Source organism: Rothia sp. HMSC058E10 (genome assembly GCF_001809415.1).
Lineage (GTDB): Bacteria > Actinomycetota > Actinomycetes > Actinomycetales > Micrococcaceae > Rothia > Rothia dentocariosa.
In genome coordinates this window covers 115687-165142 of the sequence record NZ_KV797641.1, presented here as the reverse complement: position 1 = coordinate 165142, position 49456 = coordinate 115687, and the positions used below count along the sequence as shown (strand labels likewise).

Below are 49456 nucleotides of genomic sequence, written 5' to 3'. Positions count from 1 at the left end.
GTGGTTTTTACCAAACAACCCCAACCCGGTAGCCCGCCTTCTACGAGTAGATGCAGTAGACAAAGTTATCTTGTGATCTAGCATCTCTAGGGTATCGGTCTATGCCAACCTGTACTAGAATATAAAAGGTGCATTTAGCACCCTGAGATTATCTTCCAAAATTTGTAGCGAAGATTCTGTGTTGATCCCGCCTTCCCCTTTGAGGAGATTCATGTCTGAGACCCCCCAGTCTAAAAATAAGCAGGGTGCTATTGGTGCTTCCACTGCGAAAAACTCCCAGAAGAGTAACTACCACACTAACGCTCAACATTCTGATGGGGCTGGGGCAAATCATAAGGATAGCGATGGAGGACGCCAAAACGATTTGAAAAACCCGAATAAATCGCATCGTTTCGGTTTTCGGAGTAAGTCACCTAGGCAGCACGTGTATAAGGCAGAGTCTCAGGAGAACGTGCGATCTGTTGACGGTCGGGCGGGTTATCGTCCTGCCAAACCAAAGGCGCCTGAGCTTGACAGTGATGTAACAGGTCGTGAGTTAGATAGTGCTACAAGCCGTCAACTTCGCGCACTTGAGTCTAGGAATGCCGCTACCGTTGCAAAACATCTTGTTATGACTGGACGATATCTGGAGCTTGATCCCCAGTTTGCGCTAGAGCATGCTGTTGCTGCGTCTCGAAGCGCAGGACGTATTTCTGCGGTACGTGAGGCTGTAGGTGTCGCCGCATATGTCGCTGAAGATTACGAACTAGCATTACGTGAATTACGTACGCATCGTCGCATAAGCGGTTCTCTGGATCATCTTGCGCTCCTCGTAGACTGCGAGCGCGCTCTTAACCGTATTTCTAAAGCTCTTGACATGATAGAGGAAGCTAAACGTGAAGAGCTTCCTGCCCCGGTTCGCGTTGAACTCGCCATTGTTGAATCTGGGATATATGCAGATCAGGGCAAAAAATCGCAAGCGATATCGGCCCTTCAAATTCCGCAGCTAAACCCAAAACGGGCTTTCGAATACAGCCCTCGACTCTTCACAGCATATTCCGAGGCTCTAGATAATGCAGGACGAAGCCAGGAAGCAGAACAGTGGGCACGCCTCGCGTTCAGGGCCGAAGCCGCTTTGGGACAGGGTGAGTTCGCCGAGCCTGAGATTTTCGATATTTATGGTGAATCCGAGCTCTTTGAACCTGAGGAACCTGTGCTAGAAGACCTCGAACAACAAAGCAATACTGACGAGGGAACACAGCCAGAGAAGGAAGAGACATATAGTTCTGACAAGTCAAAGAACTTGGCGGTTGCATCTTCTGAATATGAAACGAAGCCTTCCCAAAATGAAACAGAGCAGTAGAAACTATCCGTCCCTCGCCTGAGGCTACTTGCTTTGTCTATAACCAGAAAGAATTGAACATTATGACGAGCGAACCCCTACTAGCTCAGTACGATGCCTTACTTTCAGATCTCGACGGGGTAGTATACGCTGGATCCTACGCTATTGAGGGAGCGCCAGAAGCCTTGAACCGCGCTGAAAGCAGTGGGGTTCCCGTCGTCTTTGTGACTAATAATGCCTCGCGCTCCGTAGAATCTGTAGCGGCTCACCTGCAAGATTTAGGCGTGCGCACGCAGGCGGAACGTGTTGTCAGTTCTGCCCAGGCTGGTGCGGCTTTATTGGCTCAACATGTGCCCGCCGGGTCTAAAATTCTGGTTACCGGTACTGAAGCTTTAGCAGATTGTCTGCGGGCTGTCGCGTTGGAGCCTGTATCATCACAGTCCGACAACCCTGTTGCCGTGGTTCAGGGTTTTAACCCGCAACTCAGCTGGGAAGATTTGGCAGAGGCAGCGTACACTCTCGCTGATCAGAACGTCTTATGGGTTGCCACGAACACAGACCAAACTATTCCTAAGGAACGAGGGCAAGCGCCCGGTAATGGTACTCTAGTAGCGGCGGTAGGCATCGCAGCACGCCGTACTCCGATAGTCGCAGGGAAACCTGAAGCCGCTATTTTTGAGACTGCGGCTCAATCAGTAAAAGCCTCAAAGCCCGTTATTGTAGGGGACCGCCTTGACACCGATATTCTGGGAGCCAACAAAGCTCATATGGCGGGTGCACTTGTGCTGACCGGCGTGCAGACCTATCAGGATGTTATATCGGCGGTCCCTGAACAACGTCCCACATATATTTTGCGCACTCTTGATGACTTTTTCGAACCATATCCACAGATCGAAATTCTCCATGAGGACCACGCGATTACAGCGCATGGACCATCATGGACTGCCAAGGTACAGGGAAACAATATCTATTTAACCGTCCAAGGCTCTTTCGCGCCAGATGACTTTTCCGGCAGCGATGCGGAAGCAGAAGCCTGGCGCGTAGCCTGCGCTGCCTGGTGGGCGGCGCATCCGGAGCAGGCTGTGACCCCGAATATTCAAGGTCTTCCCGAGGTTTAACTTATGGGTAAGAAACAACAAAACTCTACAGAAAATGCTGATAGCCATGAGTCCCTTGAAGAAGCTGATTACCAGGAGTTTGAAACACAGCTGCAGGCTGTTTTAGCGATGGATCCTGTAGAGCGTATTCGGGCCTATGGAACCTTAGTTGATAACCTCGAAGATAATGTACGTTTCTCCCGAGAACCCGGGGAGAACTCCTAGGTGCGGCTCGATAAATTTCTTGCCGAGCATGGGCTTGCTGCATCTCGTACTTTAGCGGCAAAACTTATTGATGCCGGGTGCGTGAGTGTTAATGGGAAAATTGTGTATAAGGCATCGCAGCCTGTACATCGTGACGATGATGTACAGGTACAAGAAAGCCCTCTTACAGAATACGTGAGTCGTGCCGGGCATAAACTTGCTGGTGCCTTAGATATTTTTACGCACATAACTGTAGCCGGCCGTCGCTGTCTGGACGCAGGTGCCTCTACCGGAGGATTTACCGACGTACTCTTGCGCCGTGGGGCTTCACATATTGCAGCAGTTGACGTGGGTCACGGTCAACTTGTTGAGTCTTTGCGCATGAATCCTCGAGTTGATGCTTATGAAGGTCTTAACGTGCGTTATCTAACTCCAGAGGATATTGGGGGCTTAGTTTCCCTAGTTGTCTCTGACCTATCATTTATCTCGTTGACGTTAGTCATAGGTGCTCTTGCACAGGTGACCGAGGAAGATGGGGACTTAGTGCTCATGGTGAAACCACAATTTGAAGTAGGAAAACATCAAATTGGGCGTGCAGGAGTGGTTACAGATCCTCAAGCACATGCTTTCGCCGTGCGTAAGGTGCAAGACTCGGCTCAATCATGTGGTCTTAGCGTGATAGATACTGTGCAAAGCCCTTTACCCGGGCAAGATGGTAACGTCGAATTTTTCTTATGGTGCAAGAAGCAGAAATAACAAACAAACCTTTCCATCGAAATAATATTCTAGAAAATATGTTCCAGTATAATGGGAAATTCGGCTATACTAAAGAAGTAGTCATGGGATAATTCGCAAATAATGCCTGCTGTGAGGAGGGTAGAACGTGTCAATAACGGAAAATCGTAAAATTCTAGTCTTTGCGCATACTGGCCGCAAAGAAGCACGGGATGCAGCCCGCCAGGCGTGTAAACAGCTGCATAGTGCAGGTCTAGTGCCCGTGATGAACCGTTCTGATCTGGAAGCCTTGACGGAAAATTGGGACGATCCGGTGCCTGTGCAGGTGGTGCATGAGAGTGTTGCGCTTATTGATATTGAGCTTGGTATGGTCCTCGGCGGTGATGGTTCTATCTTGCGTGCTGCAGAAATGGTGCGACATACAAGCATTCCGCTGATCGGCGTGAATCTGGGACACGTAGGATTCTTAGCGGAATCGGAAGAAAGTGATCTGCAAGAAACTGTAAACCGCATCGTCAAGAGCGAGTATGCGGTCGAAGAGCGTATGGCAATCGACATTGAAGTATGGCACGAGGAGAAACGTGTTCATACGGATTGGGCGCTTAATGAAGTAAGCGTTGAAAAAGGCAACCGCGAGAAGATGATTGAGGTCATCATTGAGGTAGATCGTAAGCCAATAAGCACATTTGGCTGTGATGGTGTGGTGATAGGTACGCCCACGGGATCCACCGCATACGCATTTTCAGGTGGGGGACCGGTAGTCTGGCCCGAGGTAGAAGCTATATTATTGGTGCCGCTTTCAGCACATGCCCTTTTTGCACGACCGCTAGTAGCATCTCCGTCTTCTATGGTAGCTGTTGAAATGATGGCTCATGGTGCATCCGGTGTGTTGTGGTGCGATGGACGACGTATGAATGATCTGCTGCCCGGCTCCCGTATTGAGGTGCGTAAATCTGAAAAACCAGTGCTTTTGGCACGTATCCACCCCGCCCCGTTCTCTGAACGGCTGGTTCGTAAGTTTGCTCTGCCTATTCGAGGATGGCGAGGCCCAACCTCTGAGGAAGAGCGTGAGGCGTGTGATGCCGGTGAAAAAAACAGCTCACAAGAGCCTCATTGATTTATATCTGGTACTCACACGAAAACCGAATGTTTGGGGTGCTCCAACAGGAAGTCGGTCAGTGCAATAGAGCCGCACATAGCTTGCGTATGTGGTACGACTCCAGCCCCTATGCGGTAAGGACTTTAAGGTAGACGCATCGTGATTGAAGAAATCCATATTCGGGACTTGGGCATTATTACTGATGCTCGATTACCCTTGCAGCCCGGGTTGTCGGTTCTAACAGGTGAAACTGGTGCCGGTAAAACTATGGTCGTTACGGCACTTGGTATGCTTCTCGGGGCACGTAGTGATGCTGCAAGTGTGCGTCAAGGGGCAAAGAGCGCTTTAGCGGAAGCCATCGTGCGCCTACCTCAAGAACATAAGGCTTTGACCCTCGCGGAAGAAGTGGGTGGAACAGCTGACCCGGTAGATGAAAAAACAAGCGAACTTCTCTTAGCTCGCACCGTTAATGCTTCTGGGCGCTCTCGGGCACATGTAGGAGGATGCACCGCGCCTATCGGTAAGCTTTCAGAGATTGGGCAAACTCTTGTAGCTGTGCACGGTCAGTCGGATCAGTTGCGTCTCAAATCTACCAGCGAGCAACGTCGTGCACTAGACCTTTATGCGGGTGAGAAACTTTTTAGCCTGCTAGAGAAATACCAGCATACCTATGAGCGGTACCGAGTAGCAGCCGCTGAATATAAAGAGGTTCGTGAGAATTCTCGTGCTCGAGCATTAGAAGCACAAAGCTTGCAGGGTGCGCTTGAAGAAATAGACTCTGTAAACCCGCAAATAGGCGAGGATGAAGCGCTCAAGAACGAAAGCATCAAACTGATGAATGTTGAGGCGCTTCGTACCGCAACCGACGTTGCAGCGGCGGCGCTGTCTGGCAGTGAATATGCGGAAGGCGCAGAGGCCAATGTACTGAGTCTTCTGGATGCGGCCCATACATCTCTTCTGGGACAAGCCGGTGCCGATAGCGATATAGAGAATTTAGCTCAACGGGTCAACGAACTTTTAGTTCTGGCGACCGATGTTGCCACCGATATCTCTACCTATTCGACCTCGTTAGATTCTGAAGGGCCTGAACGCCTAGCGCAGGTACAGGAGCGTCGTGCGCAGCTGAAAAATTTGACGCGAAAATATGGTGCAGATATTGCGGAAGTCCTTGAGTGGGCCGAAGAATCTCGTGATCGCCTGACTCGCCTTGTTGATGATCCAGCGCGACAGGAATCTCTGGAACAAGAGCTCACCGACCTGCGTCAGGCTTTAGGAGAGCAAGCAGCTCAGCTTATGAAAGCGCGTCAAGAAGCCGCTTCGCGCTTGGCGGATTCTGTTAGTGAAGAACTAACCGCGCTTGCCATGCCGAATGCTTCTCTTGTTGTTGAAGTTGCCGAGGCAGATAAATTTTCAATTCATGGTCGTGACACAGTGACCTTTATGCTTGCTCCGCATCGTGAGGCAATCCCTCGTCCACTTGGGAAAGGCGCCTCTGGAGGTGAGCTTTCGCGCGTAATGCTTGCGTTGGAGGTTGTGTTGGCAGAAGTTGATCCGGTACCTACCTTTATCTTTGACGAAGTAGATTCGGGCGTTGGCGGTAAGGCTGCTATTGAGATCGGTCGCAGGCTTGCAATGCTTGCCCAGCATGTACAAGTTTTGGTGGTAACTCACCTACCACAGGTTGCGGCTTTCGCGGATCAGCATATTCTGGTCCTTAAAAATGATGACGCATCGTTATCGAAAGTACAGGTACTTTCTGACCAAGAGCGTGTTGTAGAACTCGCTCGTATGCTCGCCGGACACGATCAGTCGGAAGCAGCCCAAGAACACGCGCGGGAGCTTTTACGCGCAGGGGGTCAGCTTGAGTAAACAGGTGCTGAAAAGACAACGGTCATAGCTGATATATCTGAGGAGCATTCCAAGGATATTCGGTAGTATTGGGTCGCAGATATTTCTAGAGGCCGTTGTGGTGTAACACGGTATTCAGCGGTAGATGAAGCGTTTATTATGGCGTAAAAACTGCGCGAAATACGGGAAAGAGCTCATTAAATCTAGGGAAGAGAAACGCTCTCGTCCGTTAGTGTTCTATTGGATAGGGGAAAAGAAAATGGTAAGCTTGAATTCCGTGGTGAATGAAAATAATAACGCTCTTAACGCGTCCGCTAACGGTAAGGTAACCCGCCAAATCTTTGTTACGGGTGGTGTTGCTTCTTCTCTCGGTAAAGGTCTTTCAGCTTCTTCTCTCGGTCAGATTCTACGTTCTCGTGGTCTATCGGTCACGATGCAGAAATTTGACCCGTACCTTAACGTAGACCCCGGTACCATGAACCCTTTCCAGCACGGCGAAGTCTTTGTAACTGACGATGGTGCTGAAACAGACCTTGATATTGGGCATTACGAACGCTTTCTTGATGAGAACCTTGACCAATCCGCTAACGTTACAACCGGTCAGGTGTACTCGACCGTTATCGCAAAAGAACGTCGCGGAGAATATTTGGGCGATACCGTGCAGGTTATTCCTCATATCACTGATGAAATCAAAGCACGTATGCGTTACGCCGCCGAAATCGAAAACGCGCCCGATATCATCATCACCGAAATCGGCGGTACGGTAGGCGATATTGAATCGCTGCCCTTTATGGAAGCGGCACGCCAAGTACGCCGTGACGTTGGACGTCAGAACGTGTTTTTCCTCCATGTATCTTTGGTCCCCTTTATCGGCCCTTCCGGCGAACTCAAAACGAAGCCTACTCAGCATTCCGTTGCAGCATTACGTGGTTTGGGTATCCTGCCCGATGGCTTGATTCTGCGTTGTGAGCGTGATGTTCCGGAATCGCACCGCGCCAAAATCGGTAACGCCTGCGATGTTGATACTGCCGCCGTTATCTCATGTCCCGATGCCCCCAGCATCTACGATATTCCCAAAACCCTTCATTCCCAGAAGCTCGACGATTATATTCTGGAATACTTTGGCATGACTGCCCCCGAACCCGATTTCACGCAGTGGGATCGTTTGTTGGATGCGGTGCACCGCCCCTCCGCCGACGTTAACATTGCCCTCGTGGGTAAGTATATCGATCTTCCCGATGCATACCTCTCGGTTTCTGAGGCTCTGCGCGCCGGGGGCTTTGCGAATAATGCAAAGGTCAATATCAAATGGGTCGCTGCAGATCTATGCGCCACCGATGAAGACGCAGACCATCAGCTGCACGATATGGATGCCATTTTAGTACCCGGCGGTTTCGGTATTCGCGGTCTGGACGGCAAGATCGGCGCGTTGAAATATGCTCGTGAACATAAGATTCCTACTCTGGGCATTTGCCTGGGGCTGCAGTCCATGGTGATTGAGTACGCTCGAAACGTTTTGAATCTTTCTGATGCATCCTCAACCGAGTTTGACCCGGAGACATCAATGCCGGTCATTGCCACGATTGAAGAACAAAAGCAGTTTGTGGAAGGCGCAGGTGATTTGGGCGGAACCATGCGTTTGGGTCTGTACACAGCTAATCTGGTTCCCGGTTCACAGGTTGCTCAGGCCTATGGCGAGACCGAAGTGGCGGAACGGCATCGTCACCGGTACGAAGTTAATAACGAGTACCGTGAACAGCTTGAGAAGGCTGGCTTGGTTATCTCCGGTACTTCGCCGGATTCCTCGCTTGTGGAGTATGTTGAGCTCCCCGCTGATGTGCATCCTTACTATGTGGCGACTCAGGCGCATCCGGAGTACCGTTCGCGTCCTACGCGGCCGCATCCGCTTTTTGCGGGTCTGGTGAAAGCAGCTCTCAAGCGTAGCGGTAAAGAGTAAGAACTTTCTTTATAAGAAGTCGCGGACTGCCGATGTAGTCCGCGACTTTGCTCTGCCAAAGGAAAATAGAAACGTCAGCGCTGTCAGCTGATAGCTCTGTCCTTAAGGTTCTGACTCTGGCGACCACACGTATGCAAATTAGAATAGGGATATGAACACTTCAGAGAACAAGAATCCGCATCGAATAGATCCTATGTATGCTGATGTGATCGATGCTCCCTCAACGCGAGAAATCCTAAGCCGTGAGGTGCAGTATAGCGGATATGTTCTCCAAGCAGCCGTGGAACATTATGATCTCGACGGGCACGGTACCACTTTAACGCGGGATGTTATCGACATGCCCGGTTCCGTTGCGGTTGCCGCGTTGAACAACCGGAATGAGATTCTGCTTCTGCGTCAGTATCGACATCCCGTGCGTATGAACCTCTGGGAGGTTCCCGCAGGACTTCTTGATATTACTGGTGAAGACCCTCTTCATGCAGCCCAGCGCGAACTCGCGGAAGAAACCGACCTTGGAGCTCATCACTGGCGCAGCTTGGTCGATTATTACACGACTCCGGGAGCCGCTTCGGAAGCGGGCCGTATATACCTTGCCCAAGACTTGTATGAAGTTCCTGAAGCAAACCGTATAGTACGCAGGGGCGAAGAAGCGGAGATTACCTACCGGTGGGTTCCGCTTGAACAGGCCGTACGCCTTGTGCTCGCGGGCCAACTACATAACGGTTTGGCTATTCAGGCTATTCTAGCGTCATATTGCGCAGTCGAGGCTCAGCAAGAGCAACTGCCCCTGCGAGAAGCCGCCGATACCTGGGATTTTCACCCTTACTTGGGAGGGCGCCGTATCCGACCCGAAACTTTTAAACACGAGGAATAATTCGCTATGGTTTCTCAGCACCTGAGCGAAGGAATACATCGTATAAGTCCGCTTGAGCGGGATATTGAACAGTATCTTATTCACCTGCGAGTTGAAAAAGGCAGCAGCGAGAATACGATAGCTTCGTATTCACGTGATTTAAGGCGGTATGTAGAATTTATGGCGTCACGCGGTATCATTGATGCCCACCGAATTCGCACTGCCGATGTGCGTGCCTTTATGCGTGAACTTGCCCAACCGACACTGCCGCGTGCGGAGGAGAGCGGGGATTCGGGGCATCCCAGCAAACGTCAGGGAGAAAAACCATCTGAATCTGATACCCGAGCAGAGGAACTCGAAGATGCCCTGGAGTCTTTGGCGGTTTCCCTCTACACCTCGGATCAGACAAAGGCTCCTTCAACGAGTATGCGTGATGTCACACTGCCTATGCCGCTGGGCCCTAATTCAATTGCACGTACCATGGCTGCAGTTCGTGGCGCGCATAGTTTCTGGCATGCTTCGCGCATACTGGAGACCGATCCTGCCGCTGCCGTGAAACCGCCTAAAAATGTGAAGCGATTGCCCAAAGCCGTATCCGTGGAGCAAATGCAAAAGCTCCTTGCCATTCCCAGTCTTAAGACTCCCACCGGCCTGCGTAATCGAGCGATACTTGAGTTCTTATATGCTACCGGTGCGCGCGTGAGCGAGATGCTGGCAACAGATCTGGACGATATACACCTGGGCGAAAAACCCCGCGATGAAAACGGAGAATCTATTGCACTTCCCGGGTATGTGCGCCTTTTTGGAAAGGGGGGTAAAGAGCGTTTAGTACCTTTGGGATCCTACGCGCAGAGGGCGCTGGAAGACTATATTGTGCGCGCTCGCCCCAAGTTTGCGTCACACGGCAAAGGTACTGCTGCGCTTTTCCTCAACGGGCGGGGGAGCCGGCTGGGTCGACAGGGAGCATGGCTTATCCTCAAAGAAGCAGCTGAGGAGGCAGGGCTGAGCTCTGATTTTTCGCCCCACTCTATTCGACACTCGTTTGCGACGCATCTTGTACAGGGCGGCGCCGATATTCGCGTGGTTCAGGAACTATTGGGACACGCCTCGATTGCGACTACGCAGGTGTATACCAAGGTTACTCCGGAAGGGATGCTGGAGGTTTACCGTATGGCGCATCCTCGTGCACATGAGCGTACTTAGTAGGTGATTAGTAGAAGTAGACTGTGGGGAATGGCTGCGAGGAACGACGACACTATGTCTGTATAGCTATGCCGACAAATATGCGTTTAAGGAGAAAATACGCCAATAAGATACTATAATTTAGCTTATTTATACGATTTACACTCTAAAGATGTAATATTTATGCTGTTTGTAACAGACATGTAAATATTCTGTTGCAATGGCATATTTTAGTCAGAAAACACCCGCGTTAATGTTGCCGTAGGTGTAGCCTGTATAACATCCTGAATCCGGAACAATAAAGTTCTGGTCGGTATAGACACACAGCACCGTGCGTCCCCGGCGCGAAAGGAAAGAATTAATGAGTACGGAATCCGCAAAGAAACCGTTCTACAAAGACCCAACCCATATGCTCTACCTCTCGGTGATTGCCGCTGTGATCCTTGGGTGTATCTTGGGAATGACCGTTCCCGATTTTGCAAAAGAGCTGCAGCCCATCGGTACTGGTTTTATCGCTCTCATCAAGATGATGATCGCCCCTGTAATTTTCTGTACGATTGTGCTGGGTGTAGGGTCTATTGCTAAGGCAGCAACCGTCGGCAAGGTCGGTGGATTGGCGTTGCTGTACTTCGTACTCATGTCGACCTTTGCCTTAGGGATTGGTTTGGTTGTGGGTAATATTATCGAGCCGGGAAGCTCGCTGCACTATGACCCGGCAACAACGAAATACACGCTTCCAAATTCGTCTGAAGGACATGGCGGTGACAGCACTGTCTCGTTCCTGCTCAACATCGTGCCGACTTCTTTGCTTTCGGCCTTGACAAGCGGTAATATTCTGCAAACCCTTTTCGTAGCGCTTTTGACCGGCTTTGCCCTGCAGAAGATGGGACCGGTTGGCGCTCCCATCCTCAAATTTCTGACCTACTGTCAGGCGCTCGTATTCCGTCTGCTCATGATGATTATGTGGTTAGCGCCTGCTGGTGCGCTTGGTGCGATTGCAGCTGTTGTAGGTTCTACCGGTTCCCGTGCGATCTCCTCAATGTTTATTTTGATGGTGGCATTCTATATCACTTGTATTCTCTTTGTCGTAATCGTTCTGGGCACTATTCTCAAGCTCGTAACCGGTGTGAATATCTTTACCCTGTTGAAATATCTGGCACGCGAATATCTCCTCATCTTCTCAACATCCTCGTCGGAGGCAGCGCTGCCGCGTCTTATCGCCAAAATGGAGCACTTAGGTGTTTCGAAGCCTGTTGTAGGCGTTGTGGTTCCTACGGGGTATTCCTTTAACCTGGATGGCACCGCAATTTACCTGACGATGAGCGCCCTCTTTGTCGCGGAGGCTATGGGGACTCCACTTGCGTTAGGCGAGCAGATTTCTCTGCTGGTCTTCATGATCATTGCTTCGAAAGGAGCTGCCGGTGTTTCGGGCGCAGGGTTGGCGACCCTGGCAGGCGGTTTGCAGTCGCACCGCCCCGACCTTGTTAATGGTGTGGGCTTGATCGTGGGAATCGATCGCTTCATGTCTGAAGCACGTGCGGTCACTAACTTCACAGGCAACGCAGTGGCGACGTTACTCATGGGGAAGATTGTTAAAGAGGTAGATATGGATCGTGTTCATGCGGTGCTGAAAGGGGAGATCCCCTTTGACGAATCCACCATGGGCGGCGAACTACACGGTGACCAATACGTGGATAATGCGGTAAGTCAAAAATCTCCCACCAAACAGATGTCCGTTGTGGCTGAACCAAAGATTAAAAATACTGTGACGCTACCGGAAGATCAATAAGTTAAAAAGTATGCGGGGAGGTGTATCTGTTTCTAGGAGGAAAGCGCCTTCCCGCATATTGCAAGGTCTGATTTAGCATGAGAATTACATAATGCTGTGGCTTATGGTGAGCGGGGCCTCTAGAATTCCCGAATTATTTGGTTTATAGACCTGAACAGAGCGCGATGTAACATAATTCGTACGTAAAGCGAACTCACAAACCTGCTGAGCGGGCGTGTGTGGGGTAACCTTATACATGAAGAGAAAATTCGTTGACGAAGGTGAAGATAAGTTGACCGAAGCATCGGCACAAGAACTCGGACCAACCGGCCGACCCCTACGTGAATATCCCGATCCTGCGCCTATAAGCCAACATGGTCCCGCCCGCATCATCTCAATGGTGAATCAGAAGGGTGGCGTAGGAAAGACGACCTCAACCATAAACCTTGGTGCTGCACTTGCGGAGTGTGGTCGTAAAGTGCTCCTTGTAGACTTCGATCCTCAGGGTGCCCTGTCCGCTGGTTTCGGTACAAATCCGCATGAGCTTGAGCTGACCGTGTACAACGTGATGATGGATCGTAAGGTCGATATTAACGATGTTATTCTACCGACCGATATCGAGAACATCGACCTTCTTCCCGCAAACATCGACCTTTCTGCGGCTGAAGTTCAGCTAGTAAACGAAGTTGCTCGCGAGCAGGTACTCGCCTCAGCCTTACGTAAGGTACAGAATGAGTACGATGTTATTCTGATTGACTGTCAGCCCTCGCTCGGCCTGCTAACCGTAAACGCATTGACAGCATCGCATGGCGTTATCATCCCGCTTATCTGCGAATTCTTTGCCCTACGAGCTGTGGCGCTTCTCGTGGACTCTATCGAGAAAGTGCAGGATCGCCTGAACCCGGATCTAGAAATTACCGGCGTTCTTGCGACCATGTTTGACGCCCGTACCATCCATTCTAAAGAAGTGCTTGCACGTATTATTGACGCCTTCGGAGATAAAGTCTTTGACACCGTGATTAAGCGAACCGTTAAATTCCCGGATGCTACAGTATCGGCAGAGCCTATCCTCTCATATGCCAGCAACCACACCGGGGCTCAAGCTTACCGGCAGGTGGCCCGTGAACTTATTTACAAGGGCGGAGCCCGATAAGATCCTGGATCCCATGTGCCTTGACACCACCTATAAACCTTGAAGGTATGGTGTCAAGGCACGTATAATATGGGCGGTACATCCCGTATCTTTCATGATCTCGCAGGTTATCCTGCAATCCCCAGTAAAGGAAATCGGTCACCTATGACCAAAAATGTCGCTGCCGTGAGGGTACCGACACCGCATGAGACGTCTGATGCCTCCAATCCGGTGAACGGTGCTGGATTCACGCTTAATTTACCGAATTTTGAGGGCCCATTCGACCTTCTCCTAACACTGATCACACGTCGTAAGCTCGATATCACAGACATTGCGCTTGCTGAAGTAACCGACGAGTTCCTGGAGTATCTGCATGCCCTATATTCACAGGGCACCGAACGCGCATTAGACGAGGCAAGCGATTTTTTGGTAACGGCCGCGACTCTGCTAGAGCTTAAAGCCGCCCGGCTACTCCCGCAGAATCATGAGCCATTGGATCAGGATGTGGCTCTTCTAGAAGCGCGTGATTTGCTTTTTGCCCGGTTGCTTCAGTACCGCGCCTACCGTGAGGTAGCCGCTATTTTCGCTGATCGTTGGCGCGAAGAGACCCAGCGCTTTCCGCGGACCGTGGCGCTGGAACCTGTATTTGTGAAGGCCCTTCCAGAGCTTGTTTTCAAAGGGGGAGTGGAGGAATTTGCGCGTATTGCAGCGCAAGCATTTGCCCCGAAACCTTCGACTAATTTAGAACCGAATCCGGCTGATGTTGCTGAGGAACTGAATGAGCACCTTCACGGCGCCTCAACAACGATTGCACACGAAGAACAATATATTCTGGATGCACTTCTTGCGTGTAAACCGACGGTATCATCGGTAACATTTTCGGCACTGGTGCATGATGCTCAGGGACTTGACATCGCAGTTGTGCGTTTCTTGGCGCTCTTAGAACTGTATAAAGAGGGCGCGGTAGACGTACATCAGGATGCGCCGCTTGCCGAGATTTCGGTACGTGCTACCGAATATGCGCGTGCTTTTGTTCCTGCTGAACCGGCAGTGTCAGCACATGATACAGGGCAGGGCTACAGCCCAGAACATCGCGATAGCCCGGATGATCTTACCTTTTCAGAGAACGTTAAAAACGCAGGGGAGGAGACCGCATGAGCGAAGAATCCTTCGACTCTGCTGGTAAGACAGCCGTGCAGCAGCAGGGGAGCCGATTTGAGGATGAATTCACCGAGAATGATTTAGCGATGGTGAACCTAGGCTACTGGGACCCTAGTGCCGATACTGAGACAGACAGTGAATCCGGAGAAGAATCTGATCGCGAAAATGCCTCGGTACCCGAGCAGACTTCTACTGACCAGGAACACAAAGCCGAGACTGAGCACGATTCTGATAAAAATATAACGTCTTCGGATGCTCGGCATCCCGCGAAGGTAACCCGAGCGGTTGCCGCTGATGCAGAGGAATTCTCGCGCGTTGAGCTTATTCCTGGGGGCGTGAAAAGCGCTATTGAAGCTATTCTTGCTGTTGCTGATACCCCTGTAAGTGTGCGCGAACTCTCTGCCGCCCTGATTGTCAATGAGCGCAGTATTGAGCACGCTCTTGACGAGCTTTATCGTGAATATAACGGTGACGATTCGGAATATGGTGAAGACACTCCCGCTCACGAGCCGCGTGGTTTTGAGCTTCGCCAAGTTGCCGGTGGCTGGCGGTTGTATTCTCGCGCCGATTTTGCTCCCTGGGTAGCGAGGTTTGTGACCCGTTCACAGAGCGCTACCCTGAGCAAAAGCGCATATGAAACCCTGGCAGTTATCGCTTACCGGCAGCCGGTTACGCGTGCCGCAATAGCCGCAGTCCGAGGAACAAACGCGGATGCATCGGTACGTCAGCTGCTACAGCGCCAGCTCGTGCGCGCGGCCGGTAAAGAGGAGGGAACCGGCGCGGTTCTTTACGAGACTACGGAACTTTTCTTGACAAAATTAGGTCTCAACTCTCTGGAAGAGCTTCCCGCGCTTGCGCCTCTTTTACCTGATGAAACCGAGGCAGCAGTGCTCTCTGACAGCCCCTCTGAACACGGTAATCGTAACTAACCTATCCGCCCGCGGACTAAATCTAGGAAGCGGCGGGCACCAAAATCTTGTGAAAACTTCAGACGAACGACATAAGGAATAAGACTATGACATATGGAAACTCTCGCGGTAAAAACCCCGGGTCGCGGAAACCTCGACCCGGCGCGAAACGTAATGGCGTGGGCGCTAGCTCCTCAACCCGAGGCGGTAAATTTAGCGGCAAAACTTCAGGCGGTGGAAAGCCTAAAGCCGGTACATCAGGGTCTCCACGCGCCACGCGTAGCCACGGTGCGGGTGCTTCCAAGCGGGATAGGCGGGCGCCGCATCGCCCCTATCGTTCCGGTGAAGCTTTCCCGCATGAGCGCGGCGAATACAGGGTAAATAACTACTCTGGGCCACATCGCCCACGCCGTCCCCGTAACGCGCCTGTGGATCATTTTGATTTCTATGATCACGACGGTGTACGCCTGCAAAAATTGATGGCGCAGGCAGGTGTTGCATCGCGTCGTGTATGTGAAGAGATGATCACGGAAGGACGAGTGACCGTTAACGGTGAGGTCGTGACCGAGCTGGGGGTGCGTGTTAATCCTGCCGATGTGATTGTGCAGGTTGATGGTATGACCGTGCAGACTAACGAAAAGCTCATCTACATGGCGTTCAATAAACCTGCTGGCGTCGTTTCCACGATGGAAGACCCCGATGGCCGCCCCTGCATTAAAGATTTTCTACGTGACTCTATGAATGAGCGCGTTTTCCATGTGGGACGATTAGACGTGGAAACCGAGGGGCTGCTGCTTCTTACTAACGACGGCGAGCTTGCAAACCGTTTAACACATCCTTCGTATGAGGTACCCAAAACGTATCTGGTGCAGGTGCGCGGTCCAGTAGAATCAGGTATTGGCGCTGAGCTAAAGAAAGGTATTCGCCTTGAAGACGGCATATCGAGGGTGGATTCTTTTAAACTTGTGGATTCGGCGCCCGGCCATGTGCTGATTGAAGTGACCATTCACTCGGGCAAGAACCGTATTGTGCGCCGCCTCTTTGAAGCCGTGGGGTATCCTGTGGAGAAACTTGTTCGTGTGCAGATGGGTCCCATTCGTATCGGATCGCAGAAGCAGGGGACTGTTCGTAATCTTTCTAAAGTCGAAATTGGGCATCTGCTTGCTTCGGTGGAGATGTAATGACAGAAACAACTATGACCCCCATGCTGGAAGGACCGGTCCTCGTGGTAGGGGCTGGCCTATTGGGCGCATCTATCGGGCTAGGTTTGCGTGCTGCGGGGCTTGAAGTTTATCTGCAGGATATTTCGCCCACCGTTGAAGCCGTCGCCGAAGATATTGGGGCAGGAACCCGGCTCGATACCCTTGAGCCCGATGAGCGTGAGTCTTTCGCCCCGCAGCTGGTAGTTGTGGCTTCTCCGCCGGATATAGCCGGAAAGCTTTGCATACAGGCATTGCGGGAGTATGCGCCTAGCCCCGGATATGCGGGCGCTACCGTGACCGACATTGCCTCCGTTAAAGTACAGCCTTTAGAGCAGGTACTCGCCTCTGATGCTGATGCTTCACGATACGTTGGTTCGCACCCGATGGCTGGGCGTGAAAAGACCGGCCCGGTTGCGGCGCGTGGGGAGCTTTTTCAGGCGCGTCCCTGGATTATCTGCGAACATGACGATGCACGTATCGAGTGCGTGCGATTAGTGCGCGCCCTTGCGGTAGAGCTTGGCTCTTTCGTGACGACTCTTAGCGCTGAAGAACATGACGAAACGGTTGCGTTGATTTCACATCTGCCGCAGGCTATGAGCTCCCTGCTAGCGACTCGGCTGCAGGAAACTCCCTTATATGCGCTTGGTTTAGCGGGGCAAGGGCTTCGCGATACGGTCCGCATTGCTGCTTCCGACCCCGCACTCTGGGTGCAGATTTTTGCGGCGAACGCAGCGCCTATCGTGAAGAGCCTCTATGGTGTGCGAGAAGATTTAAACCGTCTGATTGAAACATTGGAAGATCCTTCGGCATCGGGCGCCAGGCTTGATCTTGCGCAGCTGATGAGCGAAGGCAACGCCGGTGTGGCGCGCATCCCCGGTAAACACGGCGGAGTTCCGACGGCTTTTGCGACCCTCACCGTTTTGGTTGATGATGAGCCCGGAACTTTGGCCCGGATGCTGGCAGATATTGGTGACTTAGGGGTTAACCTTGAAGATTTGCGGCTGGAGCACTCCACGGGCGCGCCCGTCGGCATGGCTGAGGTCTCGGTAAACCCGGCAAAACACGACTATTTGGTAGACGGGCTCACGGAACGAGGCTGGAAAGTCGTAAAATAGCTGGCGTTCTTCAGCAGTTACCCCCCCGTAAGCCTGGATATTCAAGATTATTTTGACACTCAACATGCGGGACCCCTCGCAGACAGAAAGTAATGTTATGCATGAGAACCCTAAACTTACGATCGCGATCGATGGACCGTCAGGTTCTGGAAAATCATCGGTCTCAAAAGAAGTCGCACGCCATTTTGGGTTAGCGTATCTAGACACAGGCGCTATGTATCGTGCCGCAACCTATCGTGTAATTCAACTCGATATTGATCTTGCTGATCAAGACGCTATCGGGAAAGCTGTGCGAGAGATGCCGCTCGTCTTCGGAACCAATATCAAAGAAGAAGAAATTTTGATGGGCACCACCGATATTCGCGAGGAAATCCGCACTGAACGAATTTCTGGTGCGGTCTCTGCGGTAGCCTCTGTGCCTGCCGTTCGTGAATACCTCATCGAGCTACAACGCTGGACGATCAACCAGGCGGTCAACGGTATTGTGGCGGAGGGGCGAGATATTACAACCGTGGTGGCACCGGATGCAGATGCACGCATACTGCTAACCGCATCGGAAGAGGTGCGCATGGCACGCCGTGGACTAGAGAACACCGAAAAATCAGGGGAGTCCGGCGACCTTAAGCAGCAGATCTCTGAACGCGATACCCAAGATTCTAAAGTGAATAATTTTATGGAAGCCGCTCCCGGTGTAGCCCTGGTAGACAGCTCGGATTTGGATTTTAACGAGACCGTATCAGCAGTTATTAATGCTGTTAATGCGCAGGTGAAGGCAAAACGACAGGCATCACGGGATGCCTCTGCAGGGACCGAGACCGCATAAAATACTTGAAAGACAGCGAACATACTAGTGAGAAATTAAAGCTGCTAGGACAAGCCTTAAGCTGGCGTTCGCGCAGAAGAAAGGACGGCGCATGGCTGAGAACGACGCTACCCGCGATGACTACGAAGACAAATACCTAGGCGGCGGAGAAGATGACCTCACCGAACGTTTAGCCGATATTGACGACGAAACCGCAGAAGCGCGTGCGCAGGCTCTTCTGGAAGGACTCGACGACTATGACCTTGATGAAGAAGACCGTGCCCTTCTTGGCGCTTGGGGTTTCGACTTTGACGAAGAAGACGAACAATTCGCCGATCCTGTAGTAGCTATCGTGGGGCGCCCCAACGTGGGAAAATCCACCATTATTAACCGCATTCTGGGGCGTCGGGAAGCCGTGGTAGAAGATAAGCCGGGCGTGACTCGCGACCGCGTCTCCTATAAGGCTGAATGGGTGGGCAAACGCTTTACCCTCGTCGATACTGGCGGCTGGGAGTCTGACGCACGCGGTATTGATGCGCAGGTAGCGGATCAGGCAGAGATTGCGGTTGAGCAGGCCGATGTTGTCATCCTCGTTGTGGATGCGCGTGTGGGAATTACCGCCTCAGATGAACAGATCGTGCGTATGCTTCGCCGTGTCAAGAAGCCTATCATTCTGATGGCAAATAAGATCGACGATTCCCACTTGGAACCGGAAATTTACAGCCTGTGGTCGCTGGGCATGGGACAGCCCTTCCCTGTTTCGGGTTTGCACGGTCGTGGCCTGGCGGATGCCCTCGACGAGCTTCTAGAGGTTATGCCCGAGCACTCCCAGTACGCGCAGCCGGAGGCACCGGGCGGACCGCGCCGTGTGGCACTTATCGGTCGCCCCAATGTTGGCAAATCCTCGCTGTTGAACAAATTAGCGGGTTCCGAACGCGCCGTCGTGAACGATCTCGCGGGTACTACACGCGATCCTATTGATGAGGTTATTGAGTTGGGCGGCTACCCGTGGCGATTCATCGATACGGCGGGCATTCGCCGTCGCCAGCATATGGCGAAAGGCGCCGAATTTTATTCCTCACTCCGCACTCAGACAGCCCTGGAACGCTCCGAAGTCGCAGTCGTACTTCTGGATGTTTCCGAACCGCTGAGCGAGCAGGATGTGCGCATCATTCAGACCACGATCGACTCCGGTCGCGCCATGGTGCTGGCTTTCAACAAATGGGATACCCTCGATGAGGAACGCCGCGATATGCTCGAACGCGAAATTGACCGCGACCTGGCACATGTGAAATGGGCTCCGCGCGTGAATATCTCGGCAAAAACCGGCTGGCATAAAGATAAGCTGGTTCCCGCCCTGGAACGCTCGCTGGAATCCTGGGATTCGCGTATTCCAACCGGGCGACTGAACGCTTTCTTAGGCGAATTGGCGGCGGCCCATCCCCATCCGCTGCGTGGTGGTAAGCAGCCTCGCATCCTATTCGGTACACAGGTGTCTTCACGCCCGCCGAAGTTTGTGCTCTTTACAACCGGGTTCTTAGACCCGGGGTATCGGCGTTTTATCACGCGCCGCCTGCGTGAAACCTTTGAGTTCACAGGTACGCCGATCGAAATTTCGATGCGCGTACGCGAACGCCGCTCTCCCGGGGACCGTCAGGGAAGCAGAGCGAAAAAGGGCGGCAAGGGCTCACGCAAACGCTAACGTGCTACCCAAACGTGAACGAGCATAACTACCCCACCCTTTGTATCTTTGGTGGGGTGCTTATGCTTCCCTTGGCTAATTCGTCGCGCTCATCTAAAACGGTACGTTTGCGAGTAACTGGGCGCGTTGCTCAGCCGTCATTTTGTCTACCCGCGCATAAGGAAGCCAGCGGAAATTTTTGATCCCGGTCTTCCGGAAAATACTCTGTTTGAAAATTCTGACGGCGGACGCTCGCATGATGTATTTGTATATGGGCAAGGGCATACCGAGCGGGGTTACAAGAACGATTTCGGTATCGTGATTCAGCGTAGTGACAAGCCGGTATTCGCTAGGCTGTGTGTACAGCAGATCTTTGGCGTAGACTTTATCGATAAAGCCCTTGGTCATGGCGGGCATAGAATCCCACCAGATAGGGAAGATAAAGATCAAGCGATCTGCGGATTTTACACGCGCCTGATAGTCCGCTATCTGGTTAGTGATGGGACTACCACGACGCCAGTTAGCAAGGTCTTCTGCTCGCATGACCGGGTCGAAACCATCGGCATGTAGATCAAGAAGATCGACCTCGTCGCCGCGTGCCTCAAGTTTATTGGTTATATTCTTGCATAGGGCAGCGCAAAAAGACCGCTGATGGGGGATATTACGCCAAGCCTCGGCAGTGTAGGGATGATCGAAAATAATGAGGTTTTTCATGATGCCCTCTCTAAAAATCTGTAGCGTCTGTGAAGAGTCAGTGTGTTTTAACACTGTCATCGCAGTAGCCCATATGCAAGCAGGGCTTTGGCAGTAATCCAACCATTCTGAAGAGACGCTATGTTCTCAAAGTTCCCTTAGTCGTCTGCGTGGAATATATATTGAGCGGCAGCGAAAAATCCAGTATTTTCGCGTTTTCTAAGTTGCACGGGGTGAGAACCTGGGGTATAGTTATTCGAGTGTTCGCAGGGATTTCCTGGAAACACGGTACATAATAGTGTGATATACATCGGGTTGTGGCGCAGCTTGGTAGCGCACTTGACTGGGGGTCAAGGGGTCGCAGGTTCAAATCCTGTCAACCCGACGCAGAAGACGCTCTAATCGGTAAAACTATCGATTGGAGCGTTTTTATTATTGGGTTTATCGTATATCGCTGTTTTCTGTCTACAACGCCGTTTTTTGTTAAGCTCTGCCGTGGTATGGGTAATCCCCGTCTTGGTTATTGAGCTGCTACTCTCGTATTTTTTACCGCATCTGAACATTCTTTAGATCTGTGAGGGCGATGTCGCTGCAAGCTCCTTCTTGGATAGATTATTTCGCGAATCAATATCGTTTTGTCTCGATTCGTATGCTTTGCGTATTATGGCTTTCACTAGGCAAGAATACGCTTTAGGTGAAAGTACAACTATGATGTTCCTGTCTTTGAGTGGGAATACTTGCGAATTATTCTGTCGATAGTGGTATATTTTGGAGTGGATGAGGTGTCTACAGCTGGTCTGCCAAGGTAAATTCCTTGACACTACAAAGAGGTACTGGTAGCGCAGTGTGGAAGCAACATCCGCACACACTGGCTTTCGTAGCCAAAAACCACAGAATCGCAACCGTGGATCTTGGGTAAAAGTTCATGAACCCACGTTAATCCACATTAGCGGTATGCAGTGACCACTAAGAACCGCGTATGTCGCGGAAAGGAAAAACCATGTGGCAGCAGGTATATGACCCGCTCAATTCCACTATGCTCTCAGCACTAGTAGCGGTAATCCCCATTGTCTTCTTCCTCCTTGGACTAACCATTCTCAAACTCAGCGGTATCAAAGCGGCGATTATTTCTCTCGCACTCGCACTCGGTATCGGAATCTTCGTATTTGGGCTGCCAGTAGGCGCTGGAGCGGGCTCAATCCTTTATGGTTTCTTGGCTGGTCTATGGCCTATCGGCTGGATCGTGCTCATGGCGGTGTGGCTATACCGCATTACAGTGCGTTCCGGTCACTTCGACATTGTTCGCTCCTCTATCTCGGCCATCTCCACTGACCAGCGTATCCAGATGCTGCTGATCGCATTCTGTTTCGGTGGATTTCTCGAAGGCGCGGCAGGGTTCGGTATTCCGATCGCAATTTGTGCGGCTTTGCTGGTCAGCCTCGGGTTTAACCCGCTCAAGGCCGCAATGTTCGCACTGGTTGCTAACGTTTCTTCCGGTGCATACGGTGCTATCGGTATTCCGGTCAGCACCGGCGCCGAGAAAGGCAGTATTCCTCTGGCCGAATTATCGGCAAATATGGTTCCTGTGTTGCAGATTTTTGCGATGCTTATCCCAGTGCTCATGGTCGTTATCCAAGACGGGATACGCGGGTTACGCGAAACTGGCTTGGTGGCTCTGATCGTTGGTGCCGTTTACTCTGGCGGACAATCCCTTCTGCTACTGACCTTGGGAAACCCTGAGCTGGTTGATATTATTCCGCCGCTTCTATCATTGATCGTTTTGGCTCTCATCATGCGCGCATGGCAACCCAAGCATATTTTCCGTGAGCCTACCGCTCCCTCCCTGGAGGAAGTGCAAGCACAAGGCGAGACCAAGCATACCTCCGGTGAAATATTCAAGGCTTGGAGCCCATTCATCTACCTGTCCGTCGCAATTCTGCTCTGGTCCACCGTCCTCAAGCCGGTATTTGTTAAAGCCACCAAACCGGGGGAGAGCGACGGGCTGCTAGGATTCACCAATATCCCTGTTAATATTCCCGGTGTGCACAAGGCAATAGCGCAGGCAGCCCCTATCGTTCATGAACCCACCCCAGTGAAGGCTGTGTTTACCTGGAACATTTTGGGGGCATCCGGCACCGCGATTCTGGTGGCGGTACTGGTGACCGTGCTGTTCTCCAAGATTAGTTGGAAGGCCGCGTTCGAAGAACTCGGCGGCACCTGGAAACAGCTGCAAACTCCCATCATTATGATTTGCTTGGTCATGTCCTTAGCGAATGTGATGAACTACGCCGGAATGATCTCTTCCATCGCGCTGGCGGTGGCGGCCGCAGGTGCCGTGTTCCCGCTCCTATCACCCATTATTGGCTGGATTGGTGTGTTCGTGACCGGCTCCGTGGTGAACAACAACATCCTCTTCGCCGGTCTGCAATCAACCACCGCACACCAGATTGGCGTGAACCCCACTCTGTTGGTGGCTGCCAACACCTCTGGTGGTGTGATGGCGAAGATCGTCTCGCCGCAGTCTATCGCTATTGCGGCCGCAGCTGTGGAAAGCTCTGGGCAGGAGTCGAAGATCACCTCAATGGCGATCAAGTACAGTGCTATTTTGCTGGTGCTGACCTGCGTGTGGGTATACCTGCTGTCGCTCGTCGTCCACTAGCACATACCCCCCCCCGAATGCGCCAGTCTTGTGTCTCGAACGAGGTATGAGCTGGCGTATTCTGTATGTAGGTGGGAGGAGGTTCCTCTTGTTTATCCTTGAGCCTTGGCTGTCTTACGGATTATGACGATGAGATAGTAGAATTGGTGCTTGATTTACCGACTACCTTCGAGAAAGAGGAAATAGCAATGTCTACCTTGGCAAGCGTCGTCACGGTCTTCGCATTCGTGTCCATCGCTATTCACGTGTATATCTGGATTCTTGAGACTTTCCTGTGGACTAAACCTCGGGGTCGGAATACCTTCGGTACTACGGAAGAATTTGCCGAAGCCTCCAAAGAAATGGCTGCAAATCAAGGGCTCTACAATCTCATGCTGGCCTGGATTGCAGCAACCGGCCTGTTAGCGTTCTGGGTTGGTGGTCTGCCTCAAGTTGGCATCGCCCTCATGTTTGCCGGTCTAGGTTCGATGGCCGTCGCGGGAATTTATCTCTTCGCGACCTCACCGGATAAGCGTAAACCCGCGCTGATTCAGTGTGTACCGCCAATCCTATCTCTCGTACTGCTTTTCACGATGGTGTCATAACGCAGGGCTTTAAAAAACAAGACCCAACTAGCCACACAGTAGAGGTTTCTGCTTTCGCCTTTCAGTAGGCGGGGCAGGAACCTTTTTCGTTTTAACAAAAACCTTTGTACCTATGAGCCCCGATGCAATTCTCCCTCGGGAGTAAATAAGCCTGATGACCCACGCCGGTGTGAGTCTACTAGGTGCGCATCCACCATACCAATGGCACACATTAAAGCATAACAGCTAGTTGGACCTAGAAATTTGCCTCCGAGCTTCTTGAATGCTTTCGACATGGCTGCAGAGACATCATTTTGCGTAGGAACCTCCTCAAGAGTTTTCGGAGTAATAGTGCTTTCGGGAAGGAAAGACCAGATAAAAGCAGGTAAACCAGGTTCAACCCATAACCCATTCGGAAGGTAAAATCCCGCTAATGACTCGTCTCCAGCAGCTGCACGCTCGCGTAGGTTAAGAGTTAGTCGTGCGTTTGAGACCGTGGCGCGAATCTTGAGGTTGTTCCGAATAATACGTTTATCGTGGAGTAGCCGTTCGACATCATCGTCTGTAAAGGCTGCAAGTTTTTCAGGAACAAAATCGGCAAAGACTTCTCGAAACACTGGCCTTTTGACTAAGACTGTATACCACGAAAGCCCGGCCTGGAATCCTTCGAGGCACACCCGTTCAAGCATCCCGGTTTCATGGGTGATAGGTATGCCCCACTCCTTATCGTAGTAGTCGCGTTCAAGATCATGACGTACCCAAGCAGGATATTTTCGGTCTGCACTCGTTTCGACTTTTCCAGAAGCGATAGCGTTCGCAGAATTATCTGACGCCATGGCTACCTCCTAATATCGTAAATATGTACTAGTATAGTACATAGAGATTCACTTGGAAGGCAACTATAGAATATTATTTCGATAAAATGGTTGAGGGTCTAAAAGAGTCGACCCTCGCGAATTTCTGCAGGTTCTTCGAGGTCGAGAAGGAACTGTTTGCGGTCGAGCCCGCCTGCGTAGCCGGTGAGCTTGCCATTGGACCCCAAAACGCGATGGCAAGGGATGATGATTGAAATTTTATTGTGCCCAACAGCTTGTCCGACCGCCTGCGCGGGTGCGCCTGGTCCCACGGCATGTGAGATGGTTCCGTAGGTTGTGGTGTATCCGTAGGGGACTGAACATAAATATTTCCATACCATGAGCTGAAAATCTGTTCCTTCAGGCGCTAAAGGAATTGTGAAGGTTGTACGTTTGCTGGCGAAATACTCTTGCAGTTCGCGAGTGGTGTGCTTAAGGATGCTCGCTGCAGGCGCTGGTTCGCTGTTTGCAGCGATTGCCGAGGGGTCTGGAATAAACTCACCGAGCTCGTCTGGTATAGGAAAATGTGTCTGTTCTTCATACCAAAGCCCGGTAAGAGCTTTGGCGCTTGCTGCAAGATAAAGGCGTCCTACTGGGCTGTCGATGAGGCTGTGCCAGCGCTTTGCTGTGTTGTTAATGGGCTCTTGTGGTGCTTTAGGTTTCTTCTCGCTCATGACAGCTCCTTTGCGTTTTTACTTCCTTAATCATAAACTCTGCCGCGAAAACATGACGTAGAAAAACTTTACATTGCATATTATTATATAAAATTATGATATAAAATACATAGTTATTTTTAAATTTTTTTAGTTATTTTGGGTAAAATAAAACTTACACACTCACTCTTTCACTCATATATTCGGGACCCAAAGATGACTTCCTTGACTTACCCGCAAAAAACTGTGGGCGCGCATACCGTACATTCGGTGCCAAACCTAGATTACTGGCGTAATTTAGTTCTTGACTATCTTGATGATAGTGATGACATAAATCTTTATTTCGCTGCGCAAAAACTCAACGTTTTAGCACCTGAAGACCCGGTAGGTTTATATGGACTAGCTTGCGCTCAACGGTATAGAGGGGAACTTAATACCGCATATTTTAATGTTATCCAAGCACGTCGACGATTGGCATACAATTCCGGGTTTCCCGTAACCTACGAGGAAGCTCTAGAACTTGAAGCAGCTATTGCCGTCGATCTGGGACATATTGCAACTGCGATCGATCGGTATGGGGAACTCATTGAGTTGAACCCCTTAGAACCTAACTATGTATCGGCTCGCGCAAAGTTATTCGATACCGCTGAGAACATGACGGTTAGCGCGCATAAGCGACGGCAGGGACAGGACGATTCCTCTCTGACTGATGCGCAGACCAGCCTGTTTTTGCGCGCTGCTGAGGCGCACGCAATCGAGTTTGAAGGTAAGCCGGTTTTCGTTTCCTACGAAGCCGCTCTTGAAGCGTCCAAGGCACTAAGGCGCATTCAGGATATTCAGCGGGCACCGCAAAACCTCAGAATGCGATATACCGAATTACAATCCGCTGTTACCTATGCTCTCCGTAGAAATTTTGTGCGTTACCAATGGTGGCAATTTTGTCTTTACGTTCTGTGCGGAATGACTCTGCCAGGATCGGTCATGAACAATATTTCAAAAGATATTGCAGAAAAGGGGAGCGCCGGAGTTTTCTCTGGAATATTCACGAGTATTATGATGATTTCTCTCTTTATTCTTGTGGGACTTTATTTTTTCTACCCCGTAGGGCATAAATACAATGCTCGTCGCGTGCGTAAACGTGATGCAAAACTACGTGCAGAGATGCTTGAAGAACCTGAGGGCATCTCTAGTTAACCCTGCGAATCCTGCGATGATAGACTCGTATCCCGTACACTTTCCTGCATATCGTACGCTTTTACCCTACGAAGATGCAGGAAGTGTACGGGATATTTCTATCCTTCTAGGCGTATCACCTAATCATCTGAGACGCTGACTGCTTTTTCGATAGGTTTGATACCCTAGACATGCGCAGTGCTGAAGGGAGTGCGTAGATGCCCATACGTTTTTCTAGCGAGCAGGAAGCCAGAGACTATTCTCAGAGCGTGCCGGTTCTTCGGCTTTCCACAGTGCGCGTGAGCATCAGTCCTCATGCTCGTAAACACAAGCGGCTATTTTTTGCCCCGGTTTATTATATAGATATACAGTTTGAGACCAGCCAAGAGACCGTTGTTATTGGTGGGTATGAGTTCTATGACCGTGCGTTGACCATGTTAGACACTGATCCTGATCACGTGCTTATTGGTGATAATGGGCCACCTTTTCTGATGGGCGGTGGTTTCCCAGGTGTGTATGCAGGAGAACTCAGAGATGCATATCATGTCCCAGAAGATTATTTAGCTTTAACCAGCGCAGATTGTGAACGCATTATCGCGACCGTTGCCCCGAACGAAATTCCTATGCTTCGTACTTGGATGGCTAGAGTTGTCTCTTAAAACTCGAATAGCATTTATCTTGTCTTGGGCCGCCCAACTACTCGACGGCGTAGTCTGCCAACGCTGTAAGAAGAGAGAGCTCAGATTCCGAATAGAGATTGCCGGTTTTCAATCCATATCAAGTGTGAAGGTGCTGAAATTGAACTCTGTCAAGATTTCAGGTGCACTGTGCGATGACGCGAAAATCTATTGGAAGGGGCTGTTATGGAATCGATGCGCCAGATGATGACGGTGCTCCAGCGCGCGATTCCTGATGCGGGCGTGTGGTGGCCAGCCGAAACAAAATTCGAGATCTTGGCAGGCGCAGTATTGGTGCAAAACACCACGTGGACGAACACCGAAACCGCATTGGCAAACTTGCGTACCCTTGACCTTCTCAATCCTGAAACACTCGCTGCGGCTGATTCGGCTGTGGTACAAGAAGCGATCCGCCCCTCAGGATATTGGCGCACTAAAACCGTCTATCTGCAAACCATCACCGATTGGTTCCTCACTACCGATACCCTTGCTGAATCTATGAGTGATACACAGTTGAGAGTATCGCTGCTTGGGGTGAAGGGCGTAGGCGAGGAAACCGCTGACGATATTTTGCTGTATGCCTACCACCGAGGCGTGTTTATTTACGATGCTTATGCGCGCAGGCTTCTCGCAGCGGCTGGATGGGGAGATTACACCACCTATGCGCAAGCACGTAAAGCGTGTGATGAACGCATTCGTTCTGAAGCATTGAGTGTTGAAGAGTACGGGCTGCTGCATGGGCTAATCGTCCAAGCAGGTAAAGCGGCCCGAGCTGCTGGAGGCTGGCAAACCTATTGGCCTGCTATTGCTGGTAACTAGGGTTGTTCTCATACCTGATATAGACACGTGCTGTAATTACCCCGTACATTTTCCTGCAATTTCGTAGGGTAGAAGCGTACGATATACGGTGAAATGTACGGGATACAGTAAAAATTAAAGCCCGCACTCTTTTGTATATCTCGAACAGCGGTGCTGTGCGTTTTACGCAAAAGAGTGCGGGCTTTATGTACGAAGAAAATTCTTAGGAAGTCGGCACGTCCTCATCCACCCAGTCGAGGGTACGTGCCACGGCCTTCTTCCAGAGGCGGTACTGGCGGTCTACCTCGGACTGCTCCATGGCAGGCAGCCACCGCTTATCCTCAGCCCAGTTTTCGACAACGTCTTTCTCGCCGTCCCAGAAACCGACCGCAATACCGGCTGCGTAGGCGGCACCCAACGCAGTAGTCTCAATAACCTTCGGGCGGATCACCGGAACCCCAAGAATATCCGCCTGGAACTGCATCAGGAACTCGTTCGCGGTCATACCGCCATCCACACGCAGCTCGGAAAGCTTCACACCGGAATCGGCGTTCATCGCGTCCAGCACCTCGCGGGTCTGGAAAGCGGTTGCCTCCAGCGCCGCGCGCACAATGTGCGCCTTGTTTACGTAGCGGGTCAAGCCCACAATCACGCCACGCGCATCGGAACGCCAGTGCGGTGCAAACAGGCCCGAGAATGCAGGAACCACATAGCAGCCACCCGAATCCTCAACCGAGGTTGCTAGTGCTTCGGAATCAGAGGCGTTGGTGAGCATGCCCAGGTTATCGCGGAGCCACTGAATCAGCGAACCACTCATCGCGACCGAGCCCTCTAGCGCGTAGACGGGGTCGGCGTCACCAATCTTGTACGCCACGGTCGTCAGAAGGCCGTTATCTGAGAACACGGGCTCATTTCCGGTGTTCATCAGCATGAAGTTACCGGTGCCGTAGGTGTTCTTCGCCATGCCCTTCTCAAAGCAAGCTTGCCCGAAAGTTGCCGCCTGCTGATCGCCCAGAATACCGGCAATGGGTGTGCCGCGCATCAGACCGGTGGGGCGACCATAGCCGTAGACCTCAGATGAAGACTTGATTTCGGGGAGCATACTCATGGGAATGCCCATATCGGCAGCGATCTGCGGATCCCACTCAAGAGTACGAATGTTCATAAGCAACGTGCGGGATGCATTCGTAACGTCGGTTACATGTACACCGCCATCAACACCGCCGGTCAGGTTCCACACTACCCAGCTGTCGGTGTTGCCAAAAAGCAGATCACCGCGTTCGGCACGCTCACGAGCGCCGGGAATGTTATCAAGAATCCACTTAATCTTGGGCCCCGAAAAATAGGTTGAGAGATTCAAACCCACAATGTCATGGTACTTACCCACACCGTCATCGCCAGCGAGCTCATCAACAACTTCTTGGGTGCGGGTGTCCTGCCAGACAATTGCGTTATAGACCGGCTCACCAGTGTTCTTATCCCACACCACCGTGGTCTCACGCTGATTGGTGATGCCCACTGCGGCAATCTCGTGATGGTTTACTTCACCGTTTGCCATCGCCATTGCAACGGCTTTACGCACGTTATCCCAAATCTCAGCGGGGTTGTGCTCAACCCAGCCTGCCTTGGGGAAAATCTGCTCGTGCTCAAGCTGACCCACAGAAACGATCTTGCCCGCCTTGTCGAAAAGGATAGCTCGGGAACTGGTGGTGCCTTGGTCGATAGACATAATGTATTTACGTTCAACATCCAAAGTTGCCGAATGCAAGGAAGTAGTCATGAGTAACCTCACTTAAATGGTTGGGGGGCGCATGACCGCGCCATAACAAGGAATAATGGGTGATGCCCACTCACCAAAATATCTTTAAACCGTGTAGTGGTTTCTAAAATCCCAAGACTGCAGGCACGATCAAGCCAGCCAATACGCCACCGATGATGGGGCCCAGAATCGGAACCCAAGAATATGCCCAATTCGAGCCGCCCTTACCGCGAATAGGCAGAACAGCATGGGCCATACGAGGGCCAAGATCACGCGCAGGGTTAATAGCGTACCCGGTAGGTCCACCTAGACTCATGCCGACAGCTACTACAATAAGTGCCACGGCCAGTGGACCCAAGCCGGAAGGAGTCTGTCCGGAGGCAACAACCCAGCCAACAAGTACGAATGTACCCAGAATCTCCGTCACCAGGTTCCAACCATAAGACTTGATCGCGGGACCGGTCGCAAAGATACCCAGACGATTACCGGGCTCTTCATCAAAGTGCTTCTTGTAGGCCAAGAACGCGGCAACAGCACCTAGGAAAGCCCCAAGAATCTGCGCCACAATATAGATCGCAATGTTTTCCGGAGTTGCTGGAACACCCTTGGCCAAATCTTTACCGGCCGCCGCTAAGCCAAGGGTAACCGCCGGGTTAAGATGCGCACCCGAAGGCCCGGAAAGATAAACGGCCGCAAAAACCGCAAACCCCCAAGCGAAAGTAATGACAACCCATCCGGCGTCCTTCGCATACGATTTGGGGAGTGAGACACCGGCAACCACGCCAGCGCCCAGAAGAATCAAAATGAACGTTCCAAAGAGCTCAGAAGCAAAAAGCCCAAGATGGGTAGCAACACCATTATCTCCCACCAGCAGGCTTACCGCCTGCACAGGAATGGTTGCAGCCAAGAGAGACATATTTTTCCTTTCGTCGCCGTACAAGATATCCGCACTAGGGCACGTTACCGGGTAGCCCGGTCGTGCCATTGCGGATGCGCCATGACGGTGCGTTTGTGAGGTAGAGGAATCTCACGGAATACAACATATCGTAGGATTCCAAAATTATGGGTGGTGTGCCTGCTGGAAAAATACTAAATCAAACAGGCATACCATGCAGGATACGGCAACTATAAATGCCGTATCCTGCGGCAGTATTGAGCGAAACTCTGAGCTTCGCACAAGTTTTAGTGGTGCTGCACGTTGAGCTTCCTGCGGGGAGCCACCGGGTCTACAGCCACAATCTTGGCAGACGCCTCAGCATCGGTAGAAGTGGACTCTGCCTCGCGAATAGCTTTCACCCGTTCGGTGTAGAGTGCAAGTTCGCGCGCGACCTTCGCATCATCCCAGTTGAGTTCGGATCGCATAATCTCAAGGATCTCAGGGGCCGCAGCCAACCCGCGATCACGTTGTTCAAGGTCAAGACGCACGCGGCGAACCAGTACATCCTCGAGGTGCAGGACACCCTCGTAGCGAAGAGCGAACACGACATCGGCGCGTAAGAACTGCGGTGCATGTTTAAGAGGTTTGCCAAGATCCGGATCAGCATCAATAAGCGCACCAAGATCTTCAATCTGCGCGCCATAGCGTTCCAGCAGATGGGTAATACGGTCTTCATCCCAACCATAGCGTTGCGCGTAACGGTCACGGCCCGCCTCAATAGCGCGATACCCATCAGCACCCACCAGTGCGATCGTCTCCGTCACCGATGGACGTTCCTGTGCACGATCACCGAGTGCAAAATCAACCGCATCCGCCGCCATTACGCGGTAGGTAGTCAGCTTGCCGCCAGCAATAGCGCTCATACCGGGGGCAACCTCCGTAACAGTATGCTCACGAGACACCTTAGTGGACTGGGCACCATCACCCTTAACCTTCGGCTGCAAGAGGGGACGCAGCCCCGAATAGGTACCGATGATGTCATCATGGGTCAACGGGTCAGCAATCAGCTTGTTCGCCTGCTCCAGCACGTAATCAATATCTTGACGCGTTGCCACAGGACGCTCGCGATCCTCGGTATACGGGGTATCGGTCGTACCAATAATCCAGTAGCGCTGCCACGGGATAATGAAAAGTACCGATTTTTCGGTCTTTGTGAAAATACCACTAGTAGCCTGAATGCGATCACGCGGCACGACAATGTGAATACCCTTAGACGCGAGTACCTCAAGGCCGGCATTCGGGTTTGCCAGAGATTCGGACTCTTCGGTCCAGACTCCGGTGGCATTAATAATGTGTTTCGCTTTGACCGTGAGCTCCTGCCCGCTTTCCAGATCGGCCAGCCGCGCACCTACCACCTTGCCGGAGGTGTCTTTATCGATACCTACTACCTGGGTACGTGAAGCAGCCAGGGCACCATAACCGCTGGCGGTGCGAACAACATCAACGACTAGGCGGGCATCATCTACGCGTGCATCATAGAACTGAATAGCGCCGGTAAATGCAGAATCTTTGATATCGGGGAAAACCGTTTTAGTGCCCTTCTTCGTGAAGTGACGCTGCGAAGGAACTCCCTTTTTGCCGCGCGAACCAATGTACGCGAGGGTATCGTACATGCCAATGCCGATAGCGGAATAGGAGCGCTCAATAACAGGAGTCTTCAATGGCCACAAAAAGGGCTGCGCGTGCACGAGGTGAGGGGCAATTTTCTCGAGCAGCAGACCGCGTTCCTTGAGGGCCTCAGCTACGAGTTTGAAATCTAGGTTGTAGAGGTAGCGTAGACCGCCGTGAATAAGTTTTGAGGACCAGGCGCTGGTACCTGCTGCCCAGTCTCCCGCTTCCACAATCCCTGTACGCAGGCCGCGAGTCGCCGCGTCGAGGGCGATACCGGCACCGGTAATACCGCCGCCAATGACAAGAACATCAAGTTCAGTACCGCTGCTCATCTTAGCTAGGGCACGTGCACGGGATTCTGTTGTTAGGTGCGAGAGTTGCGCAAATTGTTGAGAGCTCATAGGTATCTTTCTTCTTGTGAGTATGGAGGCCGGACTACATGCCGAACCGAGGACGTATTGCTCTCAAGTAAAACTTAGTGGTGAAATAATTACCAAGTGGAGTGAACGGATTTTCACTTAAGGTTAGGAACGAATGAACGAACGACTCAGCCAAACCTATGAGGTCGCGCAGCTGTATTACATCCAAAATCTCACAATGGATACTATTGCATCCCGCCTAGGAGTTTCACGCGCAACTATCTCGCGTTTACTCAAAAATGCGCGCGAGACAGGCATGGTGCAAATTCGCCTCGACGACTCGTATAGAACCCGACATGAGCTCGAAAAACGGTTGGGGGAGCGGTACAAAGTTCGCGTTACTCTTGTGAATACCAAGCAGGACGCTACCCCAATCGCTAGGATGAGCCAGGTTGCGCGTTCTGCCGCGCAACTTCTTGATTCGCTAGTCGATAACGGCACAAGCATTGGGGTGGCCTGGGGTGCAACTCTCACAGAGGTTTCGCGGCATCTGCCTAAACGACCACTAGAGGGGGTGAGCGTGGTGCAATTAAATGGGGCAGGGAATGCGCATCATTCTGGAATACCATATTTAGGCACGCTATTGGGACGCATGGTAAGCGCTTACGATGCTTATATGATTCATTTTCCGGTGCCCGCATTCTTTGACTTTGCCGATACCAAAGCTGCGATGTGGCGCGAGCGGAGCATCCAGGCAACACTGCAGGTACAAAGCCGGGTCGATGTAGCAGTTTTCGGTATTGGCGCTTTCGGAGGGGCTATTCCCTCACATGTGTACTCTGGCGGGTACTTTGATGCGGCAGAACAGCGCTTATTGCGTGAGCAGGGAGTCGTCGGCGATATCTGTACGGTGCTTCTGCGGGAGGACGGAAGCTGGAATGACCTTGAGATTAACCGTCGGGCATCCGGCCCCAGCCCTCAAGAGCTTTCCCGCATTCCTCGTCGTATATGCGTAGCCTCCGGAACGCACCGTGCGGCAGCGCTGAGAGGAGCGCTGCGTACGGGCGCTATTACAGACCTGGTGCTCGACGAAAAACTCGCCCGAGCCGTGATAGAGAAATAAGTGTTTAGGTTTCTTGTTATGAGCCGAATGCTTCTTTAACGGCATGCTGAAGTGCATCACGAACCATTACTAGAGCCGGATTCTTCGCCGACTCTGTGCGGACTGCGGTAAAGATCTTGCGTGAAGGCTTACCCGGAAGATCTACTGTGCGAATACCCTTTGTGTTAGAGAGGCTTGAGAGTACGAATCCAGGCACTATAGTGGTTGCGCAGCCTGAACGCACCAGGTTTGCATTAGTGATCATATCATTTGCGCTGTACCGAATATCTGGTTCGAACCCTACAGTGCGGCACTGATTGATAGCCCACTGACGTGATGTATTCTGCTCCATCTCAAGAACCCAAGGCAATTCGTTGGCTTCTTTGAGAGATTTGATGCTGGAATCTTCGGGAACGATAAGACTTAGGGGATCCTCTACCAAAAGCTCAGAGTGCAGGTCTGGATACTCGGGGATAGGGTGGTGCGGATAAGCCTCTGAAAGAACCATGTCGTACTCGCGGCTTCGAGTGAGTGAAGTTCCCGTCTCTGGGTCGATCTGTAGAACGTGCAGAATTAGACGTGGTGCATGTTCTTCGAGGTACTTGATAGCGCGGGGCAGAAGTGCAAAGGAAGCGGATTGGAAGATCGCCAGGCGCACGGTTCCTGCTGGTTCTCCTGCAAGGTTTGCTACTGCTGTCTGCATGCGGTCTATCTCGCGCAGTATAGTACGAGCACTATCGACCATGACAAGACCGGCGTTCGTGAGCTGAACGCGCCGCCCAACACGTTGTAATAATGCTGTACCTGTATCTTTTTCGAGGTTTGCAATTTGCTGTGACACAGCAGATGGGGTCAAGCTGAGAGCATCCGCAGCAGCGATAATGGTGCCGCGTTCGTGAATCTCCAGAAGCATTTGCATACGCCGGATATCAGATACAGACATAAAGTCTCCTTAAATTAGCGCGGTCGTGGTTGGTTTAGTGGAATAAGGATGCGCTGTTCGCATAGGTCTTGCTGCCCCTCATTTTGCGGAGTACTAGGTTGCCTGATGCGGTATCTTAAACCACCTTAAGCTTTTCTTCATGGTATCGAAATAGGTACTTTCTGTGTCGCAGAAACGACGGACGCAACGATAAAGTTTTCATAAACATTTTGGGATGTCATTCTCTTGTAATAGATGAACTCTGTTCGTTTTGTCCAACATTAAGTACTGTATTTTGTTTGCAAACAAGTCGGGTTTAAGGCCGCAAATCTTTAAGATTTAAAGTGCTTGTTGAATGTTGGATGAGGTGGGGTTGGATGGTAGTTGTTTGGCTTGTAGTGCGCTCAGGCCCTTCCGCCTATTTCATGGGGCTTAGTGGGGATTTGTGGCCGCCAAAAATATTTAGATATTCTAAAATATTATTGGCAAAAACATTCAGTTTTTCTAATGAGGTATTCAATACCCTTTTGTGGTGAAATAGAGACATCAATACGCTTCGTGTGCTTATAGCACACCGTAGTTAGTTAGGAGTCAAGGATGACGCATCCTTTCGCATCTGAGCATTACCAGAAATTGGCTCAGGACGCTCGTGCACTCGTTCGTCAATGGGTGACTGAGTCTCAGTCCATTAAGCCAACTTATGCTGCCAAGCAACTGGCTGGTGTTTTGAAAGACCCAAAGGGTCTGCCCTTTACCGTTGGATTTGTCGATGGCGTCATTCGCCCTGAGGACGACAACGTTTCGGGTCGTAACCTATCTCGTATTTCTGGTCTAGCTCCTTCCTTCTTGCCGTGGTACATGAAGTCCGCCGTTGGCTTCGGCGGCAAGCTGGCCGGTAAGATGTCGTGGCCTACCGTTCCTGTGGCGCGTCGCGTATTGCGCGAAATGGTAGGTCACCTGATCGTCGATGCTTCCGAAGAGAAACTGGGAGATGCCATCGCAGAACTTACCAAGAGTGGTAACCGTTTGAACGTTAACCTGCTGGGTGAGGCAGTGCTGGGTGATAATGAAGCCGAGCATCGCCTCTCTGAGACTAAGCGTCTGCTCGCTCGTGACGACGTTGATTATGTTTCTATTAAGGTATCTGCTGTCTCTGGTCCTCATCAGCACTGGGCATTTGACGAAGTTGTCGAAGAAGCAGTTCGACGTTTGACTCCGCTGTATGAGCTGGCCGCATCCTCTTCCCCCAAGAAGTTCATTAACCTGGACATGGAAGAGTACAAAGACCTCGATATGACCATTGAGGTCTTTACCAAGATCCTGGATCAGCCTCATCTCAAGGATCTTGAAGCAGGCATCGTGCTTCAGGCATACCTGCCCGATACTCTCGCCGCAATGCAGCGGTTGCAGGCATGGGCAGCGGAGCGCGTTGCTAACGGCGGTTCTTCCATCAAGGTTCGTCTGGTTAAAGGCGCCAACCTCTCCATGGAAATCGTGGAAGGTGTTATGCATGGTTGGCCTGTTACCACCTGGGACACCAAGCAGGCTGCAGACACCAACTACAAGCGCATCCTTGATTACGCACTGCGTCCCGAGCACGCAAAGAACATCCGTCTAGGCGTTGCCGGGCACAACCTCTTTGACGTTGCGTTTGCTCTGCTTTTGGCTGAAGACCGTGGCGTTAAGGATCGCGTGGAGTTCGAGATGCTGATCGGCATGGCCGAGCAGCAGGCAGAAATCATTCGCCGTCGTGTGGGACACCTGCTTCTGTATGTGCCCGTGGTGAACCCCAAGGAATTCGACGTTGCTATTGCATACCTGATTCGTCGCCTAGAAGAGAACGCATCTTCCGAAAACTTCATGTCGGGTATTTTTGATCTCGCAACTGACGAAGAAATCTTCAAGCGCGAAGAAGACCGCTTTATGCGCTCACTGAACTCGGTCACTGATGAGGTTCCGGAAGGCAAACGCCATCAGAACCGTCAGACTGAGAACGCAGATAACGTCTTCGTGCCCGCAGGTCGTTTTGAGAACACACCCGATACCGACCCATCGCTGTCTGGCAACCGTGAGTGGGGCCGAGCAATCCTTGAGCGTTCCAAGACCACTCAAATCGGTATTGCTACTTTGAAGGAAAACGAGCTAACTTCTGTCGCTGAGGCTGAACAGCTTGTTGCTGATGCTGAAGCATCGGGTAAGGTTTGGGGTCGTCTCTCCGGCGCTGAGCGTGCTGCTGTACTGCGTAACGTTGGTAAGGAAATCGCCCTGCACCGTGCCGAGCTTCTGGAAGTTATGGCTGCTGAGGCTGGCAAGACTCTGGATCAAGGTGATACCGAGGTTTCTGAAGCTATCGACTTTGCCTACTACTACGCAATGCTTGCTGAAGACTTAGAAAAGATTGACGGTGCTCAGGTGCAGTCGGTTGATTTGACTGTGGTTGTTCCGCCGTGGAACTTCCCGACGGCTATTCCCGCCGGTGGTGTTCTTGCCGGTCTGGCTGCAGGTTCGGCTGTTATCTTCAAGCCTGCAACTATTACTGCACGTACTGGTGCTCTGATTGCTGAGATCATGTGGAAAGCAGGCGTTCCCAAGGATGTTCTGAAGCTCGTCAAGGTTGTTGACCGTGAGGCTGGCAAGGTTTTGATCTCTCACCCCGAGGTTGATCGTCTGATCCTCACCGGTGGTTACGAGACGGCAGAACTCTTCCGTTCCTGGCGCGATGATCTTCCGCTATTTGGTGAGACCTCTGGTAAAAACTCTATCATCGTGACCCCCAACGCTGACATCGATCTTGCTGTCAAGGATGTTGTATACTCGGCATTTGGACACGCAGGTCAGAAGTGCTCCGCAGGTTCTACCGTCATTTTGGTAGGCGCTGCCGCACAGTCCGAGCGTTTCCGTCGTCAGCTTCTTGACTCCGTCAACTCTCTGCACGTGGCACATCCGCAGGATATTGAAGCTCAGATGGGGCCTGTTGCACAGAAGCCTGAAGAGAAGCTTCTGCGTGGTTTGACTACTCTAGGGCCGGGGGAGCGCTGGCTCATTCAGCCTAAGGAACTTGACGATACCGGTCGCCTATGGAGCCCCGGTGTTCGTGAAGGTGTTAAGCCTGGATCTGAGTACCATATGACCGAGTATTTTGGTCCGATCCTGGGCATCATGACCGCGGATACTTTGGAAGAAGCTATTGAGCTTCAGAACGCACCGGATTACGGCCTCACCGCTGGTCTGCATTCGCTGGATGCAGAGGAGCTTGAGCTCTGGCTCTCCAAGGTGCAGGCAGGTAACGTCTATGTGAACCGTGGTATTACCGGCGCTATCGTCCGCCGTCAGCCCTTCGGTGGCTGGAAGAAATCCACTGTTGGTTCTGGTACCAAGGCAGGCGGTCCTAGCTATCTCATTGCACTGTCCGACTGGGAACGCACCGAGGCTACCGCAACCGCTGTTCCTCAGTCAGTTGCTGTACGTGAAGTTCTGGCAACAGCAGATAATGCCGATTTGTGCACCGCAGAAGATTTCGCCTTCCTGACCCGTTCGGCATCCTCGGATGCTGAGGCTTGGGAGAGTGAGTTTGGTTACGGCTACGATCCCTCGAAGCTTGGCGTTGAACGTAACATTCTGCGTTACGTTCCCACTCAGGTTCTGGTACGTGCTGACGAATCCGCCTCTGTGGCAGATGCTGTTCGTGTGGTTCTTGCTGGCTTGGCTGCGGGTGCGCCGATGGCTCTGTCTGTGGGCAAGGATCTGCCGGTCGCTGTACGCGGTATTCTCGAAAACAAAGGCATCAAGTATCTGGTCGAATCCGATGAAGCATGGCGCACATACTTGGCTTCTAACGCTAAGACTCCGGTTCGCGCTCTGGCTGGTACTCCGCTTGAAGGTACTCGTATCCGTTACATCGGTGATGACGTCAAGTCCGTGTACACGGCCTTGGGTGGTCGTCCCGATGTTGCTGTGTACTTCCACCCCGTGACCGAGGCTGGTCGTATCGAGATGCTCCCCTTCCTGCGTGAACAGGCCGTTTCGATTACCGCACACCGCTTCGGTAACCCGAACCCCTTCTCAGAGAGTGTTATCTCCTCTCGATAAGTGAGGTTCTAGCCTGAGTTGGGCTAAATAGAATGAGATGCCTCGTCTCTGCTATACGTAGAGGCGAGGCATCTCACTATATTCTGTCTGATTTTCAATGTGTGTGAAATTTGCGAGGCACATCTTAACCTTACGGAAATTACTTCTGAGAACCCATGACACGATTCGGAAAAAACGTGCTCAACATTACGTATCTATGAGATAATTTGTGTATTGCCTCTCGTGTCCCACACCGTGAGAGGTTCGCACAGAACCGTGCGTAGCAAGAACACACTGAAAGGAAATCGCTGCTATGAGCAACGTTCCCGCAGAACTTCTGTACACATCTGATCATGAGTGGGTTTCCCCCCTTTCGGCTGAAGGTACTGTTCGCGTCGGTATTACCGATCATGCGCAGGATGCGCTGGGTGACGTGGTTTATGTAGACCTGCCCTCTGTCGGTGACTCCCTCGATGCTGAGGGTAGCTTTGGCGAGATTGAGTCCACTAAGTCCGTATCCGATCTTCTGTCACCAGTTGCCGGTGAGGTTGTCGCCGTCAATGAGGCGCTGGCTGATGACCCCGCACAGGTGAACTCCGATCCTTACGGTGAGGGCTGGCTTATCGAACTTCGTCCTGAAAGTGCTGATGATGTGGCAAAGCTTCTTTCGGCGGAGGCCTATCAGGCTGAGCTGGACTAATTACCGGTACCTAGGCGTAGGATAGATATCCGGTGATTACCGTCGAAAAGACGGTAATCACCGGATAATTTTGTAAAATGTGACGAAAAATAAATACAAATAATTCTAAAAAATTATCAATACCTATACTTATATGTCGTATGGAAAAATAAGGGTTTTTGGATGAATTGGTATTGTTTTACTACTTGATAGTTAAAGTTTTGTAATCTTTCGGCATCGAAAATGCCGTTATTCGGCGGTTTTCTAATGGAATTCTGAGACGGAACACTATAAGATTGACTCAAAGGTTCAGTGTTTATCATTTTGTGATAAATTATCTGAACCTCACTCACTCATAATACAAAAGAACAAGTAACGCCGTCTGCGAAGAAGCCGATTAGGTACTATGCAGCACGCCGAGGCGGTCTGCGCATCGGCGTGGCTTTGACGAGCACAATTTCTCAAAGGAATACTATGAACTCCCGCATTGATGACAATCTCGCTCGGGCAGAGGCTCTAGTAGAGAGCGCTGAACGTGGCAAAGATAGTCGTGACCCCCGAGATATTAAGAGCCGCACTATAGGACAGGTTTTAAGTCAACTGGATCTTGATTTTCCAGGGATCAGCGCCTCTAAGATTCGTTTTTTGGAGGAGCGTGGTTTGGTCCACCCCAAACGTACCGATACTGGGTATCGAAAGTACTCTCAAACCGACATCGAGCGCCTGCGGTATATCTTGACGATGCAACGCGACTACTATATGCCGCTCAAGGTTATTCGTCAGCATCTTGACGATCTTGAGGCGGGTCGCGCCATTAACTCTGTACCTGCACCCGTTTCGGACGAGATGTTGGACCAGGTTTTGGGATCCACCAACGTTGCGGAAGGGCGCACATACAGTATTCGTGAACTCGCAGAGTACTCGGGTGCGCCCGTTGAGCTTATTCGTGAGCTTATTGACTTCGGCCTTCTGGATGACGAGGCAGATGCGAAATATACTGAATATGATGTGCTTATTGCCCGAGCTAGCGCTGAACTTATGGGACATGGCATTCAGCCCCGTCATCTGAGAGCTTTCAAATCTGCAGCAGACCGTGAAATCTCTCTTGTTGAGATCGCGGTAGCTCCTTTAGCTTCGCGCCGTGACGCAGCTTCGCAGACGCAGGCTCAAGAGCGAGCCGATAAGATTCGCAAACTTTGTCTGCAGCTGCATGCAACCCTTGTAGAGTCGGCAATGCCGACGTATAACTAGGACTTTCCGTACGCATGTAGTTAGAAACTTGCGCTGGCTTCTGCGTCTGTCTACGAAGTAGGGGCTAGTCCTGCCAAGAAAAATATCACTCAATCTCAGCGTTGGATGCGTGAAAGTTGATCGCTTTTGCGCATCCATTTTTTTAAGGTTTGTTGCGGATATAGTGCTCAATATGAGTAGGGTTTACATGTTTCCATGACCGTATTCTAGGCGCGCTTAGACGTTGTATGGGCGGAGAATAATCTACTAAAGCTCGACTCCCACCCTGAAGATGTGCAAGTTTTATGCTAAAGGGAGAGATAGGTTAAACTATAAAGGCTGCCGTAGCTTTCAGAAGGCGCGGTTCCTCTTTTTATCCCGTAATGTATTTGCTCTCTAAACGTGTAAAAACTGCTGGAGCTTAGTGCCCGGTATTTCCGTGCATTTGAACGGGTAACAAGGTAGGATAACAAACAGAAGTAACCCGTTCGGCTACGGACATCGGATAAGAAGGAGGTATTGCCAATGGCGCGATATAGCGTCGGTGACAAGACCACACCAGGGAATACCTCAAAAACTGGATCTCGTTCTTCTGAGGCTTACCATGATATGCATGGTACAGCCGAGCAGTTAGAAGGGTTTGAAGTTCTTCTTCCGATGGCACCACCTCCGCGTGGTGAACAGGGGGTTCTTTTTAAAGATCCTGTATCAATCGTCGACGAGAACCTAGGGTACCGCGGGTCTGTTGCCAGGAAAGCTGCCGGGATTAGCTATCGGCAGCTTGACTACTGGGCTCGTACGGAGCTTGTGGTGCCTACTGTGCGCTCCGCCTCAGGGTCTGGGACTCAACGGCTCTATAGTTTCCGCGATGTATTGGTTCTCAAGATCGTTAAGCGCCTTCTCGATACCGGAGTATCTTTACAACAGATTCGTACCTCTATTGACCATCTTCATACTCGGGGGATCGAGGATCTTGCAGGAATCACCCTGATGAGCGATGGAACCACTGTTTATGAGTGTACGTCGCCGAGCGAAGTTATTGATCTCGTACAGGCTGGCCAAGGTGTCTTCGGAATTGCTATTGGGCGAGTCTGGCGTGAGATCGAAGCGAATCTGAATGGGCAACCTAGTGAAGAGATGCAGACGGTATCGGACGCGGAAGACGAACTTGCCGCACGCCGCGCCCGTAAAGCCTGACGTGCACTAAAACCTCAATACTCTAGTAGAGTGGTTTTAAAGACATACGCTGTGGCACCACATATGCGTGATATACACGAGTGTAAAGATTATTGGGAAAACTTGCGATCGAGAGTTATCGAACGCAAGTAATTTCGATAAAATAAGAGTGCACTCATTCAATTGTTGAACTTATAACTTCGGAGCGCCATGCCTAGAATTGTCAGTGTTAGTAGCCTCAAAGGTGGCGTGGGTAAGACCTCCATTGTGTTAGGTCTTGCATCAGCAGCGTTGCACGGTGGGCTCAAAACCCTTGTCATAGATCTCGATCCCCATGGGGACGCTAGTACCGGACTTGCCGCGGAAGGCGGGTGCCCGGACATTGCCTCTATCCTGCTTACCCATGACACCGATGCGCTCACCCGCCTTGTGAGCCCGTCAGCTTGGAATAGCCTGGTGGGTACACCTACGCTACTCACGAGCACTCCTATAGAGGGCGGCGAAATTCATGTAGCTCGTGGTTCGGCACGTTCGGCTCTTCTCGATACGAAAGAGCCCGCGCCCTTCATTGAACGGTTGCAGAACCTTATCGAAAATACTGGGAGCACATACGACCTAGTCCTCATCGACTGCCCACCGTTTTTAGGGACCCTTACAGCAACTGGATGGGGTGCAAGCCAGCGAGTGCTTTCGATTGCGGAGCCTTCACTTTTCTCCGTGGCGGGTACTGAGCGTACCCTCCGTGCGATTGTTAGGTTCCAGAAGGACGAGAATAGTTCTGTTGAGGCTGCTGCCGTTGTCGTGAATAAATTACGTGCCGACGATCCCGAGCACAGCTATCGGTATGAAGAATTGAAGGCACTCTTCGGGCAGCTTGTTGCTGAGCCTACGTTCAACGAGGAAGCTGTTATTCAACGTGCTCTTGGGGCAGCACATCCGATTCACTTCTGGCCCGACGAAGAAGCTGTGGAGCCCTCCATACGATTTACACGTCTGCTTGCCGGACTCATGGCAGCACTGTAGAACCTAAGTAATTGGTTGCCTGCCTGCACCCCGGAATAAAATCTGGGGTGCAGCGTTGTATTGTTCGTATTAAGACTCAAGTAATTTTTATTGCAGGTGAGGGACTATGAGTATCAAAGAGCTCGAAATTATTGATGGCGTAGCACAGTACGACCTTATCGTCATCGGTTCGGGATCGGGGAACACCCTGATAGGACCGGAATGGGATACCAAAAAAGTAGCGCTTATAGACGGCGGTACTTTTGGCGGAACATGCCTGAACGTTGGGTGCATCCCCACGAAAATGTTTGTGTACCCGGCAACTACTGCGCAGAAAGCACGTGAGCTCAATAAGTTAGGCATTGAGGCTGAAATTACTGCAATTAACTGGGCACAGATACGCGATCGTATTTTCCCTCAGCGCATCGATAAAATTTCTGCTGGTGGGCGTGACTGGCGCGCTGGTCTACCTAATGTGGATTACTACCCCGAATACGCTCATTTTGTTGATGCTCACACAGTGCAGACAGAGTCCGGGCAGAAACTTTACGGTCGCCAGGTTGTAATTGCTGCGGGTTCGCGGGCGGTTCTTCCGGCGGTTCCCGGTATTGACTTACCACAGGTTCATACAAACGACACGATTATGCGTTTGGAGGAGCTCCCTAAACGTCTTGTAGTGCTTGGTGGCGGGGTTGTCGCTGCTGAGTTCTCACACGTATTCTCTGCTTTGGGGGCACAGGTCTATCAGATGGTCCGTTCTAACCGTATTCTCCGTGAGGTAGATGTAGAAGTTGTAGACAGGTTCGTAGAAGCAGCATCTCACCAGTGGAACATTCTCCTGGAACGCTCTCTTGTCGAAATCCGCGAGAATGGCGATGGAACCGTTACCGTTGTGGTTGAACACAATGGTGAGGTAGAGGAGATTGTTGCGGATATTGTACTTGCCGCAACTGGTCGCCGCTCCAATAGCGATACTCTTAAAGCATCCAGTTTCTTTGACGTCGATAGCCGCGGGTTTATTGGAACTGATAAATACCAGCGCGTACTGTATAACGGTTCTCCCGTACCTGGAGTATTCGCGCTAGGTGATGTCTCCTCGCCATTCCAACTCAAGCATGTGGCGAACCATGAGGCACGGACCGTTCAACATAACCTCAGCCACTCCGATAGCTTCGTTGCCAGCGATCATCGTTTTGTCCCTGCTGCGGTTTTCAGTAATCCGCAGATAGCAACTGTGGGACTCTCAGAAGAGAACGCCCGGAAGCTGGGAGAGCGTGAGGGCTTCGAAGTTACGGTGAAGAGCCAGAACTACGGCGATACCGCTTATGGATGGGCTATGGAAGATTCCGTGGGATTGGCGAAACTTATTGCCCGCAAAGACACGGGACAGCTCTTAGGCGCTCACCTTGTAGGGGAAGAAGCCTCAGTGTTGATCCAGCCGCTTATTCAAGCCATGAGCTTCGGGTTAGGCGTGAAAGACATGGCCCGTGGTCAGTATTGGATTCACCCTGCTCTGACTGAAGTTATAGAAAATGCTCTTCTTGGGCTAGATGTAGATAACTAGTTTTCATATATAAAGCTGTGGGGCCCTCCCCAACCTTGGTGAGAACCCCACAGCTTTTAGCCTCTTTTCGCATTCAAGAGCTACGATTCTTCCGAAGAGATTCGTGGAGCTTTTTGTTGTTCTGAATCTCCGTGCACGTGCTCTTTACCATCAGGGTATGTACGCTCTTTATCTGAAGGTGTGGCTCGGACTGGCTGATGCTGAGATAACTTTTCCGCCGCTTGCCCTTTAAACTCTTCAAGACGTTCAGTCGCTTCAACCTTCAGATCATGAAGTTTTTCTGTCTTCTCTGTTTTGAACTCTTGGAGCCTATCAGAAGCTTGCTCGGCGTAGCTTTGCAGACGTTCGAGTTTATTATTAGCGCTTTCCGAAACACGGCTATAGATGTCATCCACATAAGCAGAAAAATCCTGCAGAATCTTAGCCCGTTTGAGCTTTTGAGAAGGTGTTAAATAGCCGTCCGCCTCCGTCAAATCCTTACCCATAATGCGGAATTCGCGAATAGCTTCTGCACGAGATACCAGTTGATTAGCCTCATCAATAATGCGCTGGATCGCGGCGCGCACGGCAGGATGCACGGCGGCCTCTGGCATAGAAAGGGAACGCGGAAGCCCCAAATGCTCAAGCTGATCGGGGAGAGTATCGGGATCGAGAGTAACCAAAGCCGCAATAAAGGGTTTCTGGTCTCCCACGAGCATAGCCTGAGATACCAAGGGAGAAGTTCGTAGATGGTTCTCCGCAGTGCCCGGAATAACATTCTTGCCCCCGGCCGTCACGATGATTTCTTTTTTGCGCCCCACAATTTTGAGGAGCCCTTGATCATCGAAACGGGCTAGATCACCGCTCTTGAACCATCCATCGTCAGTGAAAGACTGGGCATTTTCAGCGGGATTTTTGTAGTATTCCTTCATCACGCCGATTCCACGCAGTTCAAGCTCGCCATCTTCGGCAAGACGGCCTTGAGAACCTGGCAGGAGCGGACCAATAGCCCCGATCTGAAAATTGCTGATGCGCCCGGCAGCAATCGGCGCACATGTTTCCGTGAGACCATAACCCTCAACCACTCGGACTCCTACCGCATGGTAGAAATGATTCAACCGTGGGGAGAGAGGCCCGCCTCCGCAGACTGCGTAACGTAATTTACCACCCATAGCGGCACGCAATTTTGTGTAAACTAGCTTATCGTAGAGTGCATATTGTGCCGCCAACTTGAGGGGGAGTCGTCCAGAAACTTTAGCCTCAGACCAAGCGATGGCGACCTTAACCGCTCGCTTAAAAAGATTTTCGTTTATGGTTCCGCCACGAGCCGCCTTAGCCAATGCTCCCTCATAAATCTTTTCAAAGACACGCGGTACCACCAGCAACATGGTGGGCTTAAAACTATCCAGATCAGCCGCAAGATTCTTGATGGTAGGGGAGTGCCCAACAACAACCCCGGAATCCAAAGCAAGAACCTGAATAAACCTTGCCAGAACATGCGCTAAAGGTAAGAAAATAAGGGAAGAACTACGCGGATTAGCGATCTCCGGCTCCGCGATGCGCGTGTTAAGACTCAAATTAAGAAAGTTTCCGTGCGTGAGCGCACATCCTTTAGGCTTACCTGTTGTTCCAGACGTGTAGACGATGGTTGCAAGCGAATCGGCATGGGCATGTGTGCGTGCCGCTTCAAGTTCGGCATCGGAGACGTCTAAACCTGCTCTGATGAGCATATCCAAATCCCCATTTTCAATGACCCAACGATTTTTAATATTGAGCGGGTGAAATTTATGCGCCTTATCAGTAATCTGAACCAGTTTATCGTTCTCCACAAAAATTGCTTGTGCCTCAGAATGCGATAAGGCCCAGGCAACTTGTGCGGGTGCGTTCGTCTCGTAGATAGGTACCGATATGGCTCCGGCATACCAGATAGCAAAATCTATTAAAGCCCACTCAAAGCGGGTGCGGCTCATAATACCTATGCGATCACCAGGTTTAACGCCATGCGCAATGAGTCCCTTGGCTACAGAAACCACCATGTCATGAAACTGATGTGCGTGAATGTCCTGCCAATTGCCAGGCGACATCTGCCACCGATACAGCACTGGATTTGAGGTGTCGGAGGCATGGCGTTCCACAATACTGGTGAGATTCAACGCTGGATCTACCATAGCTTCTGCGGGTACGGAGACAATTTGCATACAAGGCCTTTCAACGCTGTAGCTTGGATTATGCTTCACAGTCAACGACAAAATCTTGTATCACGGATAAGACAAGTTCCGCGTCGTAGTCTAGAGTCGGCACATGGTAACTGTGAGTCAACCATTTAAAGTTTACCGGTGCTGAGCAGTGTTCTAGAAAATAGCGGTGCGAACTATCTGAGACAACATGATCATGAAGGGAACGCAGATAAAGCACCGGAGCTCGTAGCAAGGGTATCAGCTCACGAGTCTCTCGGCCCAAAAGGTGAAGCTGCCGTACAGAAACGGTAGGAGTTCGCGGATATGCACCTTCATCAACTCCAGGACGGGCAATGTCAGATCCCACAGATTTGAGCGAAGGAAATATAGGGGCAACTCGGTGTGCCACTTTCATCATGGGGTTTACATCCACAAAATAGGGGTTAATGAGCACCATGCCTAGAACATCATGCCGAGCCGCTAAATTGGCAGCAATGCACCCGCCCATAGAAATACCGATTACGATAACCCGATAGCCTGCATTGAGGAGTTTCCAATATCCTTCTTCGACACCGTCAACCCACTCTTTATACTCGGTCGCCACCATGTCTCGCCAGTGTGTGCCATGCCCAGCAAGACGAGGCATCTCAACAGGGTAGCCGAGCTTAATAAAGTGATCTGCTATAGGTCGCATACTGTGCGGGGATCCTGTGAAGCCATGAATGATGAGAATGCCAACATCACCCTCATAGAGTTCACGGTCAGCCGGATGGGAAATAGGATCGTGGTTGAACTCCGACTCTAAAGAGCTTTGCGCACGCATTATTGAGGGCTGGATGGCAAGCTCACGACGCTGACGTGCCTGACGGCGGATGCGGCGAAACGGTTCACCTGCATTCTCGAAAATACTCATGGCATCCTTTCAACAGTACACTCTCACTTTGAGACTTGGAACCGTTCAAGAGTTGAAATAGGTTCGTGGTCAATTATTACCTACAGCTCTGGGATAACACCGTCTGAGCTACGCTAAGAGCGCGAAAACGATAATATTCACAGATAACTATCAGACAAAAGTCACCTCGGCGTCGGGAAAGAGGGGATTTCGGCACGGTACTGCTAAAACCGTTACAATCTAATCACGTAGAGGTTTCGCATTGTTGCCGTCCTCTCGTGATATGTGCTCGCTAACCACATCCGTCATATACGGGTACGCGTGCCTATCCCGCATTTATTGTTTTATGACGGAAGAGCTATGACCCTCGCCTACAGCACCCTCAAATTTCTTAGTACGCCCATTCTGCATAGTCTCTATCGGCATGAGATTATCGGGCTTGAGAACATACCCCAGGGACCGGTCATTATTGCAAGTAACCACCTAGCATTTTGCGATTCAGTTTTTATACCTCTTGCGCTCGATCGCCCTATTAATTTCTTGGCGAAAAGTGATTACTTCACAACATCCGGTGTCAAAGGTCGCGCTATGGCTAAATTTTTTACAAGCATGGGTCAGCTTCCGATGGATCGTTCCGGTGGGGTCAAAAGTCAAGAATCTCTTGCCAGAGGCCTTCGGGTGCTAGAATCAGGCGGCATACTGGGGATCTATCCCGAAGGCACCCGCAGTCCTGACGGGCGTGGCTACCGTCCCAAAGTTGGAGTAGCAAGATTAGCCCTTGAATCTGGAGTTTCCGTCGTACCAGTAGGGCAGATTGGTACGGACCTGGTGCAGCCGCTGGGAACAAACAGGCCGCACCTGCACAATCGCGGACAAAAGATAACGATTCGTACAATTTTTGGAAAGCCGCTAGATTTCTCCAGCAGAAGTCACGAAGCGCATCTTTTCTCCGTACAGCGTGAGATTGCGGATCGTGTAGGTGTAGCTATTCGTGAGCTTAGCGGGCAAGAATATGTTGATGTGTACGCGGATGCGGTGAAAAAACTCATGGCGTCCGACAGCTTAACCGCCGAACAGGCTGTAAACCGTCTGTGTGCAGAGTGCCCATAAACTTATCTAAGACTGCGCCATATGCTCAGATACGGCATTTTAGGAAGGTACAATAATCTTTATCCTTGTAACGCCGCGTCAGCGTGCTGAACCATACAGAAATTCTGGAGTACACACCCATGAGCAACGCGAACCATAACCACCAGCTTGGCGCAGATTACGGGTTGGATACCTGGCGGAATCTGCATATAGATCAGCAGCCTACATGGGCAAATCACGCTGATTTTGACGCAACTGTTGCCGAGCTGAGCTCTCTGCCCCCGCTAGTTTTTGCTGGTGAGGTAGATTCTATGCGCGAACAGCTGGCGGAAGTAGCCGAAGGACGTGCGTTCTTGCTACAGGGCGGTGACTGTGCCGAAACTTTTGAAGGTGCCACAGCCTACAAAATCTCTGGTCGCATCAAAACTCTTCTCCAGATGGCGGCGGTTCTTACCTACGGCGCTTCGATGCCTGTGGTGAAGATGGGTCGTATGGCTGGCCAGTTCTCAAAGCCACGTTCCTCGGATACGGAAACACGTGGCGATGTTACTTTGCCTTCCTTCCGGGGCGAAACCGTCAACGGTTTTGAGTTCACGCCTGAAGCTCGTGAGCATGATCCTAAACGTATGCTGCGCGGCTACCACACCAGTTCCGCCACCCTTAACCTTGTGCGTGCTTTTACAAAAGGTGGCTTTGCAGATCTACGCGCGGTACATCAATGGAACCGCGGGTTTACTTCAAACCCAGCGCATGAGCGATACGAACAAACAGCTGA

General features: G+C 51.3%; 40 protein-coding genes and 1 tRNA gene (1 of these 41 cut by a window edge). 32 read left to right on the top strand and 9 right to left on the bottom strand.

Annotation, left to right across the window (positions count from 1 at the left end; all coding sequences use genetic code 11):
• The first annotated feature begins 211 nt into the window (after positions 1-211).
• From HMPREF2609_RS09060 to der, 17 genes are all read left to right on the top strand, one after another.
• A complete protein-coding gene (locus HMPREF2609_RS09060; RefSeq protein ID WP_070536486.1) occupies positions 212-1342 on the top strand; it encodes a tetratricopeptide repeat protein in 1131 nt (376 codons plus the stop codon).
• Positions 1343-1404: 62 nt separating this feature from the next.
• The gene (locus tag HMPREF2609_RS09055) at positions 1405-2439 is read left to right on the top strand and encodes an HAD-IIA family hydrolase (protein ID WP_070536484.1); all 1035 of its coding nucleotides are present in this window, start codon (positions 1405-1407) and stop codon (positions 2437-2439) included.
• A 3-nt stretch (positions 2440-2442) separates the two neighbouring features.
• A complete protein-coding gene (locus HMPREF2609_RS09050; protein WP_004004338.1) occupies positions 2443-2643 on the top strand; it encodes a hypothetical protein in 201 nt (66 codons plus the stop codon).
• On the top strand, positions 2644-3378 hold the full coding sequence (locus HMPREF2609_RS09045; RefSeq protein ID WP_070536482.1) for a TlyA family RNA methyltransferase: 735 nt from the start codon (positions 2644-2646) through the stop codon (positions 3376-3378).
• A 127-nt stretch (positions 3379-3505) separates the two neighbouring features.
• Positions 3506-4474: an NAD kinase gene (locus HMPREF2609_RS09040; RefSeq protein ID WP_070536480.1), complete on the top strand. Its 969-nt coding sequence runs from the start codon at positions 3506-3508 to the stop codon at positions 4472-4474.
• Positions 4475-4615: 141 nt separating this feature from the next.
• Positions 4616-6325 (top strand): DNA repair protein RecN, encoded by a 1710-nt coding sequence (gene recN, locus HMPREF2609_RS09035; RefSeq protein ID WP_048754857.1) that lies wholly within the window; start codon positions 4616-4618, stop codon positions 6323-6325.
• Between the two features lie 238 nt (positions 6326-6563).
• The gene (locus HMPREF2609_RS09030) at positions 6564-8261 is read left to right on the top strand and encodes a CTP synthase (protein WP_048752015.1); all 1698 of its coding nucleotides are present in this window, start codon (positions 6564-6566) and stop codon (positions 8259-8261) included.
• Positions 8262-8412: 151 nt separating this feature from the next.
• Entirely contained in the window at positions 8413-9135 is a 723-nt protein-coding gene (locus HMPREF2609_RS09025; RefSeq protein WP_080972610.1) for an NUDIX domain-containing protein, read from the top strand.
• 6 nt (positions 9136-9141) lie between these two features.
• Positions 9142-10317, top strand: coding sequence for a site-specific tyrosine recombinase XerD (locus HMPREF2609_RS09020; RefSeq protein ID WP_048752013.1), 1176 nt, complete (start codon positions 9142-9144; stop codon positions 10315-10317).
• A 340-nt stretch (positions 10318-10657) separates the two neighbouring features.
• Positions 10658-12085, top strand: a complete 1428-nt coding sequence (locus HMPREF2609_RS09015; RefSeq protein WP_004004345.1) for a C4-dicarboxylate transporter DctA — start codon at positions 10658-10660, stop codon at positions 12083-12085.
• Positions 12086-12320: 235 nt separating this feature from the next.
• On the top strand, positions 12321-13217 hold the full coding sequence (locus tag HMPREF2609_RS09010) for a ParA family protein (protein ID WP_192831426.1): 897 nt from the start codon (positions 12321-12323) through the stop codon (positions 13215-13217).
• Between the two features lie 144 nt (positions 13218-13361).
• Positions 13362-14354 (top strand): segregation and condensation protein A, encoded by a 993-nt coding sequence (locus HMPREF2609_RS09005; protein WP_070536478.1) that lies wholly within the window; start codon positions 13362-13364, stop codon positions 14352-14354.
• On the top strand, positions 14351-15286 hold the full coding sequence (gene scpB / locus HMPREF2609_RS11050) for an SMC-Scp complex subunit ScpB (RefSeq protein ID WP_083296726.1): 936 nt from the start codon (positions 14351-14353) through the stop codon (positions 15284-15286). The genes HMPREF2609_RS09005 and scpB overlap by 4 nt, the downstream gene beginning before the upstream one ends.
• An 86-nt stretch (positions 15287-15372) precedes the next feature.
• The gene (locus HMPREF2609_RS08995; RefSeq protein WP_048754852.1) at positions 15373-16446 is read left to right on the top strand and encodes a pseudouridine synthase; all 1074 of its coding nucleotides are present in this window, start codon (positions 15373-15375) and stop codon (positions 16444-16446) included.
• Positions 16446-17582 (top strand): prephenate dehydrogenase, encoded by a 1137-nt coding sequence (locus tag HMPREF2609_RS08990; RefSeq protein ID WP_048752008.1) that lies wholly within the window; start codon positions 16446-16448, stop codon positions 17580-17582. The genes HMPREF2609_RS08995 and HMPREF2609_RS08990 overlap by 1 nt, the downstream gene beginning before the upstream one ends.
• A gap of 97 nt (positions 17583-17679) precedes the next feature.
• Positions 17680-18405 carry a (d)CMP kinase gene (gene cmk, locus HMPREF2609_RS08985; protein ID WP_070536476.1) on the top strand — a complete coding sequence of 242 codons (726 nt, stop codon included), beginning with the start codon at positions 17680-17682 and terminating at the stop codon, positions 18403-18405.
• Between the two features lie 91 nt (positions 18406-18496).
• Positions 18497-20086, top strand: a complete 1590-nt coding sequence (gene der / locus HMPREF2609_RS08980) for a ribosome biogenesis GTPase Der (protein ID WP_070536474.1) — start codon at positions 18497-18499, stop codon at positions 20084-20086.
• 93 nt (positions 20087-20179) lie between these two features.
• Here the strand turns inward: der and HMPREF2609_RS08975 are convergent, their stop codons facing one another.
• Positions 20180-20779: an NAD(P)H-dependent oxidoreductase gene (locus tag HMPREF2609_RS08975; RefSeq protein WP_070536472.1), complete on the bottom strand. Its 600-nt coding sequence runs from the start codon at positions 20777-20779 to the stop codon at positions 20180-20182.
• 290 nt (positions 20780-21069) lie between these two features.
• Between HMPREF2609_RS08975 and HMPREF2609_RS08970 the strand changes: the two genes are divergently transcribed.
• The 3 genes from HMPREF2609_RS08970 to HMPREF2609_RS08960 all read left to right on the top strand — a co-directional run bounded on the left by HMPREF2609_RS08970 (position 21070) and on the right by HMPREF2609_RS08960 (position 24001).
• Positions 21070-21143 (top strand) — tRNA-Pro (locus HMPREF2609_RS08970).
• 615 nt (positions 21144-21758) lie between these two features.
• The gene (locus HMPREF2609_RS08965) at positions 21759-23417 is read left to right on the top strand and encodes an L-lactate permease (RefSeq protein WP_070536470.1); all 1659 of its coding nucleotides are present in this window, start codon (positions 21759-21761) and stop codon (positions 23415-23417) included.
• 188 nt (positions 23418-23605) lie between these two features.
• Entirely contained in the window at positions 23606-24001 is a 396-nt protein-coding gene (locus tag HMPREF2609_RS08960) for a DUF1304 domain-containing protein (protein ID WP_013398811.1), read from the top strand.
• Between the two features lie 110 nt (positions 24002-24111).
• On the opposite strand, the gene HMPREF2609_RS08955 is transcribed toward HMPREF2609_RS08960, so the two are convergent.
• Positions 24112-24816 (bottom strand): DNA-3-methyladenine glycosylase I, encoded by a 705-nt coding sequence (locus HMPREF2609_RS08955; RefSeq protein ID WP_004004356.1) that lies wholly within the window; start codon positions 24814-24816, stop codon positions 24112-24114.
• Positions 24817-24914: 98 nt separating this feature from the next.
• Positions 24915-25508, bottom strand: coding sequence for a methylated-DNA--[protein]-cysteine S-methyltransferase (locus tag HMPREF2609_RS08950; protein ID WP_070536468.1), 594 nt, complete (start codon positions 25506-25508; stop codon positions 24915-24917).
• A 195-nt stretch (positions 25509-25703) separates the two neighbouring features.
• Here HMPREF2609_RS08950 and HMPREF2609_RS08945 point away from each other — a divergent pair, with 195 nt between their 5' ends.
• The 3 genes from HMPREF2609_RS08945 to HMPREF2609_RS08935 all read left to right on the top strand — a co-directional run bounded on the left by HMPREF2609_RS08945 (position 25704) and on the right by HMPREF2609_RS08935 (position 28156).
• A complete protein-coding gene (locus HMPREF2609_RS08945) occupies positions 25704-26681 on the top strand; it encodes a tetratricopeptide repeat protein (protein WP_070536466.1) in 978 nt (325 codons plus the stop codon).
• Positions 26682-26878: 197 nt separating this feature from the next.
• Entirely contained in the window at positions 26879-27319 is a 441-nt protein-coding gene (locus tag HMPREF2609_RS08940) for a hypothetical protein (RefSeq protein ID WP_070536464.1), read from the top strand.
• Positions 27320-27523: 204 nt separating this feature from the next.
• Positions 27524-28156 (top strand): endonuclease III domain-containing protein, encoded by a 633-nt coding sequence (locus tag HMPREF2609_RS08935; RefSeq protein ID WP_070536462.1) that lies wholly within the window; start codon positions 27524-27526, stop codon positions 28154-28156.
• Between the two features lie 202 nt (positions 28157-28358).
• On the opposite strand, the gene glpK is transcribed toward HMPREF2609_RS08935, so the two are convergent.
• The 3 genes from glpK to HMPREF2609_RS08920 all read right to left on the bottom strand — a co-directional run bounded on the left by glpK (position 28359) and on the right by HMPREF2609_RS08920 (position 32843).
• Complete coding sequence (gene glpK / locus HMPREF2609_RS08930; RefSeq protein ID WP_070536460.1) at positions 28359-29915, bottom strand: glycerol kinase GlpK; 1557 nt, start codon at positions 29913-29915, stop codon at positions 28359-28361.
• Between the two features lie 103 nt (positions 29916-30018).
• Positions 30019-30810, bottom strand: a complete 792-nt coding sequence (locus HMPREF2609_RS08925) for an MIP/aquaporin family protein (protein WP_037230801.1) — start codon at positions 30808-30810, stop codon at positions 30019-30021.
• Positions 30811-31076: 266 nt separating this feature from the next.
• Positions 31077-32843, bottom strand: coding sequence for a glycerol-3-phosphate dehydrogenase/oxidase (locus tag HMPREF2609_RS08920; RefSeq protein ID WP_070536458.1), 1767 nt, complete (start codon positions 32841-32843; stop codon positions 31077-31079).
• Positions 32844-32976: 133 nt separating this feature from the next.
• On the opposite strand from HMPREF2609_RS08920, the gene HMPREF2609_RS08915 reads away from it, so the two are divergent.
• Positions 32977-33924, top strand: coding sequence for a sugar-binding transcriptional regulator (locus HMPREF2609_RS08915; protein ID WP_004004364.1), 948 nt, complete (start codon positions 32977-32979; stop codon positions 33922-33924).
• A gap of 16 nt (positions 33925-33940) precedes the next feature.
• Here the strand turns inward: HMPREF2609_RS08915 and HMPREF2609_RS08910 are convergent, their stop codons facing one another.
• On the bottom strand, positions 33941-34846 hold the full coding sequence (locus HMPREF2609_RS08910; RefSeq protein WP_048754844.1) for a LysR family transcriptional regulator: 906 nt from the start codon (positions 34844-34846) through the stop codon (positions 33941-33943).
• Between the two features lie 576 nt (positions 34847-35422).
• Here HMPREF2609_RS08910 and HMPREF2609_RS08905 point away from each other — a divergent pair.
• From HMPREF2609_RS08905 to HMPREF2609_RS08880, 6 genes are all read left to right on the top strand, one after another.
• The gene (locus HMPREF2609_RS08905; RefSeq protein ID WP_070536456.1) at positions 35423-38914 is read left to right on the top strand and encodes a bifunctional proline dehydrogenase/L-glutamate gamma-semialdehyde dehydrogenase; all 3492 of its coding nucleotides are present in this window, start codon (positions 35423-35425) and stop codon (positions 38912-38914) included.
• Positions 38915-39206: 292 nt separating this feature from the next.
• Positions 39207-39593 carry a glycine cleavage system protein GcvH gene (gene gcvH, locus HMPREF2609_RS08900; protein ID WP_048777747.1) on the top strand — a complete coding sequence of 129 codons (387 nt, stop codon included), beginning with the start codon at positions 39207-39209 and terminating at the stop codon, positions 39591-39593.
• 453 nt (positions 39594-40046) lie between these two features.
• A complete protein-coding gene (locus tag HMPREF2609_RS08895; protein ID WP_004004368.1) occupies positions 40047-40823 on the top strand; it encodes a transcriptional regulator FtsR in 777 nt (258 codons plus the stop codon).
• 588 nt (positions 40824-41411) lie between these two features.
• Positions 41412-41999 (top strand): MerR family transcriptional regulator, encoded by a 588-nt coding sequence (locus HMPREF2609_RS08890; protein ID WP_004004369.1) that lies wholly within the window; start codon positions 41412-41414, stop codon positions 41997-41999.
• A gap of 189 nt (positions 42000-42188) precedes the next feature.
• Positions 42189-43001, top strand: coding sequence for a ParA family protein (locus HMPREF2609_RS08885; protein ID WP_048751981.1), 813 nt, complete (start codon positions 42189-42191; stop codon positions 42999-43001).
• Positions 43002-43107: 106 nt separating this feature from the next.
• Entirely contained in the window at positions 43108-44544 is a 1437-nt protein-coding gene (locus HMPREF2609_RS08880; protein WP_048751980.1) for a mycothione reductase, read from the top strand.
• A gap of 80 nt (positions 44545-44624) precedes the next feature.
• On the opposite strand, the gene HMPREF2609_RS08875 is transcribed toward HMPREF2609_RS08880, so the two are convergent.
• Both HMPREF2609_RS08875 and HMPREF2609_RS08870 read right to left on the bottom strand, forming a co-directional pair.
• On the bottom strand, positions 44625-46721 hold the full coding sequence (locus tag HMPREF2609_RS08875) for an AMP-dependent synthetase/ligase (protein WP_239664739.1): 2097 nt from the start codon (positions 46719-46721) through the stop codon (positions 44625-44627).
• A 28-nt stretch (positions 46722-46749) separates the two neighbouring features.
• On the bottom strand, positions 46750-47613 hold the full coding sequence (locus tag HMPREF2609_RS08870) for an alpha/beta hydrolase (protein WP_048751979.1): 864 nt from the start codon (positions 47611-47613) through the stop codon (positions 46750-46752).
• Positions 47614-47952: 339 nt separating this feature from the next.
• On the opposite strand from HMPREF2609_RS08870, the gene HMPREF2609_RS08865 reads away from it, so the two are divergent.
• Positions 47953-48702, top strand: a complete 750-nt coding sequence (locus HMPREF2609_RS08865) for a lysophospholipid acyltransferase family protein (protein WP_013398829.1) — start codon at positions 47953-47955, stop codon at positions 48700-48702.
• 119 nt (positions 48703-48821) lie between these two features.
• On the top strand, positions 48822-49456 hold the start of the coding sequence (locus HMPREF2609_RS08860; protein ID WP_013398830.1) for a class II 3-deoxy-7-phosphoheptulonate synthase. Its footprint extends 727 nt past the window's final position; 635 of the gene's 1362 nt are visible here — the first part of the coding sequence; it begins with the start codon at positions 48822-48824; its stop codon lies beyond the right edge, outside the window.

Bases quoted from the DNA above. Each gene is read 5' to 3' on its own strand.
- HMPREF2609_RS08975 (WP_070536472.1), bottom strand. From the start codon at position 20,779: ATGAAAAACCTCATTATTTTCGATCATCCCTACACTGCCGAGGCTTGG.
- HMPREF2609_RS08905 (WP_070536456.1), top strand. From the start codon at position 35,423: ATGACGCATCCTTTCGCATCTGAGCATTACCAGAAATTGGCTCAGGAC.
- HMPREF2609_RS08935 (WP_070536462.1), top strand. From the start codon at position 27,524: ATGGAATCGATGCGCCAGATGATGACGGTGCTCCAGCGCGCGATTCCT.
- HMPREF2609_RS08865 (WP_013398829.1), top strand. From the start codon at position 47,953: ATGACCCTCGCCTACAGCACCCTCAAATTTCTTAGTACGCCCATTCTG.
- HMPREF2609_RS09030 (WP_048752015.1), top strand. From the start codon at position 6,564: ATGGTAAGCTTGAATTCCGTGGTGAATGAAAATAATAACGCTCTTAAC.
- HMPREF2609_RS08875 (WP_239664739.1), bottom strand. From the start codon at position 46,721: ATGCAAATTGTCTCCGTACCCGCAGAAGCTATGGTAGATCCAGCGTTG.
- HMPREF2609_RS09005 (WP_070536478.1), top strand. From the start codon at position 13,362: ATGACCAAAAATGTCGCTGCCGTGAGGGTACCGACACCGCATGAGACG.
- HMPREF2609_RS08890 (WP_004004369.1), top strand. From the start codon at position 41,412: ATGCATGGTACAGCCGAGCAGTTAGAAGGGTTTGAAGTTCTTCTTCCG.
- der (WP_070536474.1), top strand. From the start codon at position 18,497: ATGGCTGAGAACGACGCTACCCGCGATGACTACGAAGACAAATACCTA.
- scpB (WP_083296726.1), top strand. From the start codon at position 14,351: ATGAGCGAAGAATCCTTCGACTCTGCTGGTAAGACAGCCGTGCAGCAG.
- HMPREF2609_RS08955 (WP_004004356.1), bottom strand. From the start codon at position 24,816: ATGGCGTCAGATAATTCTGCGAACGCTATCGCTTCTGGAAAAGTCGAA.
- HMPREF2609_RS09055 (WP_070536484.1), top strand. From the start codon at position 1,405: ATGACGAGCGAACCCCTACTAGCTCAGTACGATGCCTTACTTTCAGAT.
- HMPREF2609_RS08960 (WP_013398811.1), top strand. From the start codon at position 23,606: ATGTCTACCTTGGCAAGCGTCGTCACGGTCTTCGCATTCGTGTCCATC.
- HMPREF2609_RS08880 (WP_048751980.1), top strand. From the start codon at position 43,108: ATGAGTATCAAAGAGCTCGAAATTATTGATGGCGTAGCACAGTACGAC.
- HMPREF2609_RS09050 (WP_004004338.1), top strand. From the start codon at position 2,443: ATGGGTAAGAAACAACAAAACTCTACAGAAAATGCTGATAGCCATGAG.
- HMPREF2609_RS08910 (WP_048754844.1), bottom strand. From the start codon at position 34,846: ATGTCTGTATCTGATATCCGGCGTATGCAAATGCTTCTGGAGATTCAC.
- HMPREF2609_RS09010 (WP_192831426.1), top strand. From the start codon at position 12,321: ATGAAGAGAAAATTCGTTGACGAAGGTGAAGATAAGTTGACCGAAGCA.
- gcvH (WP_048777747.1), top strand. From the start codon at position 39,207: ATGAGCAACGTTCCCGCAGAACTTCTGTACACATCTGATCATGAGTGG.
- HMPREF2609_RS08885 (WP_048751981.1), top strand. From the start codon at position 42,189: ATGCCTAGAATTGTCAGTGTTAGTAGCCTCAAAGGTGGCGTGGGTAAG.
- HMPREF2609_RS08895 (WP_004004368.1), top strand. From the start codon at position 40,047: ATGAACTCCCGCATTGATGACAATCTCGCTCGGGCAGAGGCTCTAGTA.
- HMPREF2609_RS08945 (WP_070536466.1), top strand. From the start codon at position 25,704: ATGACTTCCTTGACTTACCCGCAAAAAACTGTGGGCGCGCATACCGTA.
- HMPREF2609_RS08995 (WP_048754852.1), top strand. From the start codon at position 15,373: ATGACATATGGAAACTCTCGCGGTAAAAACCCCGGGTCGCGGAAACCT.
- HMPREF2609_RS08940 (WP_070536464.1), top strand. From the start codon at position 26,879: ATGCCCATACGTTTTTCTAGCGAGCAGGAAGCCAGAGACTATTCTCAG.
- HMPREF2609_RS09060 (WP_070536486.1), top strand. From the start codon at position 212: ATGTCTGAGACCCCCCAGTCTAAAAATAAGCAGGGTGCTATTGGTGCT.
- HMPREF2609_RS09020 (WP_048752013.1), top strand. From the start codon at position 9,142: ATGGTTTCTCAGCACCTGAGCGAAGGAATACATCGTATAAGTCCGCTT.
- HMPREF2609_RS08990 (WP_048752008.1), top strand. From the start codon at position 16,446: ATGACAGAAACAACTATGACCCCCATGCTGGAAGGACCGGTCCTCGTG.
- HMPREF2609_RS08950 (WP_070536468.1), bottom strand. From the start codon at position 25,508: ATGAGCGAGAAGAAACCTAAAGCACCACAAGAGCCCATTAACAACACA.
- HMPREF2609_RS09015 (WP_004004345.1), top strand. From the start codon at position 10,658: ATGAGTACGGAATCCGCAAAGAAACCGTTCTACAAAGACCCAACCCAT.
- HMPREF2609_RS08920 (WP_070536458.1), bottom strand. From the start codon at position 32,843: ATGAGCTCTCAACAATTTGCGCAACTCTCGCACCTAACAACAGAATCC.
- cmk (WP_070536476.1), top strand. From the start codon at position 17,680: ATGCATGAGAACCCTAAACTTACGATCGCGATCGATGGACCGTCAGGT.
- HMPREF2609_RS08965 (WP_070536470.1), top strand. From the start codon at position 21,759: ATGTGGCAGCAGGTATATGACCCGCTCAATTCCACTATGCTCTCAGCA.
- HMPREF2609_RS08870 (WP_048751979.1), bottom strand. From the start codon at position 47,613: ATGAGTATTTTCGAGAATGCAGGTGAACCGTTTCGCCGCATCCGCCGT.
- HMPREF2609_RS08915 (WP_004004364.1), top strand. From the start codon at position 32,977: ATGAACGAACGACTCAGCCAAACCTATGAGGTCGCGCAGCTGTATTAC.
- HMPREF2609_RS08925 (WP_037230801.1), bottom strand. From the start codon at position 30,810: ATGTCTCTCTTGGCTGCAACCATTCCTGTGCAGGCGGTAAGCCTGCTG.
- HMPREF2609_RS09025 (WP_080972610.1), top strand. From the start codon at position 8,413: ATGAACACTTCAGAGAACAAGAATCCGCATCGAATAGATCCTATGTAT.
- glpK (WP_070536460.1), bottom strand. From the start codon at position 29,915: ATGACTACTTCCTTGCATTCGGCAACTTTGGATGTTGAACGTAAATAC.